The 57,671-nt window shown below is 70.0% G+C and carries 47 protein-coding genes and 2 pseudogenes (1 of these 49 running past the window's edge); 24 read left to right on the plus strand and 25 right to left on the minus strand.

Annotation, left to right across the window (positions count from 1 at the left end):
• Positions 1-329: 329 nt before the first annotated feature.
• Positions 330-932, minus strand: coding sequence for a hemerythrin domain-containing protein (locus HH310_RS31280; RefSeq protein ID WP_169179311.1), 603 nt, complete (start codon positions 930-932; stop codon positions 330-332).
• Between the two features lie 76 nt (positions 933-1,008).
• Here HH310_RS31280 and HH310_RS31285 point away from each other — a divergent pair, with 76 nt between their 5' ends.
• The 4 genes and pseudogenes from HH310_RS31285 to HH310_RS31300 all read left to right on the plus strand — a co-directional run bounded on the left by HH310_RS31285 (position 1,009) and on the right by HH310_RS31300 (position 3,478).
• Entirely contained in the window at positions 1,009-1,584 is a 576-nt protein-coding gene (locus HH310_RS31285) for a TetR/AcrR family transcriptional regulator (RefSeq protein ID WP_211192840.1), read from the plus strand.
• Between the two features lie 7 nt (positions 1,585-1,591).
• Positions 1,592-1,897, plus strand: a complete 306-nt coding sequence (locus HH310_RS31290) for a hypothetical protein (protein ID WP_169179313.1) — start codon at positions 1,592-1,594, stop codon at positions 1,895-1,897.
• A 21-nt stretch (positions 1,898-1,918) separates the two neighbouring features.
• Positions 1,919-2,848, plus strand: a pseudogene (locus HH310_RS45910) (NAD(P)-dependent oxidoreductase); the annotation flags it as partial.
• Positions 2,849-2,857: 9 nt separating this feature from the next.
• Positions 2,858-3,478, plus strand: a complete 621-nt coding sequence (locus HH310_RS31300) for an L-threonylcarbamoyladenylate synthase (protein WP_169179315.1) — start codon at positions 2,858-2,860, stop codon at positions 3,476-3,478.
• A gap of 7 nt (positions 3,479-3,485) precedes the next feature.
• Here HH310_RS31300 and HH310_RS31305 read toward each other — a convergent pair whose 3' ends face one another.
• The 3 genes from HH310_RS31305 to HH310_RS31315 form a co-directional block, all read right to left on the minus strand.
• Complete coding sequence (locus tag HH310_RS31305) at positions 3,486-4,805, minus strand: SGNH/GDSL hydrolase family protein (protein WP_169179316.1); 1,320 nt, start codon at positions 4,803-4,805, stop codon at positions 3,486-3,488.
• Between the two features lie 280 nt (positions 4,806-5,085).
• Positions 5,086-7,995 carry a glycosyl hydrolase 115 family protein gene (locus HH310_RS31310; RefSeq protein ID WP_248294615.1) on the minus strand — a complete coding sequence of 970 codons (2,910 nt, stop codon included), beginning with the start codon at positions 7,993-7,995 and terminating at the stop codon, positions 5,086-5,088.
• Between the two features lie 107 nt (positions 7,996-8,102).
• Entirely contained in the window at positions 8,103-9,371 is a 1,269-nt protein-coding gene (locus tag HH310_RS31315; protein ID WP_169179318.1) for an SGNH/GDSL hydrolase family protein, read from the minus strand.
• A 218-nt stretch (positions 9,372-9,589) separates the two neighbouring features.
• On the opposite strand from HH310_RS31315, the gene HH310_RS31320 reads away from it, so the two are divergent.
• The 3 genes from HH310_RS31320 (at position 9,590) to HH310_RS31330 (ending at position 12,082) form a co-directional block, all read left to right on the plus strand.
• Positions 9,590-9,751 (plus strand): hypothetical protein, encoded by a 162-nt coding sequence (locus HH310_RS31320; protein ID WP_169179319.1) that lies wholly within the window; start codon positions 9,590-9,592, stop codon positions 9,749-9,751.
• Positions 9,721-10,641 (plus strand): endo-1,4-beta-xylanase, encoded by a 921-nt coding sequence (locus HH310_RS31325; protein ID WP_312034446.1) that lies wholly within the window; start codon positions 9,721-9,723, stop codon positions 10,639-10,641. Before HH310_RS31320 ends, HH310_RS31325 begins: the two co-directional genes overlap by 31 nt.
• Positions 10,642-10,744: 103 nt before the next feature.
• The gene (locus tag HH310_RS31330; protein WP_169179320.1) at positions 10,745-12,082 is read left to right on the plus strand and encodes a hypothetical protein; all 1,338 of its coding nucleotides are present in this window, start codon (positions 10,745-10,747) and stop codon (positions 12,080-12,082) included.
• A gap of 70 nt (positions 12,083-12,152) precedes the next feature.
• Here HH310_RS31330 and HH310_RS31335 read toward each other — a convergent pair whose 3' ends face one another.
• From HH310_RS31335 to HH310_RS31350, 4 genes are all read right to left on the minus strand, one after another.
• A complete protein-coding gene (locus HH310_RS31335) occupies positions 12,153-12,542 on the minus strand; it encodes a hypothetical protein (RefSeq protein WP_169179321.1) in 390 nt (129 codons plus the stop codon).
• 107 nt (positions 12,543-12,649) lie between these two features.
• Positions 12,650-13,726 (minus strand): lytic polysaccharide monooxygenase, encoded by a 1,077-nt coding sequence (locus HH310_RS31340; protein ID WP_169179322.1) that lies wholly within the window; start codon positions 13,724-13,726, stop codon positions 12,650-12,652.
• 13 nt (positions 13,727-13,739) lie between these two features.
• Entirely contained in the window at positions 13,740-16,634 is a 2,895-nt protein-coding gene (locus tag HH310_RS31345) for a glycoside hydrolase family 48 protein (RefSeq protein ID WP_169179323.1), read from the minus strand.
• Between the two features lie 14 nt (positions 16,635-16,648).
• Positions 16,649-16,819 carry a hypothetical protein gene (locus tag HH310_RS31350; RefSeq protein WP_169179308.1) on the minus strand — a complete coding sequence of 57 codons (171 nt, stop codon included), beginning with the start codon at positions 16,817-16,819 and terminating at the stop codon, positions 16,649-16,651.
• 279 nt (positions 16,820-17,098) lie between these two features.
• Here HH310_RS31350 and HH310_RS31355 point away from each other — a divergent pair, with 279 nt between their 5' ends.
• From HH310_RS31355 to HH310_RS45575, 6 genes are all read left to right on the plus strand, one after another.
• Positions 17,099-18,460 (plus strand): FAD-binding oxidoreductase, encoded by a 1,362-nt coding sequence (locus HH310_RS31355; RefSeq protein ID WP_169179324.1) that lies wholly within the window; start codon positions 17,099-17,101, stop codon positions 18,458-18,460.
• Between the two features lie 99 nt (positions 18,461-18,559).
• Positions 18,560-19,924 (plus strand): UDP-glucose/GDP-mannose dehydrogenase family protein, encoded by a 1,365-nt coding sequence (locus HH310_RS31360; RefSeq protein ID WP_169179325.1) that lies wholly within the window; start codon positions 18,560-18,562, stop codon positions 19,922-19,924.
• Between the two features lie 282 nt (positions 19,925-20,206).
• Positions 20,207-21,577 (plus strand): ABC transporter substrate-binding protein, encoded by a 1,371-nt coding sequence (locus HH310_RS31365; RefSeq protein ID WP_169179326.1) that lies wholly within the window; start codon positions 20,207-20,209, stop codon positions 21,575-21,577.
• Between the two features lie 135 nt (positions 21,578-21,712).
• A complete protein-coding gene (locus HH310_RS31370; RefSeq protein WP_169179409.1) occupies positions 21,713-22,654 on the plus strand; it encodes a carbohydrate ABC transporter permease in 942 nt (313 codons plus the stop codon).
• A complete protein-coding gene (locus HH310_RS31375; protein ID WP_169179327.1) occupies positions 22,651-23,568 on the plus strand; it encodes a carbohydrate ABC transporter permease in 918 nt (305 codons plus the stop codon). The genes HH310_RS31370 and HH310_RS31375 overlap by 4 nt, the downstream gene beginning before the upstream one ends.
• 191 nt (positions 23,569-23,759) lie before the next feature.
• The gene (locus HH310_RS45575) at positions 23,760-25,970 is read left to right on the plus strand and encodes a tetratricopeptide repeat protein (protein WP_169179328.1); all 2,211 of its coding nucleotides are present in this window, start codon (positions 23,760-23,762) and stop codon (positions 25,968-25,970) included.
• Between the two features lie 7 nt (positions 25,971-25,977).
• On the opposite strand, the gene HH310_RS31385 is transcribed toward HH310_RS45575, so the two are convergent.
• Positions 25,978-26,280 (minus strand): hypothetical protein, encoded by a 303-nt coding sequence (locus tag HH310_RS31385; protein ID WP_169179329.1) that lies wholly within the window; start codon positions 26,278-26,280, stop codon positions 25,978-25,980.
• Between the two features lie 158 nt (positions 26,281-26,438).
• Between HH310_RS31385 and HH310_RS31390 the strand changes: the two genes are divergently transcribed.
• Both HH310_RS31390 and HH310_RS31395 read left to right on the plus strand, forming a co-directional pair.
• Positions 26,439-26,837: a hypothetical protein gene (locus tag HH310_RS31390; protein ID WP_169179330.1), complete on the plus strand. Its 399-nt coding sequence runs from the start codon at positions 26,439-26,441 to the stop codon at positions 26,835-26,837.
• Positions 26,838-27,961: 1,124 nt separating this feature from the next.
• Positions 27,962-31,240, plus strand: a complete 3,279-nt coding sequence (locus HH310_RS31395) for a S8 family serine peptidase (protein WP_169179331.1) — start codon at positions 27,962-27,964, stop codon at positions 31,238-31,240.
• An 811-nt stretch (positions 31,241-32,051) separates the two neighbouring features.
• Here the strand turns inward: HH310_RS31395 and HH310_RS31400 are convergent.
• Both HH310_RS31400 and HH310_RS31405 read right to left on the minus strand, forming a co-directional pair.
• Positions 32,052-33,626, minus strand: coding sequence for a peptidase (locus HH310_RS31400; RefSeq protein ID WP_169179332.1), 1,575 nt, complete (start codon positions 33,624-33,626; stop codon positions 32,052-32,054).
• A gap of 497 nt (positions 33,627-34,123) precedes the next feature.
• Positions 34,124-34,576, minus strand: a complete 453-nt coding sequence (locus tag HH310_RS31405) for a peptidoglycan-binding protein (protein WP_169179333.1) — start codon at positions 34,574-34,576, stop codon at positions 34,124-34,126.
• 312 nt (positions 34,577-34,888) lie between these two features.
• Between HH310_RS31405 and HH310_RS31410 the strand changes: the two genes are divergently transcribed.
• The gene (locus HH310_RS31410; RefSeq protein ID WP_169179334.1) at positions 34,889-35,455 is read left to right on the plus strand and encodes a Uma2 family endonuclease; all 567 of its coding nucleotides are present in this window, start codon (positions 34,889-34,891) and stop codon (positions 35,453-35,455) included.
• A gap of 15 nt (positions 35,456-35,470) precedes the next feature.
• On the opposite strand, the gene HH310_RS31415 is transcribed toward HH310_RS31410, so the two are convergent.
• Positions 35,471-36,442: an aldo/keto reductase gene (locus tag HH310_RS31415; protein WP_169179335.1), complete on the minus strand. Its 972-nt coding sequence runs from the start codon at positions 36,440-36,442 to the stop codon at positions 35,471-35,473.
• A 62-nt stretch (positions 36,443-36,504) separates the two neighbouring features.
• On the opposite strand from HH310_RS31415, the gene HH310_RS31420 reads away from it, so the two are divergent.
• A complete protein-coding gene (locus tag HH310_RS31420; protein ID WP_169179336.1) occupies positions 36,505-37,449 on the plus strand; it encodes a winged helix-turn-helix domain-containing protein in 945 nt (314 codons plus the stop codon).
• Between the two features lie 5 nt (positions 37,450-37,454).
• Positions 37,455-37,751, plus strand: coding sequence for a hypothetical protein (locus HH310_RS31425; protein WP_169179337.1), 297 nt, complete (start codon positions 37,455-37,457; stop codon positions 37,749-37,751).
• On the opposite strand, the gene HH310_RS31430 is transcribed toward HH310_RS31425, so the two are convergent.
• From HH310_RS31430 to HH310_RS31450, 5 genes are all read right to left on the minus strand, one after another.
• Entirely contained in the window at positions 37,748-38,812 is a 1,065-nt protein-coding gene (locus HH310_RS31430) for an amidoligase family protein (protein WP_169179338.1), read from the minus strand. The two genes, HH310_RS31425 and HH310_RS31430, sit on opposite strands and share 4 nt — an antisense overlap.
• On the minus strand, positions 38,809-39,606 hold the full coding sequence (locus HH310_RS31435; RefSeq protein WP_169179339.1) for a hypothetical protein: 798 nt from the start codon (positions 39,604-39,606) through the stop codon (positions 38,809-38,811). The genes HH310_RS31430 and HH310_RS31435 overlap by 4 nt, the downstream gene beginning before the upstream one ends.
• Positions 39,603-40,121: a SigE family RNA polymerase sigma factor gene (locus HH310_RS31440; protein WP_169179340.1), complete on the minus strand. Its 519-nt coding sequence runs from the start codon at positions 40,119-40,121 to the stop codon at positions 39,603-39,605. Before HH310_RS31440 ends, HH310_RS31435 begins: the two co-directional genes overlap by 4 nt.
• Positions 40,122-40,234: 113 nt before the next feature.
• Positions 40,235-41,068 (minus strand): tetratricopeptide repeat protein, encoded by an 834-nt coding sequence (locus HH310_RS31445; protein WP_169179341.1) that lies wholly within the window; start codon positions 41,066-41,068, stop codon positions 40,235-40,237.
• An 89-nt stretch (positions 41,069-41,157) separates the two neighbouring features.
• A complete protein-coding gene (locus HH310_RS31450; RefSeq protein WP_169179309.1) occupies positions 41,158-41,409 on the minus strand; it encodes a hypothetical protein in 252 nt (83 codons plus the stop codon).
• Between the two features lie 1,273 nt (positions 41,410-42,682).
• Between HH310_RS31450 and HH310_RS31455 the strand changes: the two genes are divergently transcribed.
• Both HH310_RS31455 and HH310_RS31460 read left to right on the plus strand, forming a co-directional pair.
• Positions 42,683-43,273, plus strand: a complete 591-nt coding sequence (locus tag HH310_RS31455; protein ID WP_169179342.1) for an HdeD family acid-resistance protein — start codon at positions 42,683-42,685, stop codon at positions 43,271-43,273.
• A 78-nt stretch (positions 43,274-43,351) separates the two neighbouring features.
• On the plus strand, positions 43,352-43,525 hold the full coding sequence (locus HH310_RS31460) for a hypothetical protein (RefSeq protein ID WP_169179343.1): 174 nt from the start codon (positions 43,352-43,354) through the stop codon (positions 43,523-43,525).
• On the opposite strand, the gene HH310_RS31465 is transcribed toward HH310_RS31460, so the two are convergent.
• The 4 genes from HH310_RS31465 to HH310_RS31480 form a co-directional block, all read right to left on the minus strand.
• The gene (locus HH310_RS31465) at positions 43,508-44,041 is read right to left on the minus strand and encodes a TetR/AcrR family transcriptional regulator (protein ID WP_169179344.1); all 534 of its coding nucleotides are present in this window, start codon (positions 44,039-44,041) and stop codon (positions 43,508-43,510) included. The genes HH310_RS31460 and HH310_RS31465 overlap by 18 nt on opposite strands.
• Positions 44,041-44,892 carry a class I SAM-dependent methyltransferase gene (locus HH310_RS31470; RefSeq protein ID WP_169179345.1) on the minus strand — a complete coding sequence of 284 codons (852 nt, stop codon included), beginning with the start codon at positions 44,890-44,892 and terminating at the stop codon, positions 44,041-44,043. Before HH310_RS31470 ends, HH310_RS31465 begins: the two co-directional genes overlap by 1 nt.
• Before the next feature lie 33 nt (positions 44,893-44,925).
• A complete protein-coding gene (locus tag HH310_RS31475) occupies positions 44,926-45,603 on the minus strand; it encodes a hemerythrin domain-containing protein (RefSeq protein ID WP_169179346.1) in 678 nt (225 codons plus the stop codon).
• 865 nt (positions 45,604-46,468) lie between these two features.
• Positions 46,469-47,224 (minus strand): helix-turn-helix domain-containing protein, encoded by a 756-nt coding sequence (locus tag HH310_RS31480; RefSeq protein ID WP_169179347.1) that lies wholly within the window; start codon positions 47,222-47,224, stop codon positions 46,469-46,471.
• Between the two features lie 53 nt (positions 47,225-47,277).
• Here HH310_RS31480 and HH310_RS44310 point away from each other — a divergent pair, with 53 nt between their 5' ends.
• Positions 47,278-48,585 (plus strand): MFS transporter, encoded by a 1,308-nt coding sequence (locus tag HH310_RS44310; RefSeq protein WP_248294616.1) that lies wholly within the window; start codon positions 47,278-47,280, stop codon positions 48,583-48,585.
• Here the strand turns inward: HH310_RS44310 and HH310_RS43320 are convergent.
• Both HH310_RS43320 and HH310_RS31490 read right to left on the minus strand, forming a co-directional pair.
• Positions 48,532-49,602 (minus strand): annotated as a pseudogene (locus HH310_RS43320) (MDR family MFS transporter); the annotation flags it as partial. The gene HH310_RS44310 and the pseudogene HH310_RS43320 sit on opposite strands and share 54 nt — an antisense overlap.
• Positions 49,602-50,738, minus strand: a complete 1,137-nt coding sequence (locus HH310_RS31490; RefSeq protein ID WP_169179349.1) for an ATP-grasp domain-containing protein — start codon at positions 50,736-50,738, stop codon at positions 49,602-49,604. The pseudogene HH310_RS43320 and the gene HH310_RS31490, both read right to left, overlap by 1 nt.
• A 265-nt stretch (positions 50,739-51,003) precedes the next feature.
• Here HH310_RS31490 and HH310_RS45025 point away from each other — a divergent pair, with 265 nt between their 5' ends.
• Complete coding sequence (locus HH310_RS45025) at positions 51,004-53,913, plus strand: helix-turn-helix transcriptional regulator (protein WP_211192843.1); 2,910 nt, start codon at positions 51,004-51,006, stop codon at positions 53,911-53,913.
• On the opposite strand, the gene HH310_RS31500 is transcribed toward HH310_RS45025, so the two are convergent.
• Positions 53,906-54,145 (minus strand): hypothetical protein, encoded by a 240-nt coding sequence (locus HH310_RS31500; protein WP_169179351.1) that lies wholly within the window; start codon positions 54,143-54,145, stop codon positions 53,906-53,908. The two genes, HH310_RS45025 and HH310_RS31500, sit on opposite strands and share 8 nt — an antisense overlap.
• A 105-nt stretch (positions 54,146-54,250) precedes the next feature.
• Here HH310_RS31500 and HH310_RS31505 point away from each other — a divergent pair, with 105 nt between their 5' ends.
• Positions 54,251-56,452: a bifunctional diguanylate cyclase/phosphodiesterase gene (locus tag HH310_RS31505; protein ID WP_312034437.1), complete on the plus strand. Its 2,202-nt coding sequence runs from the start codon at positions 54,251-54,253 to the stop codon at positions 56,450-56,452.
• 41 nt (positions 56,453-56,493) lie between these two features.
• On the opposite strand, the gene HH310_RS31510 is transcribed toward HH310_RS31505, so the two are convergent.
• The gene (locus tag HH310_RS31510) at positions 56,494-57,105 is read right to left on the minus strand and encodes a class I SAM-dependent methyltransferase (protein WP_169179353.1); all 612 of its coding nucleotides are present in this window, start codon (positions 57,103-57,105) and stop codon (positions 56,494-56,496) included.
• 122 nt (positions 57,106-57,227) lie between these two features.
• On the opposite strand from HH310_RS31510, the gene HH310_RS31515 reads away from it, so the two are divergent.
• Positions 57,228-57,671: the 5' portion of an AraC family transcriptional regulator gene (locus HH310_RS31515; RefSeq protein ID WP_169179410.1), read on the plus strand. 408 nt of this gene lie beyond the right edge of the window; 444 of the gene's 852 nt are visible here — the first part of the coding sequence; its start codon is at positions 57,228-57,230; the stop codon falls past the right edge of the window.

Raw genomic sequence — 57,671 nt, forward strand, 5'->3', positions numbered from 1 at the left:
CCGCGAAAAGCCCACGATGCGGCTGCGATATCCCACAGAGCGGGAACGCTCGCGCCGCCAAGGGCAGCAAGGTCACCACCCGGATGCTGCGGATCGCCGAGCACCATCGCGATCTCCGCAGGGCGCAGCGGTCTCAAGTCGGCCAGCGCGGTCGCCACGGCGAGCCCAGGCCGCCCAACACGGTCTGCCGCATCGGTCCCAGGCCACCCAACACGGTCAGCCACAGCGAGCCCAAGCCGCCCAACACGGCCAGCCACAGCGAGCCCAAGCCGCCCAACACGGTCAGCCACATCGGTCCCAGGCCGCCCGTCAGGTCGGGAAATATCCGGCTAAGCCCGGCCCTGCAGCGAGGCGAACGCCTCCTTCGCCTCGTCGCGCAGCCTCGCCAGCAGCGGGAGCGGCAGTGCGCCCAGCATCACCTCGATCTGCTCGCCGGTGCCGGCCAGGTCCATGAAGCCGATCATGAGGTGGCGGTGGGCGGTGGGGGCGGTCGCGGCCACGTGCGCGGCGAAGCCGTTCCACGCCTCGGGCGACAGGTGGTCGCGCAGGGCGGGCAGCAGGACCGGCTCCTCGTCGACCAGATGGCGGTGCACCACGTCGCGGACGGCCTCGGCCGCTCCGGTGAAGAACTCGCGGTCGTTGAGGTCGGCGCGCAGCAGCGTCTCGAGCGCCTCGTCGAGGATGTTGTGCTCGCCGGTCAGCTCGGTCATCCGCAGCGCGGCCTCCGGGTCGGCCTCCTTGATCAGCGGCCAGAGATCGTTGTCCTCGGTCTCGTGGTGGTGGTGCAGGTTCGACACCAGGAACTCGCGGAGCGTGGCCAGCGCGCCGACCGGCACGGCGGGATCGGCCGCGGCCTCGACCAGCATCGTGGTGGCCCGGCGGTGGACGTTGTGGACGAGCTGGGTCTGGAGCACGGACAACGGTTCGGACATGGGATCCCCCTAAAGCAGCGATCGTTGCTTTAGTCACGCTAGTACTAACGCAAAGATCGCTGCAATAATGGGTTCTGTGTCGCCTAACACCGCCAACGCCCGGCCCGGCGGACGCGCCGCCCGGGTGCGTTCCGCCGTGCATCGCGCCGTCAGAGAACTGCTCGCCGAGGAACCGGCCGAGGCCCTGACCCTGCCGGTCATCGCCGAACGGGCCGGCGTGCACCCGACCACCCTGTACCGGCGCTGGCGCACCATCGGCGAGCTGCTGGCGGAGGTCGCGACCAGCCGGTTCAGCGGCGAGAACGGCGAGCTGGTGGTCCCCGACACCGGCTCCTTGCGGGGTGACCTCGAGCGGTGGACCGAGGGCGTGGTCGACGACCTCACCGACCCCGAGGGCATCGCCCTGCTGCGGGCCGCGATCGGCGCCGGCGGGTTCGCGAGCCGCGCCTGCATGGTGGACCGGCATGCCCAGCTGGCCGCGATGCTCGACCACGAACGCGCCCGCGGCGGCACGGTCCCCGAGGTCGGCCGCGCCGCCGACACGCTGCTCGGCCCCTTGCTCTACAGAGCGGTATTCACCGACCTGCAAATTGGTCCCGACTGGGTGCACGACGTGGTGCGGGCGTTCCTCGACGGACAACGGACCGGATAATGTGCCCGTGAGCGACCTCGATGACCTGCGCCGTCAGGTGGAGCAATTGCGCGAGCAGGTGCAGATGGAGGCCGGTCTGCGGGCGAGCCGAGATACTGATCTGTCGCGGATAGCGACACGTTTGGACGCGGCGCGCCATCTTGTTCAGGCGGTGGCGCTCACGCAGTCCGCACACGAGGAGATCTTGCGCGACCACACCGATCGACTGGTCCAGCTGGAACAGAAGCTCGACACCCTGGATGAGAAAACGACGACGAACCTTCAGGTGATCATCGGCCAGCTAAACACCCTCGTCGACGATAACGGCGCCTGATTTCGGCGCCCTCGCGAACCGTCTGGCCCTAGCATGTCTCGCATGACGGTGGGGTTTCTCGGGTTAGGCGTCATGGGGCGCCCGATGGCGGGCCGGCTGGCCGGCGCCGGAACGGATCTGGTCGTCTGGAGCCGCGACCCGGCCAAACACGTTCCCGGAGCCATCCGGGCGGCGAGCCCGCGCGAGGTCTTCGAACGGGCCGAGATCGTCATCGTCATGCTGGCCAACGGCGACGCCATCGACAGCGTCCTGGGCCGCGGCACCCCCACGTTCGCCGAGCACGTCGCCGGGCACCTCATCGTCCACATGGGAACGACGGCGCCGGAGTATTCGGCCGACCTCCACACAGCGATCACCCAGGCTGGCGGCCACTACGTCGAGGCGCCCGTCTCCGGCTCCCGCGGGCCCGCCGAGCTCGGCCAGCTCGTCGCGATGCTGGCCGGCGACCCCCAAGACCTTTCCCGCGTACGCCCGTTGCTCTCCCCCATGTGCCGCGAGACCGTCGACTGCGGCGCCACGCCCGGGTCGGCGCTGCTCATGAAGCTGGCCGTCAACACGTTCCTGATCAGCATGGTCACCGGGCTGGCCGAGGCGTTCCACTTCGCGCGCGGACATGGGCTGGACACCGGCGTACTGGAAAAGGTGTTGAATGCCGGTCCGATGGCCAGCTATGTCTCGCGGGGCAAGGCGGCCAAGCTCGTCACCGGCGATTTCGAGGTGCAGGCGGCGATCGGCGACGTCTGGTACAACAACCGGCTCATCGTCGAGGCCGCGACCGCGAAAGGCCTCGCCGCCCCGCTGCTGGCGGTGTGCGGTGAGCTGCTGGCCGAGACGTACGCGCTCGGGCACGCGCAGAGCGACATGACCGCGGTCATCCACGCGATGACGGCGCGAACCGGGCACGACGCGCCGCCGGGGGATGGCCACGTTCCCGCGGGTGGCCCTCACTAATCTTCAGTGGTGGCTAAGTACTTCGACGTGCACCCGGACAACCCGCAGGCCCGGTCCATCCGGCAGGTGGTGGACATCGTCCGGGACGACGGCCTGATCGCGTACCCGACCGACTCGTGCTTCGCGCTGGGCTGCCGGATGGGCAACAAGGACGGGCTGGACCGCATCCGGGAGATCCGGCACCTGGACGAGCGGCACCATTTCACGCTGATGTGCCAGAATTTCGCGCAGCTCGGCCAGTTCGTGCAGATCAGCAACGCGTCGTTCCGCGCGGTGAAGTCGGCCACCCCCGGCCCGTACACGTTCATCCTCCCGGCGACCAAGGAGGTGCCGCGCCGGCTGCTGCATCCGAAGAAGCGGACCGTCGGCGTGCGCATCCCCGATCACGTGGTGGCGCAGGCGCTGCTGGCCGAGCTGGGTGAGCCGCTGGTCTCCAGCACGCTGCTGCTGCCCGGCCAGGAGGAGCCGATGACGATGGGCTGGGAGATCAAGGAGACCCTGGACCACGCGCTGGACGCGGTCCTCGACTCCGGCGACTGCGGGGTGGAGCCGACCACGGTTGTCGACCTCTCCGACGGCGAGCCGGAGATCCTGCGGGTGGGTGCCGGCGACCCGGCCCGCTTCGAGTGAGGCGCCGTCAGAAGGTCAAAAGCTTTGCGGGTACGGCGTGGGCCAGCGCACGGTAGCCGGCCGGGTCGAGGTGCAGGTGATCGCCGGTGTCGTATCCGGGAGCGATCTGCCGGGGCACGGCGGGATCGCGTACCGCCCGGTCGAAGTCGATCGCCGCGTCGAAGAGCCGCCCGTGCCGGATCCGCTCGTTGACCGCCTGCCGGGAGCGCTCTCGCAGGCCCGCCGGATCGTCGTAGCCTTCGTTGCCGCCGAACGGGGTGATCGTGGCGCCGTAGACCGGGATGCCCACGGCGTGCGCGCGCAGCACGATCTGCTCGTACGCGACCAGCAGGTCCGCCACCACCTGCCGCTGCCCCTCGTCGGTGGCCGGCGCGGTGCCGATGTCGTTGACCCCTTCGAACAGCAGCATCCGGTCCGCACCGCTGGTGGCCAGCACATCCCGGTCGAGCCGCGCCAGCACGCTCGGCCCGAGCCCGTCGTTGAGCACCCGGTTGCCACCCGCGGCCTGATTGAGGACCGCCACCGAGGGCCAGCGCGCGTAAAGCTGGTCGGGCCACCGGTCGTTCCCGTTGGTCGTCGACCCCCGCCCGTCGCTCAGCGAGTCCCCCACGACCACCAGCCCACCGGCGGCCGACTCCACCTCAACGCCACTGATCAGATACCAGTGGTCGGACCCCACCGGCCCGGCAGCAGCAGCGCCGCCGCCACTCGGGGACATTTCCGATTTTTCGGAAAAATCGCCGTTAATCAGCCAGGACGTTGTGCGTGATCCCGGGTGCGATGTCAGCGCGACCGGTGTCTGGCCCGGCGCCCCGAGCTGCCCCTGCCCGAAATATGCGGAAATAGCGATATTGGTTCCGCTACCCACGAGGAACGGCACCGGATCGGACACGATCTGCGCCCCGGCCGGCACCGAGACCGACCGCCGCCCTCCGAAGGTCAACACACGACTCGACCCCGGCTGAGTAGCGGACACCCCGGCCCGCCCGTCCACCGGCAGCGCGACCGCCGCCGCCGTGATCGGTAACGCCGTCACCCCGAACGCGTTCGAGAACCGCACCCGCACCCGCGACCCACCGACCGTGACATGGACCGTCTGACGCACAGTCGTATCCGCGAACACCACCCCGTCCCCGGTGAACGGCGCCGGCGGCATGTTCCCCGGTTCGGTGAGTTGCGGCATCGCCGTCCACGTGTGCCGCCAGCGACGCCCGTGTCCGCCGGCCCCCGCCGACCCGCTCGCGGCCGATCCGGGCACCGCGGTGCCGGCGACCGCCGACCCGACGGCGCCCGCGCCGACCGCACCCAGCAGAGTCCTTCTACGCATGTCCGCCTCGCTTCCGCACCGCGGCACACGCCGCTCCCAGCAACGTCCCCTCACGCATGCCCGGCCCGCTTTCGCACCGCGGCGCTCGCGGCTCCCGGCAACGTCCCCTCACGCATGCCCGGCCCGCTTTCGCACTGCGGCGCTCGCCGCTCCCGGTAACGTCAGCTCGCTCATGCCCGGCCCACTTCCCCACCGCGGCACGCACCGCCCCGGCAACGTCCCCTCACCCATGCCCGGCCCACTTCCCCACCGCGGCACGCACCGCCCCGGCAACGTCCCCTCACGCATGCCCGGCCCGCTTACTCTCCGGCGGTCCCAAATAGGAGTTCCGGACCCCGCCGGTGTCGACGACGAGCCGCTGGACGATGACCGTGGGATCGACCATCCAGAACGTCAGCGTGTGCGTCCCGGGCCGGTCGATCAGGTGCGTGGTCGTGGTGACGTTGATGTTCTCGGACGTGTTGCGTGCCCACTGCCGGTTCATGGTGGTGTCGTTCGCGCCGGTCGCGGTCGTGATGTTCACCGCCTGCGGCGCCGCGCCGTCCACCGAGATCGCGTACTTGAGACCGTCCGTAGGCCTCGTGTTGTTGCGCGGCGACAGGAACGCCGACACCCGCACCGGCCCGGACGAGGTGAGCGTCATCGTGTACTCGAGACGCGCCCCCGGCCCGCCCAGCGGCGTCAGCCCGTTGCCGGTTTTCCCGATCCCGGGCAGCAGCTGCCAGTCGCCGACCGCCCGGCTGTAGTGGTCCGCCTCCATCGCGACATACCCGTCGGCCTCCAGGAAGCCGGCCGGCCGCAGCGCCGGGTTCGACACCGGAACCGTGACGACCACGCTGCTCCCGGCACCCGTGACGACCAGCGGCACCGAGGTCGATCCGGCCGGCGCCCGTTTCCAGTCCACCGTGACCTTGGCGCGCACCTGCTGGGACACGGTGCCGGACGAGACGTGCAGCCACGGCACCGGAGAGCTGATCCGGTACGGGAACGGCGTGGTCCCCTTGTTGTAGATCTCCACGTACCGGTCGGGCCCGCTCTGCCACGGGCTCAGCTGCGGCAGCGTCGTCGCGGCTACCCCCATCGATGCGGCGGACGGCACGGTGACGCGTTTGAGGTACGGGAAGATCTCGTCGGGCAGGGCCACATTGTTCAGTTCGGGCTGCTGCCATGGCGCGTTCGGCCCGTAACGCTCCACATTCCCGTACCCGATCTTGGGTTGGGTCTGCCATCCGGCCCACTTGCCGCCCGCGAGCACGGTGTTGTAGTAGCGGCTCATCGCCTGGTCCTGCGCGAACAACGCCTCGGCCCGATCCGCGAGCTGATTCGTGGCGGCGCGCCCCTGCCCGGCGTACAGAATGTTGGTGAATTCGGCCCGTCGCAGGTCGTAGACGATCGCCGTGTCCTTGACCTGGTAGTAGAGCAGTTGATAGAACGCGTCCTGCCAGGCCGCCGGCACCTTCGCCCGGAGTCGCTCGGCCTTGCCGGCCAGCCTCAGCCAGTCGTCGGTGACACGATCCATTTCCCCGTACGCCTCGAGGCTGAACGGTGTCTGCTGATCGTTATAGACCACCGCGGCCGGGTCCGTCGCCAGGTTCTTGGCCGGATCCACGGTGATGCGCCGATTGAGCAGTTCCGGCTTGCGGCGCGACTGCAACCGCCCGTACTCGTCGAGGATCTCCGCGACGGCCGGCGCGAGCTTGTCGCCGAAATTCTGTGCCGCGTACGCCCGTGTCCAGTCATCCAGCTTCGTCACCGGCACCGCGGCCGGGTTCCACGCGTAGTCCAGGAAGAACTGGGTCGGCAGCTCCTCGTTCTTGAGGTCGCCGACGTTCACCATCCACAGGCGGTCGACCCCGGAGGCGTACGCGAGATGCAGTTGTTCCCAGGTGTTGGTGAGGTTCACCGTGTCGGCCCACTTGTAGTTGCGGCCGTCCCCGACGTAGTCGAAGTGGTAGTACATTCCGTAGCCGCCGCTGCGGGCCGGTAACGCGGGGTCGGGCAGCTTGCGCATGTTGCCCCAGTTGTCGTCGCAGAACACGACAGTGACGTCGTCCGGCGACCGGTACCCCTGGTCCCAGTAGCGCTGCACCTCCTTGTAGAGGGTCTGCACCTGCGGCCGGTCGATCATCCCCTCCTCGCGCAGGATCTGCCGCTGGCTGTCGATGATGTCGCTCATCAGACCGATGCCGTCGCCGTCGGGCAGCCCGGTGTCGCCGTTGCCGCGCATGCCGAGCGTGATGACGCCTTCGATGTTCTCGTCGCGCATGCGTTCGATGCCGTCGCGCCAGTACGCTTTGATCGCGTCGGCGTTGCGCAGGAAGCTCCACTCGCCGGTGCCGGTGGGGTGCCGGTTCCACTCCTCGATGCCGCGCATCATCGGCGCCTCGTGCGAGGTGCCCATGACCACGCCGTACAGGGTGGCGGTGGCGTGGTTGACCGGGTCGTCCTCGGCGAACGCGCGCCCCCACACGGCCGGCCACAGATAGTTGGCCTTGAGCCGCAGCATCGTCTCGAACACCTTGGCGTAGTAGGCGGCGTTGAGCCCGCCCGGGTAGCCGGGTGCCTTGCCCGGCCCGAAGTATTGTGGCGCCCAGGTGCCGGTGGCGGGGTTCTCGTCGTTGATGAAGAACCCGCGGTATTTGACCGCCGGCGTGCCCTGGCTGTGCCGCCCGGGCCGCACGTAGAGGGCGTCGTGGCGGGCCGCGGGCACATCGTCCCAGAAGGACCAGGGCGAGACCCCGATCTTTTTCGAGACGTCGTACGCGCCGTAGATCGTCCCGCGCTGGTCACTGCCCGCGATGACGAACGCCCGGCGCACCCCCGGCAGCGGATCGTCGACGACCTGTTCGATGGTGGTCTCCCACTTGCCGCGCACCCCGCTGACGTCCAGCTTGCCGCGCGCGACGATCCGGTCGATGAGCGGGCTCTTGCCGATGGTCCCGACGATGACCGGGTCGCGCCCATTGGGGAGCGTGTCGTGCGTGACGGACGTCTGGGCCCCGCTGACCTTCTTGACGTCGGCCTGCAGGTCGTCGACGACCCGGATGACCCCGGCGTAGTCCGCGGCACTGACCACAATGGGCGCGGCCTTGCCACGCTCGACAAGCGGGAAGTTGCCGTGCCCGGCGGCAAAGGCGATGTAGTCACTGCCTTGCCCGGCCGCTCCTCCCGCGCGCCCTCTTACCGACATTTCCGATTTATCGGTTATCGGAGAGGCCGCTGAGGCTGGCGCTGCGAGCAAAGGGCCGAGGAGGGCGAGAGCGAGCGCGGCCTTCAAGGAGAAGGCGAAACGCGGCCTCATCGGAACAAGCCCAGCGGGATGGCGGCGGCCATCGCGGCCATGCCGGCGTCGTTGGGGTGCAGGCCGTCGCCGGAGTTGTAGGTCGGGTTCAGGCGCAGCGGGTCGGCCGGGTCGCGGGTGGCGCGGTCGAAGTCGATGACGCCGTCGTACTCGCCGGACGTGCGGATCCAGCGGTTCAGCTCGGCGCGCTTGCGTTCGTTCGTCTCGCTGTAGAAACCGAGTGTGTCGCCCTTGAACGGCAGCACCGTGGCGCCGAACGCGGACAGCCCGGCCTGGTGCGCGCGGGCGATGAGCTGGCGGTGCGCGTAGATCAGGTCGTCCGAGCCGACCACCTCGCTGGGCGGCGCGACCGTGCCGGGGTGCCCGAGGTCGTTCACGCCGAGCAGCACGATGACGTAGCCGGCGCCGGGCTGGGCGAGCACGTCGCGGTCGAAGCGGCGCAGCGCGCTGTGCCCGAAGTAGTTGGCGAACCCGACGGCGTCGCTGCCGGCCGGCGGATTCGGGTCGTGCAGCAGCCGGTTGCCGGAGATCCCCACGTTGGCCACGCCGAGATCCAGGTGTGCGGCGCGGAGGCGTACGGCAAGAAGGTCCGGCCAGCGGTGATTCAGGTTGTTCTGCGTGTTCGCGCCGTTGGTGATGGAATCACCGAGCGTGACCACGGCGGCCCGGCCGGCACGGACAGCCACGCCGGACAGGAACAGATCCTGGGTCACGGTGGAGACGGCGGTGACGGTGCGCGCGGCGGTCACGTCACCGTTCGCGATCACGTTCTCCTGGAACGAGAACCCGGCGAGCGTCGTCACCGGCGTACGGTCCGGCAGGTAGAGGCTGATCGCGAGGTCTCCCCCGGCCGGCAGGCGCAGCCGCACCGGGTCGCTGACCAGCGGGGCGCCGGGCGGGATCGAGACGTCGCCGCGGCCGCCGAAGGTGACCCGCCGATCGGTGCCGGGCACGGTCGCGGTGCTGGCGCCATCGCCCGCGCGCCGGGCCACGCGGATCGCGCCCACGTGCAGCGGGGTGTCGCCGAACTCGTTGCTGAGCCGGATGCGGATCTCGTCGCCGCCGGCGCTGCAGTGCACGACGTGCCGGACGGTCTGGCGCTCGAGCACGAGCGGCGGCGTGGGCGGAATCGTGGTGGGCGCGGCGGCCCAGGTGGCGACCCAGGCGCCGGTTGCGTGCGCGGAGGCCGGCACGGCGACCCCGGCCGTGGCGGCGCCGACGACGGCGCCGGAGGTCATCGCGAGCAGATCACGTCGGGTGGGCATGAGGGACTCCGGAAGTTTCGGAAACACACGATTCGGATCCTCGTAACGTAGAGGCACCTATCGATATGGTCAAGGCTCATGGGATCGCAATCGTCAGTCCTTTCTGGCTACATAGACCGTTGACGAGGCCTAGCAACGCTGTTTAGGTTCCGGAAACGATCGGAACTTTCGGTTCCACTCCCATTCCACCGGCACGAGGTTTCGAGAAAGGACATTCGATGAGAAAGCTCCGAACCGGACTGGCCGCCGCCGCGGCCGGCACGGTGCTCATGCTCGGTCTGGCCGTCGCCCCGGCGAGGCGGCCCACGACGACAGCCTGCGGTCCGCCGCGCGCGGCACCGGCGTCCGGATCGGCACTGCGGTCGACGCGAACGCACTGAACGCCGACGCCACCTACCGGGCCGCGGTCGCGAAGGAGTTCGACCAGGTCACGCCCGAGAACGCGATGAAGTGGTCCGAGGTCGAGCCGGTCCAGGGCCAGTTCAACTGGGGGCCGGCCGACGAGCTCGTCGCGTTCGCCCGCGCGCACGGCCAGAAGGTCCGCGGGCACACGCTGGTCTGGCACAGCCAGCTCCCGTCCTGGCTGACCGAGGACGCGTTCACCCCGGCGCAGCTGCGCGACCTGCTGCGCAAGCACATCTTCACCGAGGTGGGCCGGTACAAGGGCAAGATCTGGGCGTGGGACGTCGCGAACGAGGTCTTCAACGACGACGGCACCATGCGTGACACGATCTGGCTGCGCGCGCTCGGCCCGAACTACATCGCCGACGCGTTCCGCTGGGCGCACCAGGCCGACCCGAACGCTCTGCTGTTCCTCAACGACTACAACGCCGAGTGGCTCAACCCGAAGACCGACGCCTACTACAACCTGATCAAGACGCTGCGCAAGCAGGGCGTGCCGGTGCAGGGCATGGGCATGCAGGGGCACCTCGCCCTGCAGTACGGCCTGCCGAACACGGTGCTGCAGAACGCGCAGCGGTTCGACTCGCTGGGCATCAAGACCGCCTACACCGAGGTGGACATCCGGATGCAGCTTCCGGTCGACGTCTACAAGAGCGCCGCGCAGTCCGAGGGCTTCGGCTCGCTGCTGCGGGCATGCTTGCTGGTGCGCGGCTGCGTCTCGTACACGCTGTGGGGTTTCACCGACAAGTACTCGTGGGTGCCGGGCTTCTTCGACGGCGAGGGCTCGGCCACGCCGATGGACGAGAACTTCCAGCCCAAGCCCGCGTACTACACGATGCGCGAGACGTTCCAGCTGGCCGGGCACTGACGGGTGCTGCCCCGCTCGCCGTATTCGCGGTGCGCGGGGCAGCTTTGCCAATTAGCCGACTTTGCCGTCGCCCGCCGTATCGGCGCACGCCACACTCAGGGTCATGAATAACGATCCGTTGCTCGTCGGTACGGACAGTGTCTTTCCCAATCAGAACTCGTCGTCGGCGCCGACCGTCTGGGAAGAGGACCTGGTGGAGGCGGCGCAGCAGGGGATCCCGGCCGGCCGCGGGCCGATGCTGACGCTCACCAAGGTATCCACGAATGATCAGTTTCTGCCCGGCGGCGCGTTCAATCCGGCGCCCGAACCGGCGCCGCAATGCGTCATTGTGAACAACATTCGAACGACCGGGGGCGCGAGTCAGCGGCTTTCCGCCTCGGTCATTGCCGCCGGGCTCGTCGGAGGTCAATTCGTCGGCGGCGTTCCGGGCGCCCGGGGCATGGGGGCGGTCGGGATCGGTGCCCCCGGCGACGGCGTCCGGGGCCTGTCGGTCGGGGACGGGCCGTCCGGTCATGGTGTGTTCGGCTTGACCCAGTCACGGAGCAGCACCGACGCCGGTGTGTGCGGTGAGGCGGTCACGGGCGCCCGGGCGGTGCTGGGCCGCCACACCGGCTTTCCACCGGGTTCGGGCACTCTCAACCTGGTGACCCAAGCCGTACGGGGTGAGGGTGGAACGCTTGGCGTGTGCGGCGAAGGCCGGACCGTGAACCCGGACGGGACTCCGGCCGTCGCCAGCTGGGGCGTGTTCGGCAAGGGCGTCACCGCGGGCGTGCAGGGTGGCGACGGCCGGACCGGTGGGATCGGGGTCATCGGCGTCTCCGGCCCCGCCTTTGTCAGCGGTGGCCTTCCCTTCACGCCGTGGGCGGGCCGATTCGACGGGCCGGTCCGAGTCCGCTCGGTCGCCGGGGCCGTCGGTGACCTCAGCGTCGACGGTTCGCTGTTCGTGTCCGGTCCCACCAAGGCGTCGGTGCTCACCCATCCCGACGGCTCACAGCGGGTCATGCACACGGTGGAGGCGCCGGAGCGCTGGTTCGAGGACATCGGCCGGGCCCGGCTGCGGCGCGGGGTCGCCCAGGTCGAGATCGACCCGGATTTCGCGGCGGTGACCGGGATCGGCGACGACTACCACGTGTTCCTCACCGCGGAAGGGCCGTCGGACCAGCTTTTCGTCGCGGAGCGCACGCCGACGGGTTTCGAGGTCAGGGGCACGAGCGACATCCCGTTCAGCTACCGGGTGATGACGAAGCGGGCCGGCGACCGGACGGGACGCCTCGAGGTGTTCGAGCCGGGCGCCGGCTCGGCGCGGCCGACCGCGGAGCAGTCCGCACCCGCCGCGGATGCTCCCGAGGCGCCGCCCGAGGACGACGCCGTGCGGGCCGACCCCGGACCGCCCGCGGATTGGCCGGACGGCGTTCCATGGCCGCCGGAGGTCCTCCGGTAACGGCACGGCCGACGCGGCCGGGTCAACCGGCGCCCATGGCCCTGCGAGAGCCCGGCGGGTGTCGCGAAGCTCAGGAGTGGGCTGCGCTGAACCCGATGTAGATGATGAGCAATGCGGGGACCAGCAGGCCGAAGGCGGCGGCGCGGTCCAGCAACGGCTTGCCGGGGTTGAGCGTGCGGTCGTTGGCCGGCCGCGAGGACTCCGGCAGCAAGGCCACCCGGGTCCGCCGAACCGTGTTCAACACCAGGGTGCCCGCGGTGATGAACAGCGACGCGATCCCCCACCATCCACGCAGGAGGGTGCGCGCGCTGACGTCGCGGTACACCGCCAGCCCGCAGTCCCGGCAGAACGGCCCGTCGATCCGGCTGAAACGCATCAGCACCACGAGGCCCTCGTGCCCGTGGAAGCTGACGTTCGCGGCGGGCGCCCGATAACAGATACGGCACGAGGTGTCGGACACGAACGATTCCTTCGGGGTGGCTCGGGGGACGGCCGGCACATGCTACGGCGCGCCCTCCCCGGCCGTCATGGCGGGCGGCCGGCAGTGCCGGCCACCCGCCTGAACCGCTATGCGGTGCTACACGAGAGGTTGTTCACCGACGCTGGGGCGGTGCCCGAGCCGAGCAACCCGAACGTCACGTACTGGCCGGCCGCGACCGTGCCGTTCCAGGCCGCGTTCTTCGCGGTCACCAGCGAACCGCTCGACGTCGTCGTCGAGCTCCACGACTGGGCCAGCGTCTGCGCGCCGGGCCACGTCCACGTCACCGTCCACTTTCCGATCGACGCGTTCGTGGGGGCGTGCACCATCACCTCGGCCTGGAAGCCGCCGGTCCACGCCTGGCTGACGTTGAACATGGCGGTGCAGCTGCCCGATGACGGCGGCGGCGTGGTCGGGTCGGTGGGCGGCGGGTTCGTCGGCGGGGGCGTCGTGGTGCCGCCGCGGATGCCGGTCACCTCGCCGTTGCCGCCGTCGAAGACCACGTCGGAGCAGCCGTAGAAGGTTTCCGTGCTGTCCGAGCGCGACCACACCGAGTAGATCAGGTGCCGGCCGCTCTTGCCGGTCGGCAGCCGGCCGTCCCACCAGTAGTTGCCGTCGTCGGTGCCCGGGCCGCCGTCGGCGGGCGGGTTGGTCACCTGGGAGAACGGCGTGGACTCCAGGTCGCTCCAGGCGAGAGCGCGGGTCGGGCTCCAGGTGTCCTTGGTGATGTAGAGAGAGAAGGTACCGGGATGCTTGGCCCAGTCGTTGTACCTAAAACGAACGTTCGTTCCGGCCGTGAGGTGCGTCAACGGCCAGTCGCTACGCGGCAGGTTGAAACCGGTGAAGTTGTACGGGCCCCCGGTGCCCCCGCTGCACAACTGGCCGTCCGGAATGAACCCGGCCATCCGACCGGCCCCGTCCGAGCGCAGCACGGCGAACCAGTTGTAGAACGGAGTGGTCCCTCCTTGCGCGGCCGCGGCGGCGCAGGCGGCGTTGGTGGGCTCGATCGCCCCGGTCTGCGGGTTACGGCCGTCCTTGTAACACAGGAACGTGCGGCTGCCCGGCATCATCATCGCGCCATGAGCGCTCGCGCCGCTGGGCATCAGCACGGCTCCCAGACCGGCCGCGAGCACCGCTGCCACGGCGTACATCAGGAATTTTCGCATGTTGTCCTCCTGCTCAGCCGTTGGGGAACAGGCGCGCGAAGTCGGCGTAGCCGGTGGCCACGTCGACCTGCGCCCAGAACCGGTGGTAGTTGAACGTGGGTGCCGGTCCGCCGTTCAGGTAGGCCTGCACCTTCGGGAAGTCCGGGTCGTTGCGGTAGAAGGAGCGAATGTCCAGGAAGGACGCTCCGGGCTTGATCTGGTCGCCGTTCGGCATGGTGCCGCTCCAGCCCGGTGGGATGTAGAGGCCCTGCCCGGTGGAGGCGTTGTAGACGTCGTCGAACCTGTTGTAGTCGGCGCGCGTCTCGGTGACCGACACGCCCTTCGCGTCCTTGTGCGTCCAGATCGCGTCGAGCAGGTTCTTCGCCGCCGTCTTCGCGGTCGCGTTGCCGGACTTCGCCGCGTAGTAGGTCAGCAGCTTCGCGAACGAGCCCGCCACGCCGAGGTCCTGGCCCTTGCTGGTCACCGTGACGTGCAGGTTGGTGTTGGCCGCCGGGTTCGACGGGTTCCAGGTGGCCGGTGCGCCCGACCACGCCATGTCGGACGGGATGGAGAAGGCCGTCGCGCTGATCGTGCTGTTCGCGAGCGCCCACGGCACCCACTTGTCGAGCACCGCCTTGGCCTTGGCGTCGCCGGTCGTGTAGTAGTACTCGGCGAGCCGTTCCAGCGACCAGGTCTGCATGCCGAACCACTGGTTGGACGGCGGGTCCGCGTACACGGGTGCCTCGACGTAGGCCAGGCCGTAGAAGGTCGGCACGTTCGCCGGGCGCGCCGAGTAGTTGCCGTTCCAGCTGTTCGTGGCGCCGCCGGCGATGGCCCCCTCGGAGGACTGCAGCCACTGGTAGAACTCGAGCTGCCGGTTCAGGCTGGCCTGCCAGTCGGCCTTGGCCGTCGGCGAGCGAGGGGACAGCGCCGCGACGTTCGAGAGCACGTACGCGGCCATCGGGTTCTGGTATCCGAAGTGGCTGGTGCTGGAGCCGATCCGCCACGCCCAGCTGGCGCTCGTGTCGGTCGCGCCACCCCAGGCGTAGTACCAGGACATCAGGTTGTTCGAGCTGCTCTTGCCGGTGCCCGCGGCACACGAGGTCGACGTGCAACCCGGGTTCTTGAAGTACTTGTCGTAGAAGGAGTACCGCAGGTAATCGCCCATCTTGGCGGCGTTCGCCACCGCCGCCGAGATCTGCGAGGCTTTGCCCTGCTGCGAGGCCCAGGTGTACGCCCAGTACGCCGCTTGCACCGCGCGCGAGTCAGCGTCCGGCGCGTTCGTGTACTTCCACTGCCTGGCGTAGCTGGCGTCCTTGGTGAACAGGTCGAGGTACCCGTTCGGGCCGCCGTGCGCGAACGTGTCGCAGGACGGCTGCGGGACGGTCTCCCACGTCGACTCCTGCGGCCCGCGCTGGAACGTGTTGATATAGACGACCCGGCTGGTCTCGTCGCCGCAATGACCGAAGCCGTACGTGTTGTCGACGTCCAGCAACCAGTGCATGCCGTAGATGTCGTCGGTCCCGTACGCGCTCTTCAGCTCGGCCGCGAGGGGGTCCTGCCCGACGCTGACGCCGGTGTCGAGTTGCGACGGGTACTGCGACGGCAACGGGTATTCCGCCGCGTAGGTGGCCGGCTTGGACGCGTTGTAGTTCGCGTTCGTCGGTTGGTCCGCGTGCGACGGGATGATGTACTTCTCCATCGTCGACCACGCGCTGTTGAACGGCTGCCAGTCACCGCTTGCCTGCCCGTGTTCGGCCTCCAGCCACAGCCAGTAGCTGAACGCCTCGGACGTGGTCTCATGACCCTGGTCCGGGGCTTCGTCGATCAGCGTCTCGATCGAGTGGTAGGGCACGCCTTCCGGGCTGAAGTAGCCGTTAGCCGGATTCTTTATGTCACCATAAAGTTGAGAAAATCGGTCATTTCCGGCAGCAGCGACCGTGACAGCCACCGACGCCGCGGTATACCCACTACTCGTGGCCGAGATCGTCGCCGTCGAATTCAACGCGGCCGCGCTGGTCGCCGAAACCGTGACAGCCTGGCCGGTCCCCCAATTGGACGGGGTGAACGAAAGCGAGGCAGGCGCCGCCGAAATAGCAGTAGCTCCGGCACTGCGCGCAACCGCGACGGTCACATTCGCGGCCGGCGCCCGGGACAGGGCAACCCGGAAGGTGGTCGAGTCACCCGGCGCGACACTCACCGACGACGCGTCCGCGACGATCGCCGGGGTGGTGCTGGCGTCGACGAACACCGGCACGTCGGCCGTGCTGCTCTTGACCCCGTTCGCGTCGTACGCGATGGCCTGCAGGTGGTAGGCCGCGGTCTGGGCGGGCACGCCCGACCAGGTGTACGCGTACGGCGCGGCCGTGTCCGTGCTCAGCAGCAGCCCGTCGTGATAGAACTCGACCTTCCCGATGGAGCCACCGGACGCCGCCGAAGCGCTCGCCGTGATGGGGATCGAGGCGGGCGCGGTGTAACGCGTATTGGCCGCCGGCGCGGTGATCTGCACGCTCGGTGCGGCCACCGCGCCGTTGCAGGGCGTGCCGTTGAGGGTGAACGACGTCGGCACCGGGTTGGCCGAGGTCCAGGTGCCGTTGAAGCCGGTGCCCACGGTCTGCCCGGTGGCCAGCGTGCCGTTGTACGCGGCGTTGGTGACGGTCACGTGCCGGGCGCTTTGCGCGTACGTGCCGTTCCAGCCCTGGGTGACCCGCTGGTTCGCGTCCGGGAAGTCGTACTCCAATCGCCAGCTGGTCATTGGATCACCGGCGTTGGTGATCGCGATGTCACCGGTGAAGCCACCGGTCCACTGGCTCTGCACCTTGTAGACGACGGTGCAGGCGGCGGCCGCCTGGGCGGGGACGCCGGCCGTGAGGGCCGCTCCGGCGCCGAGGACGGCGGCGCCGGCGACGGCCAGGACTTTTCGTCTCACGTGGGGATTCCTTCCTAGAGGGGCGTACAGGTGATCGGGGAGGGGACGGGGTTGGTCGTACCTGTGGTGCTGCCCAGGAAGCCGAAGGTGGTGCTCGCGCCGGAGGCGAGCGCGCCGTGGTAGCCGGCGTCACGGTGATGGACCGTCTCATCCGTCCGACGCCCTTCATTGATGAACGTAAACATGGGAGCGCTCCCAAGCGTCGGGCGCATGCGACATATCTGTCAACCCCTCGCCTCATCAAGTTGACAGCTACTGCCTGACATTTCGGATATTTCGTGACAATGGTGTTTTAGGTTCTGCGCAGATCTCGGCATCCGTCAGTGTTGGAGTGTCGGGCATTTCGGGTATGTCATGACGATGGTTCCGTCGCGGCCCCGCTCGCATGGCCCGGCGCGCGCCGCGATCCACACTGGCCGGAAAGCGGGAGAGCGCGGCGTGCGTTGCTGTCGTAGGTTCGGACCATGTTCCCCGGGATCGACACCGTGACCGATGCCGACGTTCTGGACGCCCTCTCCCACGACGAGGCGGAGTGGGCTCGGGTCGGCAAGGCGATCGCCGCCGTGCGCCCGCGCACGACCGAGGACGTCGCGAGCGTGGTCAAGATCTGTGCGGAGCGGCGGATCCCGGTTGTCGCGCGCGGCGCCGGCACCGGGCTGTCCGGCGGGGCCAATGCCGTCGACGGTGGCGTCGTCCTCGACATGAGCAAGATGAACAAGATCCTGGAGATCGACACCGACAACATGGTCGCCGTCGTGCAGCCGGGCGTGGTGAACGACGATCTCAAGGCCGCCGTCAAGGAGCGCGGCCTGTGGTATCCGCCCGACCCGGCCAGCGCGCCCTGGTCGACCATCGGCGGGAACGTCGCCACCAACGCGGGCGGGCTGTGCTGCCTCAAGTACGGCGTGACCCGCGACTACGTACTCGGGCTCGAAGCCGTGGTCGGGGGCCCCGCCGGGGCGTACGGGACGGTGGTGAATCTTGGACGGCGCACCACCAAGGGCGTCGCCGGTTATGACTTGACGGGGCTGTTCGTCGGCTCGGAGGGAACGCTCGGTGTCGTCACCGAGGTCACGCTGCGTCTGCGGCCGGCGAGGCGTACGGAACCTCGTACTGTGGTCGGAGCTTTTTCTGATGTCGTGGCGGCCGGCGAGGCGGTGGCCGAGTGCACCCGGCGCGGCCTGCTCCCCGCCGCGCTGGAACTTTTGGACCGCGCCACGCTGCGGGCCGTCGAGGACTGGAAGCATCTCGGCGTGACCGCGGACGCCGAGGCGCTGCTGCTCGCGCAGGTCGACAGCGACGACGCGGAGGCCGCGTCGATCGCCACGGCGTTCACCGACTCGGGGGCGATCTGGGCCGAGCAGTCCACCGATCCGTTCGAGGCGGAGGCGTTGTTCGCCGCGCGCCGGCTGGCCTATCCGGCGATGGAACGCCTCGGGCCGGTACTGACCGAGGACATCTGCGTGCCCCGGTCGAAGGTGCCGGCGATGCTCGCCGAGATCAACGGGATCGCGCAACGGCACGACTTGCAGATCGCGACCATCGCGCACGCCGGCGACGGCAACCTGCATCCGTTGATCATCACGCCGGCCGGCGACGACGAGTTACGCGTGGCGGCGCAGGCCGCCTTCGAGGAGATTCTGTCCGCGGCGATCGCCGCGGGCGGCACGGTGACCGGCGAGCACGGCGTCGGATTACTCAAACGCGGCGGCATGAACAGGGAATTGTCGCCCTCGGTACTGGCTATGCAACAGGCGGTCAAGGAATGTCTTGACCCATTTAACATTTTCAATCCCGGAAAAGTCGTCGGCAACCCATCGGAATGATTCCGATACCGTCCGTCGAGCATTAGGGCGGTGTTTTCCCGTGCTGTGTATCATCTGGCGGGATCAGGGGTGCCGACGGCGCCATGGAGGAGCGGGTACATGAAGGTTTGCGTTGTCGGGACGGGCTACGTCGGCCTGACCACCGGGGTCAGCCTCGCCTTTCTCGGACACGAGGTGACGTGCATCGACCTGGATCAGAGCAAGGTCGACATGCTTCGGGCGGGGCATACCCCGATCTACGAGCCGGGCATGGACGAGCTGCTCGCCGAGGCGGCGCCGAACCTTCATTTCACCACCAGCTACACCGAGGGCGTGCCGGGCGCTGACGTGGTCTTCGTGGCCGTGCAGACGCCGTCGTCGTCGGACGGCAGCCCGGACCTGCGTTATCTGCGGGCGGCCGCGGAGAGCGTCGCGCAGAATCTCGCGCACACGTTCACCGTGGTGGTGAACAAGTCGACCGTCCCGATCGGCAGCGGCAACTGGGTCGACGCGATTCTGCGTGAGTCGTTCGCGCAGCGCGAGGACCGCCCGGAGAACACGGAATTCGCGGTCGCGTCCAATCCGGAGTTCCTGCGCGAGGGCAACGCGATCCACGACACCCTGTTCCCGGACCGCATCGTCATCGGCTCGGACAACCCGCGCAGCCTCGAGGTGCTGAACCAGCTGTACCGGCCGATCATCAATCAGACCTTCACCGCCCCGAGCTTCTCGCCGCGGCCGGAGGACATCGGCGCGGTGCCGCTGGTCTCCACCGACCTCGCGAGCGCCGAGCTGATCAAGTATGCGGCGAACGCCTTCCTGGCCCTGAAGATCAGCTATGCCAACGAGATCGGGCAGCTGGCCGGCAAGGTCGGCGCGGACATCACCGAGGTGGCCCGCGGGATCGGCCTGGACCAGCGAATCGGTTCGCGGTTCCTGCAGGCGGGCGTGGGCTGGGGCGGTTCCTGCTTCGGCAAGGACACGGCCGCTCTGATCACGACGGCCGCCGAGTACAACTACGAGATGCCGATCGTCCGGGCCGCCCGTGACGTGAACACGCGGCAGCGCGCGATCGCGGTGGAGCGCCTGCAGGACGAGCTGCGCATCCTCAAGGGCCGCAAGATCGGCCTGCTCGGCATCGCGTTCAAGCCGAACACCGACGACCTGCGCGACTCGCCGTCGCTGGACATCGCCAACCTGCTGATCGCGCGCGGTGCCCGGGTCCGCCTGCACGACCCGATCGCGGCCAACCGGTTCCGGGCGGAGCAGCCGGAGCTCGCGCCGTTCGTCAGCGACACTCTCGACGGTGTCTTCGAGGACGCCGACGCCGTGGTGCTGGTGACCGAGTGGGCGCAGTACCTCGAACTGGACTGGAGCAAGTTCGTCGGTCTCATGCGCACGCCGATCCTGCTGGACGGCCGGCACGTGCTCGACAACGACCGGATGAACCGCCTCGGCTACCGCTACCTCTCCATGGCCGGGTAACCACAGCAGACGCTCCATCAACCGAACAGGCCACCCCGCCTCGGGTATCCAGCGATATCCGGCGCGGGGTGGCCTCTTTGCGACTAGGGTCACATCAGGGGTCTGACCAGCGCGATTTCCTTAACCGGTTAAGGTCCAGGTGAGACCGCTGCCGGATCGTTACCTCTCGATCAACCGGAAATCATTGCGCAACGACTCGGTTACCTCTTGACTGTGACCCAAGTAGCGCTTCGGACGGCGGCGTCGCAAGACGCCGGAGGCGCGATTGACATAGGGAGCGGTATGTTCGGTCAACCTACGAGCCGGCGGTGGAAAGCCGCGCTCGCCGGCACGGTGAGTGCCGGTTTGCTGTTCGGCGTGGCCGCGTGCGGCGGCGATGACGACTCGGGTGGTGGCGCCTCGACGGACGCGTCGGCGTCCGCCATCGACTGCGCGCCGTACACCAAGTTCGGCGACCTCAAGGGCAAGACGGTCTCGGTCTACACCAGCATCGTGACCCCTGAGGACACTCCGCAGATCAAGTCCTACAAGCCTTTCGAGGACTGCACCGGCGTCACGGTCAAGTACGAGGGCGACAAGGCCTTCGAGACGCAGATCCTGGTGCGCGCCCGGGCCGGCAACCCGCCGGACATCGGCTTCGTGCCCCAGCCCGGCCTGGTCAAGCAGCTGGTCGCGACCGGTAAGGCCGTGCCCGCGCCGCCGGAGGTCGCGGCCAACGCCGAGAAATACTGGGACCCGGCCTGGAAGGCCTACACCACGATCGACGGCAAGTTCTACGGCGCGCCGCTGGGTGCGAACGTGAAGTCGCTGGTCTGGTATTCGCCCGCCGAGTTCAAGGACAGCAACTACCAGGTTCCCACCACGCTGGACGAGCTCAAGGCCCTCAGCGACAAGATGGTCGCGGACGGCAAGAAGCCGTGGTGCGCCGGCATCGCCAGTGGTGACGCGACCGGCTGGCCGGTCACCGACTGGGTGGAAGACTTCATGCTCCGGCTGTACGGCCCGGACACGTACGACAAGTGGGTCAACCACTCGATCCCGTTCAACGGTCCCGAGTCGACGGCCTCGTTCGACGCCGTCGGGTCGTACCTGAAGAATGACAAGTACGTCAACGGTGGTCTCGGCGACGTCAAGAGCATCGCCTCCACCGCGTTCCAGGACGGCGGTCTGCCCATCCTGGAGGGCACGTGCTCGCTGCACCGCCAGGCCAGCTTCTACGCGGCGAACTTCCCCAAGGGCACCAAGATCGCCGAGGATGGCGACATCTTCGCGTTCTACCTGCCCAGCAAGGACGCCAGCTCGAAGCCGGTCCTCGGCGCCGGTGAGTTCACGATCGCGTTCGCGGACCGCCCGGAGGTCAAGGCGTTCCAGACGTACCTGTCCAGCCCCGAGTGGGCCAACATCAAGGCGAAGGTGTCGTCCGGCTGGGTCAGCGCGAACAAGGGCCTGGACCCGAACAACCTGGTGAACCCGATCGACAAGCTCGCCGCGGGCATCCTGCTCGACCCGAAGGCGCAGTTCCGCTTCGACGGCTCCGACCAGATGCCGGCGGCCGTGGGTTCGGACGCGTTCTGGAAGCAGGCGACCAGCTGGATCACCGGTCAGGACACCAAGACCACGGTGGACAACATCGAAAAGGCGTGGCCGAAGTAATCCGCACCTAGCTCCATCGGGGCCGGTCGGGACGCTCAGTCCCGGCCGGCCTCAGCCTCTCTCCTCTTCAGCGCACAAGGAGGTTCGGGTCGCGTGTTCAACACCGCCTCCACCACCCCTGAGAAACTGCTTCAGATGTTCGCGGCGTTGCTGCTCTTCGCCGCGGTCATGGGTGTCATCCTCTTCGTCGCCAGCCGGCTGGGTGGCAGGCGCGGCGACAAGTGGGTCGGCTACCTGTATCTGCTGCCCGTCGTGCTGATGCTCTCGGTCGGCCTCGTCTACCCGGGTCTGCGGACCATCTACGAGTCGTTCTTCGACGCCGCCGGCAAGGCGTTCATCGGGTTCGACAACTACAAGACCATCTTCACCGACAAGGACCAGCTCACGGTCCTGCGCAACACCGTGTTCTGGGTCGTCTTCACGCCGTTCGTGGCCACCGCGATCGGGCTGCTCTACGCGATCCTCGTGGACCGGTCACGGTTCGAGTCGTTCGCCAAGGCCTTGATCTTCCTGCCGATGTCGATCTCGTTCGTCGCGGCGTCGGTGATCTGGAAGTTCATGTACGAGTACCGGCCGGATCAGGGCCGGGTGAAACAGATCGGCCTGGTCAACCAGATCATCGTCTGGCTCGGCGGTAAGCCCCAGCAGCTGCTGATCGACTCACCACTGAACACGTTCCTGCTGATCATCGTGCTGATCTGGATCCAGGCCGGCTTCGCGATGACGATCCTGTCCGCCGCGATCAAGGCGATCCCGGACGACATCGTGGAGGCCGCGCGCCTCGACGGGGTCGGCCCCTGGACGATGTTCCGCAACATCACGGTGCCCAGCGTCCGGCCGACCATCGTGGTCGTGCTCACCACGATCGGTATCGGCACCCTCAAGGTCTTCGACATCGTCCGCACGATGACCGGTGGTCAGTTCAACACCAGCGTCGTGGCGAACGAGTTCTACAGCCAGACGTTCCGGGCGGACAACCAGGGGCTGGGTGCCGCGCTCGCGGTGCTGCTGTTCGTCCTGGTCATCCCGATCGTTGTCTACAATGTCCGCCAGCTGCGTCAATCGGAGGCACGATGACCACCGCCGTTCCTCTGCCGACAGCCACCGCCGAAGCGGCCGCCGCCAAGGTCAAGGCCGCCGAGGTCGCCAAGAAGAAACTCAGTTCCCCGTGGGCGTCGTTCGCGGTGATCGTCATCGCGCTGCTGTGGACGATCCCGACGTTCGGCCTGCTGGTCTCGTCGTTCCGGCCGGAGCGGCAGATCAAGACGACCGGCTGGTGGACGTTCTTCAGCGACCCGACGCTGACGCTGGACAACTACCGGTCGGTGTTCGGCGCCGAGGGCGGCGTCAACATGGCCGACTTCTTCGTGAACTCGCTGGTGATCTGCATCCCGGCGGTGCTGATCCCGTTGTCGCTGGCGGCGCTCGCCGCGTACGCGTTCGCCTGGATCGATTTTCCCGCCAAGAACGTGTTGTTCCTGGTGATCTTCGCGCTGCAGATCGTGCCCATCCAGGTCACGCTGCTGCCGCTGCTGAAGCTGTTCGTGTCGTGGGACCTCAGCGGCACGTTCTGGACACTGTGGCTGGCGCACTCCACGTTCGCCTTGCCGCTGGCCATCTATCTCCTGCACAACTTCATGCGGGAGATCCCGTCTGGCCTGATCGAGGCGGCGCGGGTGGACGGCGCGGGACACGTGTCGATCTTCTTCCACGTGATGCTGCCGCTGCTGACCCCCGCGCTGGCGGCGTTCGGCATCTTCCAGTTCCTGTGGGTGTGGAACGACCTGCTCGTCGCGCTGGTGTTCGCGGGCGGCGGCAACGAGGTCGCCCCGACCACGCTGGCCCTGGCCAACCTCAGCGGTACGCGCGGTACGGCGTGGCATCTGCTCTCGGCCGGAGCGTTCGTCTCGATCATCGTCCCGGTCACGGTGTTCCTGCTGCTGCAGCGGTACTTCGTGCGCGGCCTGCTCGCGGGCAGCGTCAAGGGTTGATCCGGTGGGGGGCCGGCTGGCCCCCCACCGTCTCGTCCACCGCGTCCGCTGCATCCAGCATGATCGCTATCTTGGCAGAGCGCGTCTTCTGTTCGCCTTCTTTTCCCCGCGCGCGCCAATATCGCCGTGCCGTCACCCGATCGGCTGACAAGACGGGGGCGGTGTGCGCACGCTGCGGCTATAACGGTCTGGTGTCCGATGCGGTCAGCCCGCCCCACCGCGTTGTCTCCAACCTGCCGTCGCGCGACACGGGTTTCGTCGGCCGCCAGGCGGAGCTGACGCGCGTCCGGACGGCCCTGCGCGCCTCCGGGCGTACGGTCATCGCCGGCCCCTCCGGCATCGGCCGCACGTCCCTCTCTCTCGAGTACGCCCATCGCTCGGCCGACGAGTACGACGGCATCTGGTGGCTGACGGCTTCGCGCGCGGAGCTCGTCGGCGGGCAGTTGGCGCAGGCGGCGTACGCGGCCGGCCTGGCCGACCCGGATGTCACCGACCCGGCGGCGCTGGAGGCATTGGCGAACGCGATCGCGGGTGGGGCCCGCTGGCTGCTGATCCTGGACGATGTGGTCGCGGAGCCGTGGCTTCCACCGGGCGCCCACGTGATCCTCACGGTGGCCGCGCTGGGAACGCTGGAAACCCGGGCTGAGCGGGAGACCGAAGTCGCATCCGTGCTGCCGCGCCGGCCGGAGACCCCGATGGCACCCGGACTGCCGCACCCGCCGGAGACCTCGGCGGCGCCTGGGCCGCCGCACCAGCCGGAGACGGACGCATCCTCCGACGACGCGGTGGCGCCTCGCTGGTTTGACAGTGCGCTGGATTTCGGGGAATCACCGCTCGGCCCTCTGCGCCCCGAGGACACCGCCAGCCTGTTACGCCAACGCGTGCCCGGTCCGCCGCCCGAGCTCGCCGAGCTGGGCGACATGCCGTTCGCGGTCAGTCAAGCGGCCGCCCTGCTGTCTCTGGGCGACGTCCCCGACACCGCGCTCACCTCCCCCACCACCGGGACCGGCATCGCGATCGACCGCCTGGACCGCGACCACCCCGCCGCCGCCCAGCTGCTCTGCTTGTGTGCCGTGCTGGCCTCCTCCCCCGTGCCGGTCGACCTCTTCACCCGCTCGCTGAACCTGCTGCCCGGCCCCCTCGGCGGCGTCAGCCCGCAGGACTTCTACAGCCTGATCGACACGCTGACCTCGTACGGGCTGGTGGCGACCGGCGTCGACGGCCTGCGCACGCACCCGCTGGTCCAGGAGGCGGTGCGCGTCCGGCTGGGTGCCGCCGAGGACATCTGCCGTTCGTACGCCGGGAGCCTCGTCACCGCAGCCCTCCCGCCGGACTCCGATGATCCGTCGTCGTGGTCACGCTGGGTGGCGCTGGCCCCGCACGTGCTGGCGACCGGGAGCCGCCCCGCCGCGTACCGCCTGGTCCTCTGTCTTCTCCGCCGCGCCTCCCCGCACGCCGCCCGCACGATGGCCGCCGACCTGCACGCGTCGTGGCTGGCCGCGCTGGGCCTTGACCATCCGGACACGCGGCGCATGGCGGTCGCCTTGGCGCGCGCCCACCAGGCCTTGGGCGAGCCGCAGGCGGCCCTGATCCTGACCGCCCCGGCCGAGTTGGACGCGTCGCGGAGGCCGGCCGCCCTCGACGACGCGCTGGCCCTTTCCGCCCGCCAGGAGCGACTGCGCCGCCTCGACACGCACGCTTCCGCGGTGACCGCGCTGGGCGATGCCGTACGCGGGCACGACCTGCACCGTGCCGCGCTGGCCGGATGCCTGGACGTGCTGGGATCGGACCATCCGGACACGTTGCGGGCCGGGCGGGGGCTGGCCCGATGCCGCTACCAGCTGGGCTCGCACGGCGCGGCCGGTGACCTACTCTCCGACATCGTGGACAGGTCACGCCGTGTGCTCGGCCCGGACCACCCGGACACGCTCAGTGCCGCCTCCGACCTGGCGGTCACGCTGACCGCGTCCGGCGTGCACACCGAGGCGCTGGCCCTGTGCTCGGACACGTTGACCAGGCGCCGCCGGGTGCTGGGCTCGGCGCACCCGCACACCCTGGCGTCCTGGCACAGCCTGGCGACCATCCGGTACGCCATGGGTTCGCGCACCGAGGCCCGCCGGCTCTACCAGGATGTCCTGTCGCGGCGCACCGACCTGCTCGGCCCGGACAACCCGGACACGCTGCGGACTGCCCACTCACTGTCGATCGCCCTGCTCGCGGGCGGCGCCGTGCTGCCCGCCCGCCTGCTGCTCGACGACACCTTGGACCGCCTGACCCACACGCTCGGCACCGCGCACCCGCTGACCGCCGACGTGCGCGAGACGCGCGAGCGAGCGCTCGTCCGGATGGGTGGCATGCCCCGGCGCCCGCGGCGACCCGCCCCGCGCCGGGGCCGCCGCTGACGTCCGCCTACGTCCGTATCTCGTTGAAAGGCGTGCAGATATAGAGGCTGATCTGGAACTCGAGCGGCTGCGGGTGGGAGTTGGTGATCGCCACGCTGACCTTGCCCTCGCTCGGACAGACGTCGTGGACGGTGAACCGGGCCGCCCCTTGATGCGGCTCGCCGTTCTGGAACTCGCAGACGCTCGCCAGCACGAAGGACGCGCCGGACACCCGATCGTCCTTGATGACCTCGGTGAAGGTGCCCGTCCTGGGTCCGCGCACCCAGGAGTCCATCGCCGTCTGGAACCCGCTTCTGATGTCGCTCGCCATCGCGCGCCCACCCCATCCCGTCACTCGGCTTTGCTGTCAGGGCCAGGTTGCCGCGCGGTTCGCCTTGGTCACCATGCGCGGCGCTGTCGGCAATCCGATCGTGCGGCTTCACCCCGATGAGGACCGCACGATCGTCCCGGACGTGCCACGCTGATCATGTGAGCGCGCTGTGCCTGACCAGGGGATGCACGACCGGCTGGCGGGATTGGACGCACGGCGAGTTGTGGCTGCTGCCGGACGCCCTGGTGCGGCGGCGGCTCGGCTTCGCCGCCACGCAGGCCAACCGCTACGGTCCGACCGTCGGCGATCCGCTGCCCTCGGGCGACCCGGCCACCTTCCAGCCGGACGAGATCCGCGCGGCGCACCGGACCAACAAGTTCCTGCCGTTCGGGGCGATCGCGAAGGCGCAACTGTTCCGCGGCTTCACGGCACACGGGCTGGCCCTCACCACCACCGACGGACAACGGCACAAGTTGCTGTGGCTCACGGCCGACCCGGCGTACGGGATCCTGACCGAAAGCCTCCCCGCCCTGCTGGGCGAACGCCTGGTGTTCTAGGCGAGGCGAGTAAGTCCTGAGCCGAGTCAGTGGCCGTGGGCGAGTCAGCGATCCGATCGCCGTCCGTCCGCCAGCCCCCGCCACCCCTCTCGCATATCCGACATTTCCCGAGATTTATTGGATCGGCCGGGCTCCTGGACAGGCGGGCTCGGCGCGCGGCCGCGCGGCGCTTCCATTGCGTGAGACGGGCGACCGCCTGCTGAGACCCGCGCCCGCATCATGGAACCACCGTCCGCGATGTGGGACCGACGTCCATTGTAGATAAAACATTTGTCACATTATGAGGCTTTCGTCCGGCAGATTTTTCCGGCCGAATGTGAACCTTGGAGAGTTATGGCTCGCATGTGGGCGCAACTCTCCAAGGTTCACAAAAATCCATGATGTGACCGCGGTGTCCCACATAGCGGGACCGCCCGGCCGTGAACGGATCGCCACAGCTGGCACCACCGCGCCACCGCGCGCAGGTCACTCACCGCCTCCCACCACGGTTAGGACTTACTCGTCTGGGTGCGTGGGCCGCCCGCGGTGGCCGTCCGGCTCGTCGCCGCCCGCCGCACGCTGTCCGGGGCGTATTGCGGTACCGGGAGGCCAAGTCGTCGGGGCGCGGTCGCTCCCACCAGTTCATGATGTGGGCGAAGCGTCCATTGTAGGTCGCCGTGAATCCCAGAGTGTGGTCGCGTCCCGCCATAGTGTGGGATCAACGACGGGGCACGGCTGCCGGTGGGACGCCATGTGACTGCGCTGAGTCTGACCTCGAGCGGCGACCCGGAGCAGACGCGACGCAACATGGCCGCGCCTACAGCTGCGGGACAGTCCAGCAGGCGTCGGCCGCAAGCGCCAACGCCAACGTGACCATCCCGGCACCGCCCGAGCGGGATGCGCTCGAAACCACCGTGCCTGCCGGTGCGATCACCGCACCCCAGCGGTATCCACCCCCGACGTGACCATCCTCCACAGTCGCGTGCGTGTGCGGTTGCAACTGGACGTGACCATCCTCCACAGTCGCGTGCGTGTGCGGTTGCAACTGATGGTTGTGGATCTGCTCACAGTTTGATCAAGTGCTGTCAATCTGTCGTACGTTGCCCGGCAAGGCGCCGACCGGCGCAGTGAAACAAAGGAGAACCATGCGATTGGTCCGCATCACGTCGGTGCTGGCCGTGGCGGGTGTTGCTGTCTGGGCCGCACTGCCCGGTGGCGTCGCCGCCGCGCAGACCCCCGAACCCGCCGCGGCGACGACCGCCACCGCGGCCGCCTCGCAGGCGCGTGCCGTCACCCTGATCACCGGGGACACCGTGCGCGTCAGCAGCGTCAACGGGCAGACCGCCGTGGACGTTCAGCCGGCCAAGGGGCGCGAGAAAGTCCCGTTCGTCACCTCCAGCGCGGGCGGCAACGTGCGGGTGATCCCCGCCGACGCCGCCGGGCTGCTGGCGAGTGGGCGCCTCGACGCGCGGCTGTTCGACGTGTCCACGCTGCTGAGCTTCGGATACGACGACACCCGCCGTACGCTTCCGCTGCTCATCCAGGGCACCGTCCAGCCCAGCGGGGCTCGGCTGACGCGGCAGCTGGACGGCGTGGTGGCGTACGAGCAAGATCGTGGGAAGCCCGCCGAGCTGTGGCAGAGCCTCACGAGCGTGGGGCAGCTGCGGTCCGGCGTCACCAAGGTCTGGCTGGACGGGCTGCGCGAGCCGACGCTGGATGTGAGCGTGCCGCTGATCGGTGCGCCCGCGGCGTGGCAGGCGGGGCTGACCGGCACCGGCGTGAAGGTCGCGGTGATCGACAGCGGGGTGGACCTGCAGCATCCGGACCTGGCGGGACAGGTCGACGCGGCCGAGGACTTCACCGGCTCCGGGGATCTCACCGACTACGTGGGGCACGGCACGCATGTCGCGTCGACGATCGTGGGCACGGGCGCCGCGTCGGACGGCAAGTACAAAGGTGTGGCGCCGGGGGCGAAGCTGCTCAGCGCCAAGGTGTGCGAGGTGGAGGGCTGCCCGGAGTCGTCGATCCTGGCGGGCATGCAGTGGGCCGCCGAGCAGGGCGCGACCGTCGCCAACATGAGCCTGGGCGGCGACGACACCCCGGACGTCGACCCGATCGAGGCCGCGGTGCACGACCTGACCGCGCGGTACGGGATGCTCTTCGTGATCGCGGCCGGCAACAGCGGGCTGGCCGGTGACGTCACCATCAACTCGCCGGGTAGTGCCGAGGACGCACTCACCGTGGGCGCGGTGACCAAGACGAAGGAGCTCGCGGACTTCTCCAGCCGGGGGCCGCGCACCGCCGACGCCACCGTCAAGCCGGACATCACCGCGCCGGGCGTGGCGATCGTGGCGGCCCGCTCCTCGGCGAGCGATCTCGCACCGATCGACGGCAACGAGGCGTACACGCAATTGGACGGCACCTCGATGGCCACGCCGCACGTGGCCGGTGCCGCCGCGCTGCTGGCGCAGGAACATCCGCAATGGCGGGCCACGCAGCTCAAGGCCACGCTGACCGCGGCGGCCGCGCCGGACGACAACCTCGGCCCGTACGAGCAGGGCGCCGGCCTCGTCGACGTCGCGCGCGCGATCGACCAGAAGGTCACCGCCGACCCGGTCAGCCTCGGGATCGAGCGCGGGACGACAAGTCAAAATCGCACCATTACGTACGCCAACAGCAGCGCGACGCCCGTGACCCTGAACCTGGCGTTGCGCACGAACGCGCCGGACGGACTGTTCAAGCTGAGCGCCCCGACGGTGACGGTACCGGCCGGCGGAAACGCGACGGTGACCGTGACGGCGGGGCCGGGGGCGGCCCTGCCGGACGAGCCGTACGGCGGGGAGGTCACCGCGTCCGCGGGCACGGTGCGTGTCGAGACGCCGATCGCCCTGGACATCGCGCGACACACGCTCACCGTGTCCACACCGGGCGTGACCGGCGACAACCCACGGTGGGTCACGATGCTGACGGACCTCGACCGGCAGACGATCAGCGCGATCGCGCACACCGGGGACAGCACCCAGGTGCGGTTGCGGGCGGGCCGGTACGTGGCACAGTCGTACCTGTTCACCGGCTCGGAGGAGGACCCGGCGATCACCTCGCTGGCCGACCCGGCGGTGACGCTCGACGCTGATCGCACGGTCACGATGGACGCGCGCGCCGCCAAACCGGTGGCGATCACGGTGCCGGACCGGACGGCGGTGCCCGCGTACAACGAGGCCGGCTGGACGATTCGGACTCAGGCGCCGCAGATCTGGGGCGCCAACGACCCGTACGACGTCCTGATGAATGTGAATTTCGCCCGTCTGCGGACCGGTCCCGCGAGCGGCAGCAAGAAAGCGACGGGCTTCGTCTCGTACGTATCGGGGTCGTGGGCGCAGTCGGTGGTGAACAGTCCGGCGGTGTATCGGGTCTACTTCTACGAGCGTGACCGGATGATGGCCGGTAAGACCAAAGCTTTACGCGCCGGCGATTTCGCCACGGTGCGGTCGCGGGTCGGGTCGGACGTTCCGGGCGTACCGGTGAATCGGCTCGCGGTGGCACGGGCACCGGGCAATTCGGCGGTCTATCGGAGCACGGACGGGCGGCAGAGTCCGCTCAGTTTCAACTACGACGTGCCGCGGAGCATCGTCGAGTATTACAACCGGGACCAGCAGACCGAGTGGCTCATCTCGAGCAGCCAGCCCGGGTACACGCATTACGAGTCGGATTGGACGTCCTGGCAGCCTGGACGGGCGTACGACGAGAAATGGGCGAGCGGGGTCGAGGGGCCGGTGTTCCCGGAGCCGGAGTTCGACCAGCAGTACGCGACCCGCTATTTCGGCGACACGATCGGCGGGCCCGGACCGTTGCACGGGGACGGCAGCGGACACGAGGGCTTCCGTTTCCTGAACGGCGGCAACGTCGATGTGCGGCTCTATCGGAACGGCACCGAGGTCGGCCGCTCGGCGTGGGCACCGGACGCCTTCCAGGTCCCGGCCGAGTCCGGCGACTACCGCCTTCACGCGAGGTTCCAGAGCGATCCGGCGTTCACGCGTTCGACGCTGGTCGATGCGGAATGGACGTTCAAGTCGGCGCACGTGGCCGACGGAAAACTGGTGCACCTGCCGATGACTGCGGTGCGTTTCTCGCCGGACCTCGACATCAACAACACGGCGCCGGGCGGCCGGCCGTACGCGCTGCCGATCTCGCTGGACCGGCAGGTCGGCGCGGCACCCGCCAAGACGAAGAGCCTGAGTGTCGAGGCGTCCTTCGACGACGGCAAGACGTGGCGGCACCTGGTCGTCATCCGCACCGGCGAGAAGGCGGTGGCGCTGGTGTGGAACCCGAGGGGTAAGGGTTTCGTGTCCTTGCGGGCGTCCGCGGCCGACACCGCGGGTAACACGGTGCGGCAGACGGTCATCCGCGCCTACCGCTACCAGTAGCAGATCGTCCCCGGGCCGCGTTGGCCCGCTGATCTCGGCGGGTCATCGCGCGATCTCGGCCCGGGGCCGCTCGGCGCGCAGGGCCGCTCGGCGCGCAGGGCCGCTCGGCGCGCCGGGCCGCAGCGTGACGCCCGGGTCGCGCTGCTACGCGGCGCCCGATCCGGTCTGGCCAACCGGTGTCGGCGACCGTACGGAGCACCGCGCGGACGACGATGTGCAAGCCGAAGAAGGCGCTCGCCCGAGCGACGAATCCACCCCGGCCGCGGGGAGACCATGATGTGGGACGTTGGTTCGCTTGGTGGGACGGGCGGCCGCATCGTGGTCAATAGGTCCGCGATGTGGGACTCGCGTCCATTGTAGAGTTACCTTCATCCTCTCTCGCGGCTTTTGCTCCCACGCTTTCGCCGACGTTCCGTGGACCTTGGAGAGTTATGGCTCGTATGTGGGCGTAAGTCTCCAAGGTCGCGACAAAGTCCACGATGTGGTCGGGATCGCCACATGATGGGACCCGCATACCGTCGTGCCGATCGATGTCGTCCTGCCGCCCACGTGGCATAGGGGCGCGGCGTGACAAAGAGGCACGACCGCCCCAGTCGACCAGGCTCGTGGGCCACTGCTGTGACAAGGCCTCCGGCCACTGCGGACATTTGAGACTCAGCGACTATCTCGGTGGCCGGCGGCGGCGACGGCGCCGGGGGCGGCGGGCGGCGGGGGCGGCTCGCACGAGGCTGCGACCCGCAGCTCATTCCGTTCCGGCTCAGCCCGGCACCGGGACGACTACGACGGGTCCACCCCGAGACGTCCCTGGTTGTCAGCTCACCCGCTTGCGGCGGACCACGAGCAGCAGCACGACGCCGAGCACGAGCACCACGCCGCCGACCAGCGCGACCAGAGCCACCGGCGACCCGGTGATCGGAAGCCCGGCCCCACTGCCGCCGGCGGTGTCGGTGTCCGCATCCGTGCCGGTGCCGCCGCCCCCGCCGGAGAAGACAATCTTCGCGGTGTTGTTCGCCTTGTTGCTCTCCGTCGAGCCGACACAGCACGACACGGCGTAGACGGTGCCGTTCGTACCGGGCGTGGACTTGATTTTCAGCTTCACCGACAGCGAGACCTTGCCGGATCCGGACGCCACCGCCGGGAACCGGCCGTCGACGGTGCAGCGCAGCTTCGCCGACTCGGCGCGCCGCACGTGGTCGGTGCCGTCGGTCCAGCACCCCTTGGCGGGCAGCAGGACCGTGCCGCTCGGGGCCGTGATCAGCACGTTCGGGCCGCCGCCGTCGGACGGGCCCTGGTTGACGACGTCGTACGTCAGGGTCACGGTCTGTCCGGCCGTGCCGCTGACCGGTGCGGCGGTGGCCCGCACGTCCAGCGTGTTCGCCTTGGTCCAGACCTGGAAGGCGGCGGTGCTCTTCAGATCATCGGTGACGGCGACCCGCTGGGCCCGTGCCGTCGTCGCCGGTTGCAGCCGGGCCAGCGCCTCGGCGAACGTGGGGCCCGGCTGTTTCGCGAGCGTTTGCGGGGCTGCCGACGTGCCCGTACCCGGCTGGATCGAAAACGCCCCGGAAAGCGAGTCCGGCCCCGGCAGATTACGGCCGAACTGCACGTTGAACGCCGACTCCCCGGTCTTCTCGTTGAAGAACAGCAGCCCGGCGCCGGGGTTGAGCTCCGGCAACGGGCAGGTCACCCGGTCCGGCCCGTAGACAAACTCCCCGCCGGTGTCGTGGGGGAAGTCGTCCACGTAGGTGCAGTCCGTATACCTCTCGGCGACCGCACCGAAGCCGCGCAGGTCGAGCGTCATCGTCGCGCCGGTGGCCGCGGTGTCGCCCTGGTTGAAGACGAGACCGTGGAACGGCTTCGTGTCGCCGGGCCCGACCGGAGTCGCCGACGTGTTGATATCCTCCGCCCCGACGACCAGCTCGGCACCCGACGCGGCCGTCGTAACCGAAAGCGAAGCGGTGTCGTTCGCCGGCGTCGCGTCCTCCTCGGCACCGTCGACGCTCGCCGCGACCGTGCCCGCCGGACCGACCGCGTCGCCGTTGCGCTCAAGCGCCAGCGCCGGCACGTCCACCACCCCGGCCGCGGCGATCCCGCCGAGCGCGCAGGTCACCTTCTCGTCCTTGAGCGTGCACCGCGAGTCCGACGTGGAGGCGACCACCGCGTCCGAGAGCTTGCGCAGGTCAAGGGTCAGTGTCACCGCCGAGGCAGCCACCGCACCGCCGTTGGACACGTGCGCGCTGACCGTCGCACCGTCGGCACCCACCTCGACGGCCGAGGGCGCGAACGACACCGCCAGGTCCGGCAGGGGGACCGCGGCGTAGGCAACGGTCGGTGTGCCGATCAGCGCTGCCGCCGCCAGCACGGCGAGCCCGGCTCCGATGCGGTTCATCGCTCCTCCCGGCAACGGTGTTGAGGCGACACTATAGCGAAGTCAGAAGCACGTCACGCGCCGCCGAGGGATTGACCTCCTTGAGCGCGAGCCAGGCCGCCCCCGCCGCCGGGTCACGCGCGATCAACGGCTCGACACCCCGCGCGCGCCGCCGCCACACGCGAGCAAACCCCAACCCAACACCAGTTCCCGGTACGCCGGAAGCCCGTCCACACCTGCAAAAAGATGCGTCACCGCGGCGTCCACGATCGACACCGCGTAACGGCCGTGCGCGCCCCCCGAGTGGAGCATCGGCACTGTCTACCTTGGCTGCGCGCTGGTAAGGCACGAGAAGAGCCGTTCGGGTGATCCGTCGGGCCAGGCAAGCACCTATGGAAGAGAAGTACTGGACGCAGGGCTCCGAGCCCGGCTGGACCGACCAGTGGCGGGACTGGGCCGCAGCTGAACCCTTGTCGCCCCGCCGCGGCCGTCAACGCGGCGGGGCCGGCACGGCGGATCTATTCCGCGGACGTGTTGCCGACCAGGGCCTGCCACGTGATGACGCCGACGATGCCGTCGACCTTCACCACCGAGACCTTGGCGCCGATCGACTGCTGGAAGGCACGCACCGCGGCGTCGGTCGCGGGACCGAATTCGCCGTCGACCTTCGGACCCTTCGGGTCGCGGAAATCGAGCTCCTCCTGGACCCCGCGTACGGCGTCACCCTCGTCGCCCTGCCGGACCTGAATGACCAGGGCGGGCCAGGTGGCGGGGCCGACGATGCCGTCGACGGAAAGGCTCCGGGTCGTCTGGAAATCGCGGACCGCTTGTTGCGTCTGCGGTCCGAACTCGCCGTCCACGTCGACCGTGAAGCCTTGTGCGTTCAGGAGGTCCTGCACGGTCTTGACCGGGTGGTTCTTGTCCCCCTGGCGAACCTCGGGGAATGGGTTCAGGTTCAGCGTCGTAGCCATCGGAAATCCTTTCGCGTTGTCGCCTTGCACGCCGATCTTCGCTCCGCGAAAAGGCGCCGGACGAGCCTTAGTCGCCCACCGGAAAACGTGACGGCGGCCTCCTTCAGAAGGCGAAGTCCGCAATCGATTCGCCAAGCAATTTCCGGTAGACCGGCGGTCAGCCGCCCTTCGAACAGCTCGGCGGCGGCGCGGTGGCGTCATCCTCCGCCGGTAGCAATATGGGGAAATTGGAGCAGACGGTGTAGAGCACCGCCCGGTGCGGCTGCCACGGTATCTTGACTCTGGTAGCCGGTCGCATTCCAGGAGGTGTGTATGACTGCCGAGATGGTCGCGCCGGCCTGGATGCATCAGCAGGTCACGGCCGAGGAGTACGCGGCATGGACTGACGAGCAGTGTGCGGGCATCGAGATCGTGGATGGGATGGTTCTCGTGCGTCCGAGTGCGTCCAAGCGGCATAACCGCCTGGCCCGGATGCTGGCGAATGCCCTGGATGTGGCCGCGGGGCCGGACTGGAACGCGGACACCGGCTTCGATGTCCGGCTCCAAGATGTGCCGCTGAACAACCGCCGCCCGGACGTGACGGTTTATCGCGCGGAGACCATCGACATCTCTCCGACCAGGCCCGAGCATGTGCTTCTCGTGGTCGAGGTGGTCTCGCCCGGGTCGGAGACGACTGACCGGATCGTCAAGGCGGATCAGTACGCGAGGGCCGGCATTCAGTTCTACTGGCGTGTCGAGCAGGCCGCCACCGGCGCACCGCTCGTCTACACGTACATTCTTGACCCGGCGGCCGGCCGCTACCGGGACAGCGAGATCTTCACCGGTGTCGTCAAGCTGGCCATGCCCTTCCCCGTCGAGGTCGACCTCGGGCAGCTCTGATCGCCGTCCGCCGCCTCACCACGCCCAGGCCTCGGGTGACGGCCCGCCCTTGCCGATCGGCGGGAAGATCTCCTCGAGGGCCGCCAGGTCCACCTTGGTGGTCAACGCACGCAGCGGCAGCTCCAGCTGATCCGCCGACCGCGGGCCCAGCACCGGCGCGGTCACCTCCGGACGCGACAGCAGCCACGCGATCGCCACCGTGGTCGGTTCCTCGCCCAGCTCGACGCACAGGTCCTCGAAACGCGCGATCGCGGCCCGATGTGGCTCCACCCGGTCGGGAGCGTGCAGCACGCTGCGGCCCGGAGAACCGTCTCGCATTTTCCGCAACGCCCCGGACAACGCTCCGAAATGCAGCGGCGAATAGGGCAGGATGCCGATTCCCAGCGCGGCCGCGGCGGGCAGCACCTCCAATTCGGCATGCCGTGTCAGCAGGTTGTAGCGGACCTGCTCGCTCACGATCCCCAGATAGTGACGGCGCTCGGCGGCCGACTGCGCGCGGGCGAGATGCCAGCCGGCGAAGTTCGACGTACCGGCGTACCGGATCTTGCCCTGGAAGGAAAGGGTTTCGAAGGCCTGCCAGATCTCCTCCCACGGGGTGCGCCGGTCGATGTGGTGCATCTGGAACAGGTCGATCCAGTCGGTGCCCAGGCGACGCAACGACGCCTCGCACGACGCGATGATGTGCCGCGCGGAAAGGCCGCCGTCGTTCGGCCACGCGGACATCGGCACGAACACTTTGGTGGCGACGACCATCTTGTCGCGCGCGCCCGACTTCGCCAGCCAGGCGCCCAGGAATTGCTCCGCTAAACCGTCGCCGTCCGTCCGCCCGTACATGTTGGCCGTGTCGATGAAGTTGATGCCGGCGTCCAGGGCCGCGTCGAGGATGGCGTGGCTGTCCGGCTCGTCGAGCTGCCAGCCGAAATTCATGGTGCCGACGCACAGACGGCTCACGCTCAATCCGGTACGCCCGAGGGAGGTGTATTCCATGCCCGCACGGTAGGCGGGGACGCGCCCGATCCCGAGCCGTTCGATCGTGCTCGAATGGTGGCATGGTGATTCGGTTCGAGTTCGGGGCGGCGGACCTGGCCGGGCTGCGGTTCGCGCACTCGCCCATGGCCGAGATGGTGGCCAGCCTGTTCGCCCGCCGATCAACCTCGTTCCGGTACGCGTCGTGGCGCCGCGGCGTGTCCCTCGACGACCTCCCGGTGCTGCGTGCGGTGGTGGACGGCCCGCTCGGCTACGCCCCGGACTTCCTCACGCCGGTGCCCCGGGTCCCCCGCCCGGCGCTGTCCGACGAGCTGCGCGCGATCGCCGCCACCGACCCGGGCACGGCCGTCGAGCAGGTGCTGGCCGGTTGGCGAGGACACACCGCACCGCCGGAGATGACCTGGTTCGCCACCCAGCCCCGCAAGGCACTCGCCGCGTTGTCCGTCGAGCTCCGCCGCTACTTCGACCACGCCCTGGCGCCGCTCTGGCCGCGTCTGCGCACCCTGGCCGACACGGAGATCGCCGCGCGGTCCCGGGCCGCCGCCGAGCGTGGCCCCCGGGTGATGGTCGACGGCCTGCACCCACGGCTGGCGTGGGACGGCTCGGCTTTACTCATCAAATATCCGGAAAAGTCGGGTGAGTGGCCGAGCGTCGGCGACCTCACGCTGCTCCCCACCGCCTTCGCCGGCGATCACGTCTTCGCGATGCGAGACGCGCTCTGGTACGCCCCGCGAGGCCACGGAGCGGTCTGGGGCCACGAACCACCCCGGACCGACCCCCTGGCCGCCCTGATCGGACCCACCCGCGCCCGGGTGCTGGCCCTGCTCGCCCGGCCGCAGAGCACCGGCGAGGTGGCCGCCGCGATGCGCCTCGCCCCGGCCACCGCTTCGCACCATCTGACCACGCTGCGCGACGCCGGGCTGGTGGCGCCCACTCGCGACGGTCGGCGCCTGCTGTATCACCGGACAGCTCTGGGTGACCAGCTCGGTGCGGCGGCTCCACAATGACAGGCATGGACGTGCTCGTCGTGGTGGAGGACCCGGCCGGCTATCGCGCGGCGATCGAGGCGTGGCGGCGTACGGCAAGCGTGGTTGAGGAATTTGCGCCGTGGGTCGCGGTGTGCCGGCTGGACGGTGCCGCCCCCGACGTGCCCGGCGTGCGCTGGTACACCGGGGCGGTACCGCAGGACGTGCTGTTACGCCTCGAACCGCCGGCCCGCGTGTTCATCGCCGCCTGGCGGGACCGGCAGCGTCCCGACGCGCCGCCGGGCGGCCCGACGTGGGCCGAACGCGGCTACGTCGAGCCCTAACGTTCCGCCAGCGCACCCGCCGCCATCTCCATCAGCTCCTCGATCGCGGCCTCCGGGACGGCCGGCGGCCGCGGGATCGGCGTGGGATTCTCGCAGCGGTCCAGCAGCAGCTCCACCAGCGCGGCCATGTTCACGATCTCGTCGGCCGAGATCGAGCCCGGCAGGATGCGGATCTCCACCGTGTCCCGGATCGGCTGCTCGGCGAACAACTGGGTCAGGTTGACGTCGAAGAACTTCGTCAGGCCGCCCTCCTTGGCCGCCGCCCGCAACGTCTCGAAGCTCGGCACCCCGGCGACCGCGGCCACCAGCGGCTCCGGCAGCGGCGCCAGGCGGCGGCACTCCGGGTTGGTGCGCAGCAAGGCCCGCAACGGCTCCCGCCAGTACGCGAACAGGCGTACCACATTGGCCAGAGCCGCCGCCTCACGGAACGGCGCGCCGTCCACGTGCAGATGGACGGCGGCCTCCAAGGGAACCGTGAAACCCAGTTCCCGGGCCGGTTCGAGCAGCTCGGACAGCGCCGCGTGGTGATCGGCGGGCAACGGCGGGGTGACGATCTCGCAGGGCCGGTCGCGTTCCCCGCCCAGCGGCGCGGCCAGCGCGATCGTCGCCCCGGACGGGTCGTCCAGCCGGTAGATGTCGCCGTGCTGCTGCACCTTGACGCCCCACAGCTTGCCCGCACCGGCCAGCGAGCCGCCGAGCTTGCCGCCCGGATCGCTGTGCCGGGCCAGCAACGCCAGCAGCCGCGAGTCGTCGCTGAGGATGCGGAACTCGCCGTTGGCGGGCGCCGCGCGCGGGTCGAGCCCGGCCAGCAACGTCACGTCGTCGACCAGCGTGCACAGCGGTTCGAGATTCTTGCGCCGCACCTCGAACCCGCGGGTCAGGTGCAGGAACCGGCCCAGCCCGGGAACCAGGGACGGCTCGCTGTCGTGATGCCACACCGGCCGGTACCGGCCGCCGGCCCGCGCGGCCAGCTCGGTCGCGAGGGTCCGGCGGTTGCGGCCGGCCGGGGCCATCAACTCGATCTCGAAGCCGATGCGCCGGCGCAGTGTCGGTGTCGTCATGGCGCGATCGGCAGTTTCTGGCCCGCGAGCAGCCGCTTGCCGCCCTCCACCTTCGCCTCGTACGGGCCGGGGGTGTGCCACAGCCCGGCCAGCTTGTTCGCGTCGGACGCGGTGTAGCCGGCGTCGAAGAACGCCTTCACCCGCTTCTCCTCCAGCGTCGGCGGCTGGTCGGCCGGCGACGTCGCGGACCCCGGCTTGATCGGCAGGGTCTGACCGGCGAGCAGCCGCTTGCCGCCCTCGATCTTGGCGTCGTCCGGCGACTGCAGCTTCCACAGCTTGGCCAGCTCGGTCGCGTCGTCGTAGTCGTAGCCGGCCGAGGCGAACGCGTCGAGCTTCGGATCGCCGGTCTGCACCGACGGCGGCACCGGAAGCTCCTCGCCCTGGAGCAGCATCCGCCCGGCCTTGACCTTGACGTCGCCGATGTCACCGGACATGTGCCAAAGCTGGGCGAGCTGCCGGGCGCTGTTGAGGTCGTAGCCGGCCGACAGATAAGTCTGCGTCGCCTGCTCAATCTCGGCGGCGCTGAGCGAGGGGGTGGGCGACGGCGACGCGGGTGCCGTCGCCGCGGGCTGGTGGTTGACGGCGGGTGCGCTGTGCAGCGCGTTGGGCACGGTGACGATGCCGGCGATCAGACCGGCCCCGACGACGAGCCCGCCCGCGGCTGCGGCACCGCGACGCCGCCACTTGTAGGTCCGGGACAGCTCCTGCACCCGCGCATAGACCGCGGCCGGGTCCGGGGCCAGGCTCTCATGGGCTTGGAACGCCTCACGCAGCTGCTCTTCGGGCGTGCTCACGACTTCTCCTTGGCTAATTCCCGCGGCTGCAGCTCCGACGACAGCCGGAGGGTCTTGAGAGCCTTCGAAGCCTGGCTACGCACCGTCGCGGCGGTGCAGCCCAGCAGGTCACCGATCGCGTCGTCGTCGAGCTGCTCGTAGTAGCGCAGCACCAGCACCGCCCGCTGCTTGCGCCCGAGCGACGCCAGCCGGGACCACAGCTCGTCCGCTTCGACGATGCTCTGCGCGTGGTCGCGCACGCTCACGCGCGCGTCGCCGAGGTCCACCAGCCGCTCCCCCACCGCGTGAATGTTGCGCACCGCCCACGTCCGCCGCCACGACAAGTACTCATTTAAGATCATTCGCCGCACGTACGCCTCGGGTGAGTCGGCGCCGCTGATCCGGCGCCATCGCACCTGGGCCCGCGCCAGCACCTCCTGGACGACGTCCTGCGCAAGCTCGCGGTCGCCGGTGAGGACGACCGCGTACCGGAGCAGGCTCGGGAGGCGGGCCACCGCGAATTGCTCGAAGGTCACGGAGCTATGACGCATGCGGGGACCGCTTTGTGTAATGGCCGCCAGAACATTTTCGAGGAGTCATCAGTCCGCCAGGTTACGCCGCCGGTGACCACATCAGAGTGATCGTGCGGTTACCCTGCGGCGGCGGCGAGGATCGTCGCGCAGGCCGCCGAAGCCGCGACGCACATCAATGTCACAGGCAGTTGCCACGGCACCACCGCGTCGGTGAACCGCACCAGCACCGCCAGCCCCAGCACCGCGACCAGCGTGACGGCGAAAACCATCGCGGAGACGTGCGCGAGAATCTCCCGCCCCTTGCCCGTACGCCTCAGCCCACCGGCCGGAACCCGCAGCGACTCGGCGTACGCGTCCGCGACACTCACGAGACTGGCCGCGTCGACGATGTCCCGCTCGGCCGCGCTCAGCCGCCCCAGTTCCGCTCTCGCGCGTTCGTGCCCAGGATCAAGACCCAGAGCTTTCCCGTACGCCTCCCGCGCCGCACCCGGCCGCGCCGCCGCGAACAGCGCAGCCCCGTACGCGACGTGCAGGTCAGCGTCATAGAACGCGATCTCCGCCCCGGCCTCGAGCACCCGCCCGGCCTCGGCGACCCGCCCCGCCGCGAGCAGCGCCCGCCCGTGCCGTTCGAGCAGCCGCGGATGCCCCGGCTCCGCCGCACAGGCCTGCTCGGCAGCGGTGATCGCCAGCTCGTGCCGCCCGTTGGCCGAATAGGCGGCACTGACCCAGAACAGCGTCTCGACATCCCCCGGCTCCAGCCGCAGCGCCACCCGTGCCGCTTCAAGCGCCTCGCCCGAGCGGCCGAGCGCGAGGTGAGCGCGCGTCAGCAGCAGCCAGGCCCCGAGGTTGCGGGGGTCGCGCCCGACGACGGGCGCCAGCAGCGTGGCCGCGTGGCCGGCGCGCCCACGCGCGAGCAGCTCACCAGCGTGATCGAGGATATCGGTCTGCACGCCCCACCATTCGACCCCGCCCCGAGCAACTTGCACCCCACCCCGGGTGCGTCCTGGTTGCGCCGCCACCGCAGCCGAGAGAGAGCGCCTCAGTCCAGGTCAGCCACTCGAATCCCGCGCACCGCCCCGGCCACGCGAGGCCGCCACGCCCCCGCAACCGCCCCAAACGCAGCCGCATCCCCAACTCCGACCCCTCGTGCCACCAGCGTGATCACCCCACCCACCATCACCCCTGCAACCAACCGCATCACCACCAGGCCGACCACCACCACCAGGCCGACCGCCACCACCACGAGGCCGACCACCACCACCAGGCCCACCACCACCACGCCGACCGCCACCGCAACGGCACCCCCACGCCGCCACGCAGGTGTGGCATGAGGGACGACGTGCAAGCCCGCAACCGCCCCTAAACGCCGAGCCGGCCCGCACCCCCCTCTAACTCCCACCCTCTCGCCACCTGCGTGATCACGGCACACCATCGCCTCCACGCCGACTGCCACCACGACGAGGCGCGGGTGCGTACCCTGCGCCGCGGACGTTTGCCCACGCTGCCGGAGATGCTGAGCTGGCAGTCACATCGCCCGGTGCGGCTGAGGCTGGGGGAAAGTGGCATCCGAATGAGGATGCCGTTCGGCGCGCCGGGCTGCCGGCCGCGATGGGCGGAGCTCTGAGCGCTGCCAGTCCCCCTCCGACTCTGGCCACGCTCGGCGGCCATGGCGGCGCTCGTGCGGGGCCGCGCTACCTGCCGCCAGTCACCCTCATCGTTGCGCGCGGATCCCAGCCGGTGATCTCCTGCCAGCGGGTCAGCCGTTTGCACGGCCGAATATGCGGCTTGTCACTCCTGATACGCCACCCGTGCCTGCCCGATATCTCATCTCACTATATGGACAATCCGACCGCATCCTGAACTTATTGCAGACCTTGGAGAGTTGCGCCCACATACGAGCCATAACTCTCCAAGGTTCACTATGAGCCGGGAAAAGCTCGGGGATAAAAGCCGCAGGCCGGGAGGAATGTCCGTCTACATCGGACACAAATCCCACCTGGCGGACGCGAATTCACCATGTGGGCGCCGATCCTAGATAGCGGGCACCATTCCCGAATGCTGACACACGCAGCGCCCTCCGCCGCAGGTTCGGCCTTTGTCGCGGCGATATTGACTCGGTGCGTTTACGGGCGGCGAGCGCGGTTTACCGAGCCCTTAATCGCATGCCATTCGATGTCCGCCGGATATATCGGATATGTGCACGACGATGGACGGGGCCGCCGCCGCGCTGGCGAACGGAAGCCTAGCGAGCACGAACCGCGGGACGTCACGGGCGAGCCGGGAAAGCGCGATCGCGAGCAGGTCGGACTCGGTGCCGCCGGGCAGAGCGCGAGACAGGCCGCTGACGGCCCGGAACCGGCTGACGGCCCGGAACCGGTCGCGCGGGTCGTCCGCGAGACGCCGGCCGACGATCAACGTCGCCGGGCGGCCGGCGTGCCGGGCAGGCGCGAGGATTTGCCGCGGAAGCTCATGCCGACGACCGTAAACCCGGTATATACACCGAGTGCATACCCTTCAAGTGGTCATGGCGTTACAGTCGGCTCAGAGCCGACCGGGAGGCACCTATGTCGTCGCTGGATCAGAACACGACCGTCATCCCCGAGACCGCCCCCGCCAGCGCCGACAAGCGCACCGAAAAGATGCTGTGGTGGCTGGCCATCGCCGGCGCGGCCGCCTCCGTCGTGCTCGGTGTCGTCGTGCTGGCCTGGCCGGACGCGACGCTGTTCGTGGGCGCCGTGCTGTTCGGGGTGTGGCTGCTCGTGCACGGCATCATCAACATCGTCAACGCCATCACCGCGCACGCCGGCGACACCGCGGCCCGGGCCCTGACCGCCGTGATCGGTGTCCTGTTCATCATCGCGGGCGTGGTCTGCCTGCGGCATCTGCTGCTCTCGCTGCTGGCCATCGCCACGCTGATCGGCATCACCTGGCTGATCGGCGGGATCGCGAGCCTGGTCAACGCGTTCAGCGGCCATCATGCCGCGGGCGCCCGCTGGGTCGTGGCCGCGCTGGGTGCCATCACCGCGATCGGCGGCCTCGTCGTGCTGGTGTGGCCGGGCCCGTCGCTGGCCACGCTGGTCGCGCTGATCGGCATCTGGCTGATCGTCGTGGGCCTGATGCAGCTGTTCCTGGTGCTGCGGACCAGGCCGGCCTAAGGGCGAAAACTCCTCAACCCCGGCCCCCGTACGCCGATACGGAGGCCGGTTGCAGTTGTGGAGCTAAAGGAGACCCTGATGGTTAACGGCATCGCGAGCACCCGGTGGGCCACGCACATCGCCTTCACCGACGCCCGGCGGATCACCCAGAAGCTCAGCGCCGACCTGGCCGCCGGAGCCGACCCGCGGGTCATCGCCGAGGACCGGGCCGCGGTGGCGCAGAGCCGGGGCCGGCTAGATCAGTTGGTCTAGGAGCAGCGAGACCGCGGCGACGAAAGCCTCGTTGTCCACCGTCTCGTCCCACGCCGTCTGCAACACCAGCCCCTGATAGATCGCGATGAACACGCGAGCCATCGCATCCGGGTCGGGCGCGGACGACAGCAACGCGGCGGCCGCGGCCCGGGGATCGTCCACATTGCGCCGCGACAACGCCAGGATCGCCGGGTCCCGCAGCGCCTCGGCCCACACCTGGACGCCCAGACGCAGGCGCGACGCGTTCGCCGGATCGCCCACCGACCGCAGATACGACAGGTACGACGCCGCGTCCTTGATGGACTCGCGCTGATCGTGCCACTCGTCGACGATCGCCGCGATGACATCGTCCTTGCCGGTGAAGTAGCGATACACCAGACCGGCACTGATCCCCGACTCGCGCACGATGTCCTGCATCGACGTGCGGTGGAAGCCGTCGCGCGCGAAGCACCGCCCGGCCGCGTCCAGGATCTGCCGCCGGCGGGCCGCCAGATACGAAGCACTGACCTTCGGCATCACCGCACCTCGGCCTGCGCGACGCGATAGAAGGTGGCGGCCGGCTCGTGCCGTCCCAGCGGCGAAAGATACCGCTCCGCGGCGTCCCGGGTGGACATGTCGAGCGTCAGCCGCAAACCCCTCTCCCCCAGGTACGCCTCGAGGTCCGCCGGATCGAACCCGAACGTCCACGGTTCGCCCTGCCGCGTGACCGCCGCATGCCATTCGCCGGCCGCCGGGATCGAGCCGGTCAGCACGCCCCGATCGATGTAGGTGAAAATGATCCGGCTCCCGGCCGCCAGCAGCTCCGCGAGCTGACGCAGCGTGCGGTCCACGGCGTCGGCGGTGAGGTAGTTCGTCACCCCTTCCCAGACCACGACCGTACGCTCGTACGCCGAGACCCCGGCCCCGCGCAGCGCCGCCGCGAGGTCGTCGGCCAGCAGGTCCACGCCGACGAAGTGCACCCGGCCGGCTTCGGCGGGGCGGAGCAGGTCACGTTTCGCGGCCTGGGTCGCGGGGTGGTCGATCTCGAACACCGGCAGCCCGGCCAGCGCGTCCAGCCGATAGGCCCGGCTGTCGTAGCCGGCGCCGAGAAACAGGGCCTGCCGGGCACCCGCGTCGCTGACCAGGTCGTCGATCAGCCGGGTGCGGGCCACCGCGGAGGCGCGCGGCCCGGACCAGCGGGTGTCGATGTACGCCTCCAGGCGACGGCCCACCGGGCGTACGCGGGCCAGACGCGCAAGCACCCGGTAGCCCGGCGGCAGGAATCGCACCGCGAGCGGATCGTCGAAGATCCGGTCGTGCGGCCGCGCCGACTCCAGCGCGCGGAACAAGGCGACCTGCGAGGCGGTACGGCTGGCCCGGTTCAGCATGCCCGCAAGAATAATGAACGAGCGTCCATTTTTCTAGAGACCGAGCGGCCCACTTCGACGCGGCGTGGCGGTGCCGTGGATGCGCTCGGCGTAGCTCGCGTAGGCACGAACCCCCTCGTTCTCGAGCTCCGCCCGCACGTCCGGCGGCAGGCTGCCGAGGGTCTCGGCCATCACCGCGGGGTCGGCCTCGTACGCGGTCATGCCGAAGATCAGCGTCAGCTTCCCGGCCGGCATCCCGGCCCCGCTGTGGTGCGCCATCTCGGTCCACTCACCGGCGGTCATGTATTTCTCCGCCAGCGGGAGGATGACCGTCTCCTCCATGCCCATGTGCTGGTAGAGCGCGCCAACGAGCTCGTCGAGCACGGCGGCCACCTCCGCCGGGTCGTCGCGCCACCGCCCCAGCGCGGCAACCAGGCTCGACGAGAGCTGATCGAGCCGCCCGTGCTGGGTCTCCATCGTCTCGACGGCCGGACCCACCTCGGCACTGCCGCGCTCCAGCAGCTTCGGCCACATCAGCGCGTCCTCGGCCCGGTGGTGGCCTTCGAGCACCCCGGCCAGGAACTCCACATGCTCGGCCACCGTCGCCCGCCGCTCGGCGTCGCCCTCCGGCACGTCGCGCACCAGGCCCGGCAACGCGGCGAACTCACGGCGAAACATGGTGTGCACCATGTACATGTCTCGGGTGTCGGCGGCAGCCTCAGGGTCACGCACGGGCCAGTCCTTTCAAACAACTGCTTCAATACGGCGTTTCGACCGTACGGCGGGCCCGTCCCGCCATCAAGCGCCCGCTTGAATCAACTGCATGAGACGAATCACGCCCCAGAATCAGGACAGGCGGCACACATCGACGAGGCCGACCGGCAGCGGTTAGCGCCGGCCCCACGCGCCGTCACCTCGGGCAGCTCCCCCGGATGCATATATCCGATATATCCGGCGAAAATCGGATGGCATGCGAAGTAAATATCGCAGCGACAAAGGCCAAACTGGCGGCGGAGGTCGCTGCGTGTGTCAGCATTCGGGAAGGGCGCCCGCTATCTAGGAACGGCGCCCACATGGTGAACTCGCGTCCGCCAGGTGGGACTCGTGTCCGATGTAGACGGAGCATTTCTCCCGGCCTGCGGCTTTTATCCCCGGGCTTTTCGCGGCCTGCGGTGAACCTTGGAGAGTTATGGCTCGTATGTGGGCGCAACTCTCCAAGGTCTGCAATAAGTGCGGAATGCGGTCGGATAGTCCATATAGTGAGATGAGATCGGATCAGGGGCGGCAAGCCGCACGTCCGGCCGCGCACGACGACGAGGGCGACCGGCGGCAGGTAGCGCGGCCCCGCACGAGCGCGGCCATGGCAGCCAAGCGTGCCCAGAGTCGGCGCGTGACTGCCAGCACTCAGAGCTTGCGGAGTCCAAGCCGCATATTGGGCACGGCGGCGTGTCACGCAGGGCTCACGATCGGCGGTGTGTCACGCCGCGCTCAAAGCCGTCGCCCAGAGCCATGCCGCGCTCAAAGCCGCCGCCCAGAGCCATGCCGCGCTCGAAGCCGTCGCCGAGAGCCATGCCGCGCTCAAGGCCGCCGCCCGGCGTCAGGCCGGGCTCAGGGACCGCTGATAGCGCCCCGGCGTCTGCCCCACCAGCGCGGTGAACGTGTCGATGAACGCGCTCGGGTTCGACCAGCCGCAGGCCGTCGCGGTCGCCAGCACCGGGGTGCCGTCGGCCAGCATCCGCAGCGCGCGGTGGATGCGGAGCTGGGTGCGCCACTGCGGGAAGCTCATCCCGGTCTCCTCGTGGAACAGCCGGCTCAGCGTGCGTTCGCCGGCGCCGACCCGGCGGCCCAGGTCGGCGAGGCTCGCGGGCCGCGACAACTGCTGCTCGACCAGGTGGGTCACCGCGCGCAACCGGTCGTCGGACGGCTCCGGCAGGTGCAGCGGCTGCTCCGGCGCGGCCACCAGGTCGTCGATCACCACCCGGCGCAGCCGGGAACGGGCCGCCGCGGGGCGCTCGTCGCCGCTGGTCAGCGCCAGTGTGGCGGCGCGCGCCAGCGGCGTCATCACGAGCACCGCCGGATGCGCCGGGAGCAGCGCCGCGAGCTGCGGCGCGAGGAAGACGATCCGCACGTCGGAGATGCCGTGCGAGCGGTGCCGATGCTCCGAGTGTGCGGGGATCCACACCACCCGGTTCGGCGGGGCGATCCAGGAGCCCGCCGAGGTGGCCACCGACAGCATGCCGCTGGCCGGATACACCAGGTGGCCGCGGCCGTGACTGTGAGCGGGCGTACGTTCGTCGTGGCCGAGCAGCTGGGCCTGCTCGGACGGCATGGGATCGTGGCGGGTTTTAGGCATTTCTCTGCAGAATATCAGTTGTTCTCGGGCGCCCGGCGCGGATGTTGGGAGACATGCCGCAGAACAAAAAGCTGGGTCTGGTCGCTCTGGGCCTGCTGCTGATCGCCGTCAACCTCCGCGTCGGCGTCGCCTCGGTGAGCCCGGTGCTCGCCGACATCCGGGATCAGCTGGGCCTGCCGGCCGAGGTCGCGAGCCTGCTCACCACCATCCCGGTGATCGCCTTCGGGGCGTTCGCCTTCCTCACCCCCGCGCTGATGCGGCGCCTGAGCCTGCACCGCCTGGTCGGGGTCAGCGTGCTGGCCATCGCGGCCGGCATCGCGCTGCGCTGGGCGCCGGGGTTGACCAGCCTGTTCGCCGGCACGGTCATCGTCGGCGCGGCCATCGCGATCGCCAACGTGGTGCTACCCGCCGCGATCAAGCACGACTTCTCGCACCGCGCCGGCATCATGCTGGGCCTCTACTCGACCGCCCTGTTCGCCGGCGCGGCCGTCGCCGCCGGGCTGACCGTGCCGCTGGCGTCGATCACCGGTAACTGGCGTCCCGCCCTGGCATTGTGGGCGATCCCGGCCGTGGTCGCGTTCGTGGTGTGGCTGCCGTCGTTCCGGCGGGCCGGCCGGGCGGCCGCGGGGGCACGGGCCGAGGCGGGACCGCCGTTCCGGGCGATGCTCACCGACCGGGTGGCGCTCGCGGTGACCGGGCTCATGGGCCTGCAGAGCCTCGGCTACTACACCACCCTGACCTGGGTGCCCACCCTTCTGCAGGACCACGGCATGTCCGAGCACATGGCCGGGTGGCTGCTGTCCTACTCCGCCTTCCCGGGCGTCGCCGCCGCACTGATCACGCCGGCTCTCGCGCGTCGGTTCCGGCCGGCGTGGCTGCTGGTCGCGGTCGCCGTCGTGCTGACCGGAGCCGCGTACGCCGGGCTGATCGCGGCGCCGGTGTCCGGGGCGTACCTCTGGATGACCCTGCTGGGCCTCGGCCAGGGCGCCGCGCTCAGCCTGTCACTCACCTACATCGTGTGGCGGGCGCCGGACGCCCACCACACCGCGCACCTGTCCACCATGGCCCAGGGCATCGGGTACCTGCTGGCCGGGCTCGGCCCGATCGGCATCGGCGCGGTGCACTCCGCGGCCGGCGGCTGGACGATCCCCCTCGTCGTGCTGGCCGCCCTGCTCGTCCCGCAGATGATCGCCGGGGTGTTCGCCTCCCGCGACCGCCACGTTCTCCAGGCTCGGCGCGAGGGCGCGGAAGCCGGCCGCCACCGCCAGCCCGAGGACGGCGCAGCCGAACCAGAGGGACGGCCCGTGCCAGCGGTCCAGCACGACGCCGCCCACGAGTGGTCCGCCGAACGCGGCCATTGACGTGGCGAAGGCGTACACGCCCTGATAGCGGCCGTGGTCGTGGCCCCGCGACATCTCCGCCACCGAGGCGGCACCCGCGGGGCTGTACGCCATCTCGCCCAGCGTCCACAGCACCACCGACCCGGCGTAGAGCAGCACCGACGTGCCGGCCACACCGGTCACCCCGAAGCCCACCCCGGTCAGCAGCGCGCTCACCGCCAGCACCAGCCCGCGGCGGTTGCTGTGCAGCATCCCGGTGAGCGGGATCTGCAGCGCGACGATGACCAGGCCGTTCAACGCGATCACCAGGCCGTACCCGGCGGGGCTGATGCCCTCCCGCGACATCGCCACCGGCAGGCTGCTGCTGCCCTGGTGGAACATCATCCACATGGCGAAGCCGAGCAGGCAGAACAGCAGGAACCGGGTGTCGCGCAGCACCGGGCCGACACTCCCCCGGGCCCGGCCCGCCGGGCGCGGCGCCCGCGTCTCCGGCAGCTTGAACCACATCACCGCGGCACAGACCAGCGTCGTCGCGGCGTCACCGAGGAACAGCCAGATGTATCCCTCGCGAGCCACGAAACCGGCGATCGCCGCGGAGACCGCGAAGCCGATGTTGATGGCCCAATAATTGACCGCGTACGCCCGGACCCGGTCGGCGGGCGCCACGATGTCGGCGAGCATCGCGGCGACGGCCGGCCGCGACGCGCTCGACGCCGCACCGAACACGAAGGCCAGCGCCGCGATCGCGACCGGCCCGGTCACCACCCCCATGGCGACCGCGGTCAGCGCGGCCGCCACCTGCGCACCGGTCATCGTCACGCGCCGGCCGGCCCGGTCGGTGAGCTCGCCCCCGAGCAGCGCACCGAGTGACGCGCCGACCCCGTACACGGCGACCACCAGACCGGCCTCGGCCGCCGAATAGCCCCGCTGGGTCGTCAGGTAGATGGTCAGGAACGGCACCACGAAGGTGCCGAGCCGGTTCACCAGCGTGCTGGTCCACAACCACCAGTAGCCCGGCGGGAACCCGCTCATCCGCATCACGGGCGCATCTTCGCGGTCAGTTTGCCGGCCGCCGACATGGCGTTGTGCATGGCCAGTTCGGCAGTCTCCCCGGTGGCCATCACCAGCCCCAGCACGCCGCGCTGATCGATGGTGCTCTCGATGGCGGCGCCCGGCGTGGCGACCGCGAAGTACTCGGGCGAGCCGGGGTGCCCGGCCAGCGCCTCGATCCCGTCGATCCGGTCGAAGACCCCGGTGGACGGCGCGTAGAGCGCGACCTGTCCCACCCCTTGCAGGACTTCGCGACCCTCGTCCATCAGCGACGGACGCCGGCCCAGCGCCAGGTCGACGAACGCCGAGTACGCGTTGACGCCGAGCGCCCGGTTGATGGCCTCGCCGATCGTCGCGCCGCCGATGCGCGCGTTGATCTCGACGATCTCGAAGCCGGTCGTGGTCACGATGAACTCGGTGTGCGTCATGCCCTCGCGGTAGCCCACCGACTCGAGGATCGCGGAGATCCACCGGGTCAGCTCGGCGTAGCGCTCCGGCGGGAAGTACACCGGAAAGCTGCCCATCTCCTCCCGGAAGTGCGGCTCCGGCGACAGCTTGCGGCTGGTGACGCCGAGCACCCGGGTCCCGCCGTCCCAGCTCACCGTCTCGGCGCTGTAGAGCGGGCCGACGAAGTACGGCTCGGCGGTCAGCACCGGGCCGCGCAGGTTTGCCGTGCGGGCGGCGGTCAGCACCGCGGGCAGCTCGTCCGGGTGCCGCACCAGCCAGACGTTCTCGCTGAAGATGCCCGCCACGTCCTTGAGGATGACCGGATAGGACAGCGCCGCGGCCAGTTCCTCGCCGTACTCGCGGTGCGGGTCGATGAGGATGCTCGGCGCCCGGCTGAACCCGTTCTCGAACAGATGCCGGCGCAGGCGGCCCTTGTCGCGCACCAGCTCGACCGCGTCGACGCTGTCGTGCGGCAGCCCGAGCTTGCGGGCGACGGCGAGCGCGGGCAGGCTCCAGAACTCCATCATCCGGACCAGGCCGGCGAGATCCGGATAGCCGCGCAGCACGTCCACCACCCGGCCGACGTCGGTGGTGTCGACATCGACGACGTCGAGCGCGTCGCCGAGCCCGGCCAGCGCGGACGCGTACCGGGACCGGTCCGAGGTGAGAAGCACCACCCGGTGTCCTCGGTCACGCGCGGCGTCCACCAGACGCGCAAGACCCAAATTCTGTGTTTCCAGTACGGCGATGGTCACGTCGAAGCCCCCCGTTGCCCAGCGATTTGCCGTTCCAGGCTGGCCGTCAGGGGGCCGCGCCCGCATCGGGAGAATTCCGTATCCGTACCCGGGTGCCGCCCGGGTCATCTCGGGATGCCCGGCTCGCCGTCACCGCCCGTTCACGATGAGTGAGGTGCGGAAATACGCACGTGCCATTCTTGGCGGCGTGGAAATCAGTCCGGTCAGCCCCGTCTTCGTGGGACGCGAAACCGAACTGGCCGAGCTCACCCGCACGATCGGGGTGGCCGACGCCGGCACGCCCCAGGCCGTCATCGTGCGGGGTGAGGCCGGCGTGGGCAAGACCCGGCTGATCGAGGAGTTGCTCCGGTCACTCTCGGGCACCGAGGCCGTCGCGGCGGTCGGCGGCTGCGTCGAGGTGGGCGGCGAGGCGCTGCCGTTCGCGCCCTTCGCCGAGGCGCTGCGGACGCTGGCCCGCCTGCTGCCGGACGAGATCCGCGAGGCGGGCAAGGGCCAGGAGGAGGTGCTCGCCCGCATCGTCCCGGACCTGAGCGAGCACGGCGCGGGCCCCGGCCGCGACGGCGACATGGCCCGGCTGTTCGAGCTCACCGCGCGGATCCTGGAACGGCTCGCGTCCCGGCGCCTGGTGGTGCTGGTGATCGAGGATCTGCACTGGGCCGACGCGTCCACCCGCAACCTGCTCGGCTACCTGCTGCGCACCCGCCGCACCGGCCGGTTGATGATCATCGCGACGTACCGGTCCGACGACGTGCACCGCCGGCATCCGCTGCTGCCGCTGCTCGCCGAGGTCGAGCGCCAGCGGTCGGTGCGCCGGCTGGAGGTCGCCCGCCTCAACCGGGTCGAGGTCACCAAGCAGCTCGCCGGCATCCTCGGTGTCATCCCGGATCCGGCGCTGCTGAACGAGGTTTTCGAACGCTCGGACGGCAACGCTTTCTTCGTCGAGGAGCTGGCACGGTCGTACGCGGAACGCTCGGGGGGTCTGGAGGATCTGCGTGAGCTGCTGCTGATCCGGGTGGAGGCGTTGCCGCCGGACGGCCAGCACATCGTCCGGATCGCCGCGGAGAGCATCTCGACGGCCGGGTACGCGCTGCTCAAGGCCACCGCCGACCTGCCCGAGGACCGGCTCATCGAGGGGCTGCGCAGCGCGGTGCTGGCGCGCGTGCTGGTGCCCACCCCCGACGGGTCCGGTTACGACTTCCGGCATTCGCTGATGCGCGAGGCGGTCAGCGACAGCCTGCTGCCGGGCGAGCGCTCGCTGATCAACCGCCGGTACGCCGAGGCGCTGGAGGCCGACCCCACGCTCGTACGGGCGGAGGAAGTGGCGACCCGGCTCGCCCGGCACTGGTACCACGCGCACGACAACGAGAAGGCCCTCCGGATGGGCGTCCTCGCGTCGCTCGAGGCGGAGAAACGCTACGCCTACGCCGAGCAGCTGAGCTTTCTGCACTGGGTGATGGAGCTGTGGGACCGGGTGCCCGCGACGGCCCGCGACGACCTGCCGGCGCTGAGCGAACCGGACGCGTACCCGCACGGCGAGCCCTATGTGGATGTGCTGGCCGCCGCGAGCGTGGCGGCCCGGCGCAGCGGCGAGCTGGACCGGTCGCTGCACCTGATCGACGGCGCGCTCCCGCTGCTGGCGGCGGATCCGCTGCGCGCCGCCTGGTTCTGGACCCGGCGCTCCGGGGTGACGCAGGACCTGAACCGCGGCGACGGCTGGACCGAGCTGGCCACGGCCCAGGAGCTGGTGGCCGGTTTGCCGCCCTCGGCGGTGCACGCGGACCTGCTGGTCCAGATCGCCGACTGGGGTGCGCGGCACCGGCCCGGACCGGAGAGCCGTGCCGCCGCCGAACGCGCCGTCGCCTACGCCGCCGGGATGGGCGACGAGGAGCGGGAGCTGAACGCGCGCATCACCCGCGCCTGGCTCAACTCCGAGACCGACATCGACGGCACCGGCCTGGCCGAGCTGTACGCCGTCCGGCAGCGGGCCGAGGAGCTGGGCGCGATCGGGCTGGTGGCCCGGGCCAACCACAACCTGCCGTCCATTCTGGAGGGGATGGGCCGCTCGGCCGAGGCGGTGCGGGCGGCCCGGCACGGCGTCGAGGTGTGCCGCACGCTGGGCCTGGCCGAGACCGAGTCGTGGGTGCACGCGAACATGTCGCTCTCGCTGTTCACCCTCGGGCGCTGGGCCGAGTCGGACGCGGCGCTGGACCAGGCGGCGGCGGTCGCCCAGTCGTACAAGGCGCGCGGCGTGGTGGCCGCGCGCCGGTCGCACATCCTGATGCTGCGCGGCGAGCCGGCCGCGGCGGAGACCGAGATGGCGATGGCCCGGCGGCTGCTCGCCGCCCAGGATCTGCAACCCCAGATGCTCGTGTCGCTGGCCCAGTACACGATGGAGCTGGCCGCGCTGCGGGGCCGGCGCGACGACGCGCGGGCCGAGTTCCGGCGTGCCGACGCCGCCGGGCTGACCGCCGGGCCGGTGCGGTACGCGCTGCCGATGCTGATCGCCGCCGCCGCGATCGAGGCGGACGCGCCGGACGCCGGCACCCCGGCGATCATCGCCGCGGTCCGCGCCGCCGCCGCGGGCCTGCCCATCGTGCTGCCGGTGAACCTGGCTCTGGCGAAACTCCTGGACGCCGAGCTCGCCCGCGCCACCGGGCACGATGACCCGGGTTCCTGGCAGGACGCCGTCGAGGCCATCTCGCGGCTGGAACACCCGTACGCGCTGACGCTCGCCCACCGGGGTTTCGCCCGCGCCCTGCTCGACACCCAGCGGCGCCGGGGCGAGGCGGCCGAGCAGCTCGCGGCGGCCGGCCGGATAGCGGACCGGCTCGGGGCGCGGATCCTGAGCCGCGACATCGAGGCGCTGGCCCGCCGGGCCGGGGTCGCCGAAGCGCCGGCGTCGCTCGGCCTGACCCCGCGCGAGTCGACGGTGCTGCGGCTGATCGCGTCCGGCTACAGCAACCGGCGCATCGCCGAGGAGCTGTTCATCTCGGAGAAGACCGCGGGCACCCACGTCTCGCACATCCTGGCCAAGCTCGGCGCGTCCGGCCGCACCGAGGCGGCGGCCATCGCGCACCGCATGGGCGTGCTCACCTAGGCGGGAACGTCACGCTCCCGAACGGGATCGACTTGTAGGTGCAGGTCACCCCGAGCCCGGCGAGCACCGCCGCGGCGCCCCACAGCCACGCGCCGCCGGCGGCCGCCGTCACCACGATCACCGCCTGCACCGCGGCTATCAGGGACAGCACCGCGCCGATCTGATACGAACTCCGTCGGAAACGGCGGGGAACCGCCGCGGTCTGGGGGTCACGCACGCGCTCCGCGGTCACATGCACCTCCGGCGATCTTCGGAACCGTCCGGAGATTACTGCATCCGATCTTGCGCGGTCTATGGTCAGACCTCAGCTTCCGAGCATGTGGGCCGATGTACATGTGTGGGGAAGGTGCAGGTCTGGCGCTGGTGGCTCGCGGCCGGAGTGCTCGCGATCACCGCCTACTACCTCATGCCCGAGGGCAGCACGGCAGGCACGCTGATCTACAGCGGTATCGGCCTGGCCAGCGGCCTCGCCATCCTCGTCGCGGTCCGCCGGTACCGGCTGCCGAGGCCGGGCATGTGGTATTGGATCGCGGCCGGCATGTTCGCCAACACCATCGGCGACATCCTCTACGACCACTACAAGTACGTGCTGGACAAGGAGGCCTACCCGTCGTTCGCGGACGTGTTCTACCTGGCCTCCTACCCGTGCACGCTGATCGGCCTGCTGCTGCTCGTGCGCGGCCGCCGCGGCAAGATGGCCGAGCTCGTCGACGCCGCGATCGTGGCGACCGGGCTGAGCCTGGTGTTCTGGGTGTTCGTGCTGCACCCGATGGCCGCCGCGACCGCGGCCACGCTCACCGGCGTGATCAGCACCGCCTACCCGGCCATCGACGTCCTGCTGCTCGCCCTGCTGGCCCGGCTGTTCACCGACGCCGCCAAACGCACCCCCAGCACCCTCCTGATCGGCCTCGCCACCGCGCTGCTGCTGGCCGCCGACATCGGCTTCTCGCTGCTGACGCTGCACGCCGGGACCGACCCGCGCCCGCTCGACGCGCTGTTCCAGCTGTCCTACCTGTGCTGGGCCGCCGCCGCCCTGCACCCCTCGCCCGCCGCCCCGGCCGAGGACGAGGAGGCCAACGGCGTCGGCCGGGGCCGGCTCGCCCTGTTCGGCGCCTGCTCGCTGCTCGCCCCGGTGCTGCTGTTCGTGCCCCAGGTCGGCATGGACGGCCTCGACCGGTCCGTCGTCGCGGTCGGTTCGGCGGTGCTGTTCCTGCTGGTCATCGCCCGGATGGCCGGGTTCGCGAGCTTGCTTCGCCGGCAGTCCGCGACGATGCGCCGGGCGGCGCTGCAGGACGACCTGACCGGGCTGGCCAACCGCCGCCGCTTCGACCTGGACCTGCTCGACGCGCTCGCGCACGGCCCGGTGCACGTGGTGTTCCTCGGGCTGAACGGCTTCAAGAACGTCAACGACGAGCTGGGCCGGCCGGTCGGCGACCGGGTGCTGCGCCTGATGGCCGGGCGCCTGCAGCGCGTCGCCCCGGCGGACTCGCTGGTGGCCCGGCTGGGCGGCGACGAGTTCGCGGTGCTGTTCCCGGAGGCGCAGGCCGGGCGGCGGCCCGCCGAGCTGGTCGCCGCGCTGCGCGAGCCGGTGCTGGCCGGCGGTCACGAGTTGCTCGTCGGGGTGGCCGCCGGGGTGGCGGAGAGCGCCGGGGACCAGACCGATCCGGTGGAGATGGTGCGGCGGGCGGAGGCGGCGATGCACGCCGCGAAACAGACCGGAGAGCCCGTACGCCGGTGGACCGCGGCCCTGGACGAACGCGCCGGCGAGCGGGCCCGGATGGGCGCGGAACTGCAGGCCGGACTCGCCGACGACCAGTTCCGGGTGGTGTACCAGCCGATCGTGGACGTGCCGTCCGGGCGGGTCGCCGCGGTGGAGGCGCTGGTCCGCTGGCAGCATCCGGAGCGCGGCCTGGTCCCGCCGATGGTCTTCATCCCGGTCGCCGAGCAGAACGGGCTGATCGTCGAGCTGGGCGAGTGGATCCTGCGGACCGCGTGCGCGCGGCTCGCCCGGTGGCGCGCCGGGCTGGGCGACGAGGCACCGGGCAAGGTCAGCGTGAACGTGTCGGCGCGGCAGCTGTCCCGGCCGGGCTTCGCGGACACGGTCGCGGCCGCGCTCGCCGACTCCGGGGTGCCCGCGCACTGCCTGGCCGTGGAGGTCACCGAGACGGCGGTGTTCGAGGGCGGGCAGGCGGTCACCGCGCTGCACGAGTTGCGGGCCCTGGGCGTACGGATCGCTCTCGATGACTTCGGCACCGGGCACTCGTCGCTCGGGCTGCTACAGACCGTGCCGGTGGACATCCTCAAGGTCGACAAGTCGTTCGTCGACCGGATCACCGAGGCGGGCCGGCACGCCGTCATCGCCGAGGCGCTCATCCAGGTGAGCGCGGGCCTCGGCCTGGACGCGGTGGCGGAGGGCGTGGAGACGGCCGCGCAGGCGGAGGCGCTGTCCCGCCGCGGCTACCGGCTTCTGCAGGGCTACCACTTCGGCCGCCCGGTCGCCGACCCGGACTTCGCGCTGGTCCGCGCCGCCGCCAGCTGACCCCGGCATCCCGCGAGCGCGATGAGCGCTCTGCCCAGCGGCTATCTGTCCGCCGAATAGAAGACGACTCCGCCGAAGTGGCCGGCGCCGCGGCCGGTCTCGGCGACGCCGTTCAGGCCCGCGTCGTGCAGCGCGCCCAGGATCTCGTCGCGCGCGCTGCCGTGCCGGCCCCTTCCCCGGCCGGGCATGTGGACGAGGTCGGCGACGTGCAGCTGCCCGCCCGGGCGCAGCACCCGCTTCACCTCGAGCAGCGCCCGGGCCCGCTCGTCGTCGCCGAGGTGGTGCAGCATCAGCGACGAGAGCACGCGGTCGAACGACTCGTCCGGCAGGGGCAGGGCACCGGCGTACGCGCGCTGGTAGGTGATCGGCAGTTTCCTGCGCGCGGCCTTGCGCCGTGCTCTCTTGAGAGCGCCCTGGTCCGGATCGATGCCGGTCGCGTCGACGGCCGGTCCGCGGCGGGCGAGCGCCGTCAGGACGTTGCCGGTGCCGCAGCCGATCTCCAGCACCCGCTGCCCGGCACGCAGGTCGGCCCGGTCGAGCAGCTGCTCGTGGATGCGTCCGACGCGGGTGATCCGGGTGAACGGGTCGTAGAGGGGCAGCAGCCACGTGCGTCCCATCGGCGGTAGGTACGGCTGCTCGGTCTGTTGTGTCATGATGCGCTCCCGCTGTCGATCGGACGAAATTTGGTCGTACGCTCAGCCTCATGCGGACACCGCACGGGGGCAACGACGGATTTGTGGGCGCGATACGACAATCTGTGGTTCGCGGTGCGGAGGTGCCGGTGGTCTCGTTCGGCCTTTCGCCCGGCGTCGCCCCGGTCGCGACCGGCCGCCTGCCGTTCGCGTCGCCGCCGCACGGGGCGCACGCGCACGACTTCCTCGTGTTGTGCTACGCCCGGCGCGCCGCCGGGACGGTGCTGATCGACGGGCGGACCTGGACGGTGGCCGACGGCGACCTGTTCGTCCTCGCGCCCGGGCAGGTGATCTCGTTCATCGCCACCGATCAGTTCGTGACCGACGGGTGGGTGGTGTGGTTCCCGGCCGATGCGGTGCGGTCCGGGGCGTATTCGTCGTGGCGTACGCACCCGTTGTTGTTCCCGTTCGCGCGCGGGGCCGACCGGGCGCAGCGGCTGCGCGTGCCGGCGTCCGCCGTGCTGGACGCCCGGTTCGCCGCGCTCGACGCCGAGTTGCAGGGCCGCCGCGACGGTTACCGCGAGGCC

The sequence above is a fragment of the Actinoplanes sp. TBRC 11911 genome (genome assembly GCF_012933445.1).
Lineage (GTDB): Bacteria > Actinomycetota > Actinomycetes > Mycobacteriales > Micromonosporaceae > Actinoplanes.

Bases quoted from the DNA above. Each gene is read 5' to 3' on its own strand.
- HH310_RS31280 (WP_169179311.1), bottom strand. From the start codon at position 932: ATGTCCGAACCGTTGTCCGTGCTCCAGACCCAGCTCGTCCACAACGTC.
- HH310_RS31305 (WP_169179316.1), bottom strand. From the start codon at position 4,805: ATGCGTAGAAGGACTCTGCTGGGTGCGGTCGGCGCGGGCGCCGTCGGG.
- HH310_RS31310 (WP_248294615.1), bottom strand. From the start codon at position 7,995: ATGTCGGTAAGAGGGCGCGCGGGAGGAGCGGCCGGGCAAGGCAGTGAC.
- HH310_RS31315 (WP_169179318.1), bottom strand. From the start codon at position 9,371: ATGCCCACCCGACGTGATCTGCTCGCGATGACCTCCGGCGCCGTCGTC.
- HH310_RS31320 (WP_169179319.1), top strand. From the start codon at position 9,590: ATGAGAAAGCTCCGAACCGGACTGGCCGCCGCCGCGGCCGGCACGGTG.
- HH310_RS31330 (WP_169179320.1), top strand. From the start codon at position 10,745: ATGAATAACGATCCGTTGCTCGTCGGTACGGACAGTGTCTTTCCCAAT.
- HH310_RS31340 (WP_169179322.1), bottom strand. From the start codon at position 13,726: ATGCGAAAATTCCTGATGTACGCCGTGGCAGCGGTGCTCGCGGCCGGT.
- HH310_RS31350 (WP_169179308.1), bottom strand. From the start codon at position 16,819: ATGTTTACGTTCATCAATGAAGGGCGTCGGACGGATGAGACGGTCCAT.
- HH310_RS31355 (WP_169179324.1), top strand. From the start codon at position 17,099: ATGTTCCCCGGGATCGACACCGTGACCGATGCCGACGTTCTGGACGCC.
- HH310_RS31360 (WP_169179325.1), top strand. From the start codon at position 18,560: ATGAAGGTTTGCGTTGTCGGGACGGGCTACGTCGGCCTGACCACCGGG.
- HH310_RS31365 (WP_169179326.1), top strand. From the start codon at position 20,207: ATGTTCGGTCAACCTACGAGCCGGCGGTGGAAAGCCGCGCTCGCCGGC.
- HH310_RS31370 (WP_169179409.1), top strand. From the start codon at position 21,713: ATGTTCGCGGCGTTGCTGCTCTTCGCCGCGGTCATGGGTGTCATCCTC.
- HH310_RS31375 (WP_169179327.1), top strand. From the start codon at position 22,651: ATGACCACCGCCGTTCCTCTGCCGACAGCCACCGCCGAAGCGGCCGCC.
- HH310_RS31385 (WP_169179329.1), bottom strand. From the start codon at position 26,280: ATGGCGAGCGACATCAGAAGCGGGTTCCAGACGGCGATGGACTCCTGG.
- HH310_RS31395 (WP_169179331.1), top strand. From the start codon at position 27,962: ATGCGATTGGTCCGCATCACGTCGGTGCTGGCCGTGGCGGGTGTTGCT.
- HH310_RS31400 (WP_169179332.1), bottom strand. From the start codon at position 33,626: ATGAACCGCATCGGAGCCGGGCTCGCCGTGCTGGCGGCGGCAGCGCTG.
- HH310_RS31405 (WP_169179333.1), bottom strand. From the start codon at position 34,576: ATGGCTACGACGCTGAACCTGAACCCATTCCCCGAGGTTCGCCAGGGG.
- HH310_RS31410 (WP_169179334.1), top strand. From the start codon at position 34,889: ATGACTGCCGAGATGGTCGCGCCGGCCTGGATGCATCAGCAGGTCACG.
- HH310_RS31415 (WP_169179335.1), bottom strand. From the start codon at position 36,442: ATGGAATACACCTCCCTCGGGCGTACCGGATTGAGCGTGAGCCGTCTG.
- HH310_RS31420 (WP_169179336.1), top strand. From the start codon at position 36,505: ATGGTGATTCGGTTCGAGTTCGGGGCGGCGGACCTGGCCGGGCTGCGG.
- HH310_RS31425 (WP_169179337.1), top strand. From the start codon at position 37,455: ATGGACGTGCTCGTCGTGGTGGAGGACCCGGCCGGCTATCGCGCGGCG.
- HH310_RS31430 (WP_169179338.1), bottom strand. From the start codon at position 38,812: ATGACGACACCGACACTGCGCCGGCGCATCGGCTTCGAGATCGAGTTG.
- HH310_RS31455 (WP_169179342.1), top strand. From the start codon at position 42,683: ATGTCGTCGCTGGATCAGAACACGACCGTCATCCCCGAGACCGCCCCC.
- HH310_RS31460 (WP_169179343.1), top strand. From the start codon at position 43,352: ATGGTTAACGGCATCGCGAGCACCCGGTGGGCCACGCACATCGCCTTC.
- HH310_RS31465 (WP_169179344.1), bottom strand. From the start codon at position 44,041: ATGCCGAAGGTCAGTGCTTCGTATCTGGCGGCCCGCCGGCGGCAGATC.
- HH310_RS31470 (WP_169179345.1), bottom strand. From the start codon at position 44,892: ATGCTGAACCGGGCCAGCCGTACCGCCTCGCAGGTCGCCTTGTTCCGC.
- HH310_RS31480 (WP_169179347.1), bottom strand. From the start codon at position 47,224: ATGCCTAAAACCCGCCACGATCCCATGCCGTCCGAGCAGGCCCAGCTG.
- HH310_RS44310 (WP_248294616.1), top strand. From the start codon at position 47,278: ATGCCGCAGAACAAAAAGCTGGGTCTGGTCGCTCTGGGCCTGCTGCTG.
- HH310_RS31510 (WP_169179353.1), bottom strand. From the start codon at position 57,105: ATGACACAACAGACCGAGCAGCCGTACCTACCGCCGATGGGACGCACG.